46 protein-coding genes (1 of these 46 running past the window's edge) are annotated in these 57,671 nt (G+C 54.3%); 33 read left to right on the top strand and 13 right to left on the bottom strand.

Features of this window, described 5'->3' with window-relative positions:
* From OGV52_RS00985 to OGV52_RS00970, 4 genes are all read left to right on the top strand, one after another.
* A protein-coding gene (locus OGV52_RS00985) for a DUF5107 domain-containing protein (protein ID WP_287107950.1) crosses the window boundary here: on the top strand, window positions 1-2,689 show its 3' portion. 578 nt of this gene lie to the left of the window's left edge; 2,689 of the gene's 3,267 nt are visible here — the last part of the coding sequence; the start codon falls outside the window, past its left edge; it ends in the stop codon at window positions 2,687-2,689.
* Window positions 2,690-2,761: 72 nt separating this feature from the next.
* Window positions 2,762-4,201, top strand: coding sequence for a sugar porter family MFS transporter (locus tag OGV52_RS00980; RefSeq protein ID WP_287107949.1), 1,440 nt, complete (start codon window positions 2,762-2,764; stop codon window positions 4,199-4,201).
* A complete protein-coding gene (locus tag OGV52_RS00975; RefSeq protein ID WP_046275224.1) occupies window positions 4,201-5,043 on the top strand; it encodes an aldose 1-epimerase in 843 nt (280 codons plus the stop codon). Before OGV52_RS00980 ends, OGV52_RS00975 begins: the two co-directional genes overlap by 1 nt.
* An 87-nt stretch (window positions 5,044-5,130) precedes the next feature.
* Window positions 5,131-6,279, top strand: coding sequence for a 3-phenylpropionate MFS transporter (locus OGV52_RS00970; RefSeq protein WP_019077391.1), 1,149 nt, complete (start codon window positions 5,131-5,133; stop codon window positions 6,277-6,279).
* Here the strand turns inward: OGV52_RS00970 and csiE are convergent.
* The 7 genes from csiE to OGV52_RS00935 form a co-directional block, all read right to left on the bottom strand.
* Window positions 6,274-7,551: a stationary phase inducible protein CsiE gene (gene csiE, locus OGV52_RS00965; protein ID WP_047416449.1), complete on the bottom strand. Its 1,278-nt coding sequence runs from the start codon at window positions 7,549-7,551 to the stop codon at window positions 6,274-6,276. The genes OGV52_RS00970 and csiE overlap by 6 nt on opposite strands.
* Window positions 7,552-7,798: 247 nt before the next feature.
* Window positions 7,799-8,398, bottom strand: a complete 600-nt coding sequence (locus OGV52_RS00960; protein ID WP_287107948.1) for a KpsF/GutQ family sugar-phosphate isomerase — start codon at window positions 8,396-8,398, stop codon at window positions 7,799-7,801.
* A complete protein-coding gene (locus tag OGV52_RS00955; RefSeq protein ID WP_086504419.1) occupies window positions 8,395-10,032 on the bottom strand; it encodes an FGGY-family carbohydrate kinase in 1,638 nt (545 codons plus the stop codon). Before OGV52_RS00955 ends, OGV52_RS00960 begins: the two co-directional genes overlap by 4 nt.
* 17 nt (window positions 10,033-10,049) lie before the next feature.
* Window positions 10,050-11,003: an ABC transporter permease gene (locus tag OGV52_RS00950; protein WP_003037658.1), complete on the bottom strand. Its 954-nt coding sequence runs from the start codon at window positions 11,001-11,003 to the stop codon at window positions 10,050-10,052.
* 1 nt (window position 11,004) lies between these two features.
* Window positions 11,005-11,994: an ABC transporter permease gene (locus OGV52_RS00945; protein WP_287107947.1), complete on the bottom strand. Its 990-nt coding sequence runs from the start codon at window positions 11,992-11,994 to the stop codon at window positions 11,005-11,007.
* A complete protein-coding gene (locus OGV52_RS00940) occupies window positions 11,987-13,495 on the bottom strand; it encodes a sugar ABC transporter ATP-binding protein (protein WP_287107946.1) in 1,509 nt (502 codons plus the stop codon). The genes OGV52_RS00945 and OGV52_RS00940 overlap by 8 nt, the downstream gene beginning before the upstream one ends.
* 103 nt (window positions 13,496-13,598) lie before the next feature.
* A complete protein-coding gene (locus tag OGV52_RS00935; RefSeq protein ID WP_003037665.1) occupies window positions 13,599-14,582 on the bottom strand; it encodes an autoinducer 2 ABC transporter substrate-binding protein in 984 nt (327 codons plus the stop codon).
* 420 nt (window positions 14,583-15,002) lie between these two features.
* Between OGV52_RS00935 and OGV52_RS00930 the strand changes: the two genes are divergently transcribed.
* Window positions 15,003-15,641, top strand: a complete 639-nt coding sequence (locus tag OGV52_RS00930) for a DUF1007 family protein (protein WP_019077386.1) — start codon at window positions 15,003-15,005, stop codon at window positions 15,639-15,641.
* The gene (locus OGV52_RS00925; protein WP_049041547.1) at window positions 15,632-16,612 is read left to right on the top strand and encodes a nickel/cobalt transporter; all 981 of its coding nucleotides are present in this window, start codon (window positions 15,632-15,634) and stop codon (window positions 16,610-16,612) included. Before OGV52_RS00930 ends, OGV52_RS00925 begins: the two co-directional genes overlap by 10 nt.
* Before the next feature lie 84 nt (window positions 16,613-16,696).
* On the opposite strand, the gene suhB is transcribed toward OGV52_RS00925, so the two are convergent.
* Window positions 16,697-17,500 (bottom strand): inositol-1-monophosphatase, encoded by an 804-nt coding sequence (gene suhB / locus OGV52_RS00920; RefSeq protein WP_046275219.1) that lies wholly within the window; start codon window positions 17,498-17,500, stop codon window positions 16,697-16,699.
* Between the two features lie 118 nt (window positions 17,501-17,618).
* Here suhB and trmJ point away from each other — a divergent pair, with 118 nt between their 5' ends.
* The 11 genes from trmJ to sseB all read left to right on the top strand — a co-directional run bounded on the left by trmJ (window position 17,619) and on the right by sseB (window position 26,427).
* A complete protein-coding gene (trmJ, locus tag OGV52_RS00915) occupies window positions 17,619-18,350 on the top strand; it encodes a tRNA (cytosine(32)/uridine(32)-2'-O)-methyltransferase TrmJ (RefSeq protein WP_016157139.1) in 732 nt (243 codons plus the stop codon).
* Window positions 18,351-18,567: 217 nt separating this feature from the next.
* Window positions 18,568-19,059 carry a Fe-S cluster assembly transcriptional regulator IscR gene (gene iscR, locus OGV52_RS00910; RefSeq protein WP_005120405.1) on the top strand — a complete coding sequence of 164 codons (492 nt, stop codon included), beginning with the start codon at window positions 18,568-18,570 and terminating at the stop codon, window positions 19,057-19,059.
* Between the two features lie 167 nt (window positions 19,060-19,226).
* Window positions 19,227-20,441, top strand: a complete 1,215-nt coding sequence (gene iscS / locus OGV52_RS00905) for a cysteine desulfurase (RefSeq protein ID WP_016154009.1) — start codon at window positions 19,227-19,229, stop codon at window positions 20,439-20,441.
* A gap of 25 nt (window positions 20,442-20,466) precedes the next feature.
* The gene (gene iscU, locus OGV52_RS00900; protein ID WP_002913991.1) at window positions 20,467-20,853 is read left to right on the top strand and encodes a Fe-S cluster assembly scaffold IscU; all 387 of its coding nucleotides are present in this window, start codon (window positions 20,467-20,469) and stop codon (window positions 20,851-20,853) included.
* Window positions 20,854-20,873: 20 nt separating this feature from the next.
* Window positions 20,874-21,197 (top strand): iron-sulfur cluster assembly protein IscA, encoded by a 324-nt coding sequence (gene iscA, locus OGV52_RS00895; RefSeq protein WP_003835203.1) that lies wholly within the window; start codon window positions 20,874-20,876, stop codon window positions 21,195-21,197.
* A 108-nt stretch (window positions 21,198-21,305) separates the two neighbouring features.
* Entirely contained in the window at window positions 21,306-21,821 is a 516-nt protein-coding gene (gene hscB, locus OGV52_RS00890) for a co-chaperone HscB (protein ID WP_016154008.1), read from the top strand.
* 15 nt (window positions 21,822-21,836) lie between these two features.
* Window positions 21,837-23,687 (top strand): Fe-S protein assembly chaperone HscA, encoded by a 1,851-nt coding sequence (hscA, locus tag OGV52_RS00885; RefSeq protein ID WP_016157138.1) that lies wholly within the window; start codon window positions 21,837-21,839, stop codon window positions 23,685-23,687.
* A 1-nt stretch (window position 23,688) separates the two neighbouring features.
* Window positions 23,689-24,024, top strand: a complete 336-nt coding sequence (gene fdx, locus OGV52_RS00880; protein WP_003037690.1) for an ISC system 2Fe-2S type ferredoxin — start codon at window positions 23,689-23,691, stop codon at window positions 24,022-24,024.
* Between the two features lie 11 nt (window positions 24,025-24,035).
* Window positions 24,036-24,236 (top strand): Fe-S cluster assembly protein IscX, encoded by a 201-nt coding sequence (iscX, locus tag OGV52_RS00875; protein ID WP_003037694.1) that lies wholly within the window; start codon window positions 24,036-24,038, stop codon window positions 24,234-24,236.
* Window positions 24,237-24,296: 60 nt separating this feature from the next.
* Entirely contained in the window at window positions 24,297-25,580 is a 1,284-nt protein-coding gene (pepB, locus tag OGV52_RS00870) for an aminopeptidase PepB (protein WP_016157137.1), read from the top strand.
* A 70-nt stretch (window positions 25,581-25,650) separates the two neighbouring features.
* Window positions 25,651-26,427, top strand: a complete 777-nt coding sequence (gene sseB, locus OGV52_RS00865) for an enhanced serine sensitivity protein SseB (RefSeq protein ID WP_016157136.1) — start codon at window positions 25,651-25,653, stop codon at window positions 26,425-26,427.
* An 18-nt stretch (window positions 26,428-26,445) separates the two neighbouring features.
* On the opposite strand, the gene OGV52_RS00860 is transcribed toward sseB, so the two are convergent.
* The 4 genes from OGV52_RS00860 to sseA all read right to left on the bottom strand — a co-directional run bounded on the left by OGV52_RS00860 (window position 26,446) and on the right by sseA (window position 31,282).
* The gene (locus OGV52_RS00860; RefSeq protein ID WP_016157135.1) at window positions 26,446-27,216 is read right to left on the bottom strand and encodes a MurR/RpiR family transcriptional regulator; all 771 of its coding nucleotides are present in this window, start codon (window positions 27,214-27,216) and stop codon (window positions 26,446-26,448) included.
* Between the two features lie 127 nt (window positions 27,217-27,343).
* Window positions 27,344-28,705, bottom strand: a complete 1,362-nt coding sequence (locus OGV52_RS00855; protein ID WP_200051627.1) for a 6-phospho-alpha-glucosidase — start codon at window positions 28,703-28,705, stop codon at window positions 27,344-27,346.
* 11 nt (window positions 28,706-28,716) lie between these two features.
* Window positions 28,717-30,258, bottom strand: coding sequence for a PTS transporter subunit EIIC (locus OGV52_RS00850; protein ID WP_016157133.1), 1,542 nt, complete (start codon window positions 30,256-30,258; stop codon window positions 28,717-28,719).
* A 163-nt stretch (window positions 30,259-30,421) separates the two neighbouring features.
* Entirely contained in the window at window positions 30,422-31,282 is an 861-nt protein-coding gene (gene sseA, locus OGV52_RS00845; protein ID WP_047501573.1) for a 3-mercaptopyruvate sulfurtransferase, read from the bottom strand.
* Between the two features lie 206 nt (window positions 31,283-31,488).
* On the opposite strand from sseA, the gene OGV52_RS00840 reads away from it, so the two are divergent.
* From OGV52_RS00840 to OGV52_RS00780, 13 genes are all read left to right on the top strand, one after another.
* A complete protein-coding gene (locus tag OGV52_RS00840; protein ID WP_287107944.1) occupies window positions 31,489-36,423 on the top strand; it encodes an alpha-2-macroglobulin family protein in 4,935 nt (1,644 codons plus the stop codon).
* Entirely contained in the window at window positions 36,424-38,736 is a 2,313-nt protein-coding gene (pbpC, locus tag OGV52_RS00835) for a peptidoglycan glycosyltransferase PbpC (RefSeq protein WP_287107943.1), read from the top strand.
* Between the two features lie 136 nt (window positions 38,737-38,872).
* On the top strand, window positions 38,873-39,304 hold the full coding sequence (gene ndk / locus OGV52_RS00830) for a nucleoside-diphosphate kinase (protein WP_003037710.1): 432 nt from the start codon (window positions 38,873-38,875) through the stop codon (window positions 39,302-39,304).
* A gap of 256 nt (window positions 39,305-39,560) precedes the next feature.
* Window positions 39,561-40,727 (top strand): dual-specificity RNA methyltransferase RlmN, encoded by a 1,167-nt coding sequence (gene rlmN, locus OGV52_RS00825; protein WP_016154002.1) that lies wholly within the window; start codon window positions 39,561-39,563, stop codon window positions 40,725-40,727.
* 284 nt (window positions 40,728-41,011) lie between these two features.
* Window positions 41,012-42,001 (top strand): cytoskeleton protein RodZ, encoded by a 990-nt coding sequence (gene rodZ, locus OGV52_RS00820; RefSeq protein ID WP_016154001.1) that lies wholly within the window; start codon window positions 41,012-41,014, stop codon window positions 41,999-42,001.
* Window positions 42,002-42,027: 26 nt separating this feature from the next.
* Window positions 42,028-43,146 (top strand): flavodoxin-dependent (E)-4-hydroxy-3-methylbut-2-enyl-diphosphate synthase, encoded by a 1,119-nt coding sequence (gene ispG / locus OGV52_RS00815; RefSeq protein WP_016154000.1) that lies wholly within the window; start codon window positions 42,028-42,030, stop codon window positions 43,144-43,146.
* 110 nt (window positions 43,147-43,256) lie between these two features.
* Window positions 43,257-44,531 (top strand): histidine--tRNA ligase, encoded by a 1,275-nt coding sequence (gene hisS, locus OGV52_RS00810; RefSeq protein WP_016153999.1) that lies wholly within the window; start codon window positions 43,257-43,259, stop codon window positions 44,529-44,531.
* 13 nt (window positions 44,532-44,544) lie between these two features.
* Window positions 44,545-45,165: a YfgM family protein gene (locus tag OGV52_RS00805; protein ID WP_016157128.1), complete on the top strand. Its 621-nt coding sequence runs from the start codon at window positions 44,545-44,547 to the stop codon at window positions 45,163-45,165.
* Window positions 45,166-45,175: 10 nt separating this feature from the next.
* Window positions 45,176-46,354: an outer membrane protein assembly factor BamB gene (gene bamB, locus OGV52_RS00800; protein WP_016153997.1), complete on the top strand. Its 1,179-nt coding sequence runs from the start codon at window positions 45,176-45,178 to the stop codon at window positions 46,352-46,354.
* Between the two features lie 118 nt (window positions 46,355-46,472).
* Entirely contained in the window at window positions 46,473-47,945 is a 1,473-nt protein-coding gene (gene der / locus OGV52_RS00795; RefSeq protein ID WP_016153996.1) for a ribosome biogenesis GTPase Der, read from the top strand.
* A gap of 301 nt (window positions 47,946-48,246) precedes the next feature.
* Window positions 48,247-49,788: a peptide MFS transporter gene (locus tag OGV52_RS00790; protein ID WP_016157127.1), complete on the top strand. Its 1,542-nt coding sequence runs from the start codon at window positions 48,247-48,249 to the stop codon at window positions 49,786-49,788.
* 63 nt (window positions 49,789-49,851) lie between these two features.
* Window positions 49,852-50,934 carry a Gfo/Idh/MocA family oxidoreductase gene (locus OGV52_RS00785; RefSeq protein WP_287107941.1) on the top strand — a complete coding sequence of 361 codons (1,083 nt, stop codon included), beginning with the start codon at window positions 49,852-49,854 and terminating at the stop codon, window positions 50,932-50,934.
* A 51-nt stretch (window positions 50,935-50,985) separates the two neighbouring features.
* Window positions 50,986-51,201: a zinc ribbon domain-containing protein gene (locus OGV52_RS00780; RefSeq protein WP_016157125.1), complete on the top strand. Its 216-nt coding sequence runs from the start codon at window positions 50,986-50,988 to the stop codon at window positions 51,199-51,201.
* Here the strand turns inward: OGV52_RS00780 and xseA are convergent.
* On the bottom strand, window positions 51,198-52,571 hold the full coding sequence (gene xseA / locus OGV52_RS00775; protein WP_080860045.1) for an exodeoxyribonuclease VII large subunit: 1,374 nt from the start codon (window positions 52,569-52,571) through the stop codon (window positions 51,198-51,200). The genes OGV52_RS00780 and xseA overlap by 4 nt on opposite strands.
* 160 nt (window positions 52,572-52,731) lie before the next feature.
* Here xseA and guaB point away from each other — a divergent pair, with 160 nt between their 5' ends.
* The 3 genes from guaB (at window position 52,732) to OGV52_RS00760 (ending at window position 57,337) form a co-directional block, all read left to right on the top strand.
* Entirely contained in the window at window positions 52,732-54,198 is a 1,467-nt protein-coding gene (gene guaB / locus OGV52_RS00770; RefSeq protein WP_019077375.1) for an IMP dehydrogenase, read from the top strand.
* A 63-nt stretch (window positions 54,199-54,261) separates the two neighbouring features.
* Window positions 54,262-55,839, top strand: coding sequence for a glutamine-hydrolyzing GMP synthase (gene guaA / locus OGV52_RS00765; protein ID WP_047502457.1), 1,578 nt, complete (start codon window positions 54,262-54,264; stop codon window positions 55,837-55,839).
* A 307-nt stretch (window positions 55,840-56,146) separates the two neighbouring features.
* On the top strand, window positions 56,147-57,337 hold the full coding sequence (locus OGV52_RS00760) for a tyrosine-type recombinase/integrase (protein ID WP_032652999.1): 1,191 nt from the start codon (window positions 56,147-56,149) through the stop codon (window positions 57,335-57,337).
* Window positions 57,338-57,671: the final 334 nt, after the last annotated feature.

Below are 57,671 nucleotides of genomic sequence, written 5' to 3'. Positions count from 1 at the left end.
TCCGGCGGTGAAGGGCGGCGACGATCACCAAAGCGTGTTTCCACCGGATGTGACGGCGGTATTCGACCACGGTAAGCGCGATGTCTCTGCGTTTCCCATCGCCACCGGCACATACTACAAAGTGGACTATTCGGCTGGCGTGGATATCTCGCGCTACAAAAACGTACCAGTGCCGACCTCCTATATGGCTGAAAAATCTGATTATGATTTTGTTGGTGCCTGGCATCACGGCGAGCGCGGTGGGTTGCTGCATGTGGCCGATCACCACGTTTCGCCAGGGAAAAAACAGTGGACTTGGGGTTATGGCGACTTTGGCGTTGCCTGGGATCGTAATCTCACTGATGACAACGGTCCGTATATCGAACTTATGACCGGGGTCTTTACCGATAACCAGCCGGATTTCACCTGGCTTGCGCCGTACGAAGAGAAAGTCTTCGTGCAAAACTTCCTGCCTTACAGCGAACTGGGTATGGTGCAAAACGCCAGCACGCAGTTGGCGCTTCGTCTGGTGCGTGAGAGTCGCCAGCTTTCTGTGGGCATTTATGCGATTGCGCCGTTACGCGATGTTCAGGTTACGCTTGCCGCACACGGGCAGCCATTCTATGAAAATACACTCACTCTGGAGCCGGGACAGAGCTGGCTGGCTGATGTGTCAGACAATGGCCATACCCGGGTGACAATGACCGTCACTAACGCCGATGGTGCTACGCTTTTGCAGTACGAAGAGCACATCGCGCAAGAGTTACCGCTGCCTTCGGCGGCCGTCGCGCCAGCACAGCCAGAAGCACTCTCTAATACCGATGAACTCTATTTTATTGGTCAGCATCTGGAGCAGTACAACCATGCCAGCCGCTATGCTGAAGATTATTATCGCCGCGCGCTGGATGTTGATCCGCTGGATTACCGCAATAATGTGGCCCTGGGGACGCTGGCGCTAAACCGCGCGGACTGGGCGCTGGCGGCGCATTGTGCGGGTAAGGCGCTGGAACGGGCGCATAAGCTCAATAAAAATCCGCGTGATGGCGAGGCGAGCATGCTGCTGGCCGCCGCACAGGAACGTCAGGGCGACAATGACAGCGCTTGGGATAATTATTATAAGGCCAGTTGGAGCGGCAACTGTCGGGATGCGGCTTTCTGGTCGTTAGCGCGTCTGGCGATGAAGCGTCAGGACTACGTTGGCGCGTTGGAAAAGGTCGAGCAGAGCCTGCGCTTTAACGGCAGTAATAACCTGGCGATGGGACTGAAAGCGCTGGCGCTGGCAAAACTTGATCGCATTCCGCAAGCCCTGGACTACATTCGCCAACAGCTGGTTGATTATCCTCTGAGCTACACCCTGCACTATGCGCGCTGGGCCATCTGTCAGGACGAGGCGACGGCACAAGCGCTGATCTCGATTACCGGGCGGCGCGGTACCAACGCGTGTGAACTGGCAGGCTGGCTGATCTCATTGGGGCAAAAGGATGCTGCCCGTGGCGTGCTGGAACTGCTCGACAGCCAGGAAACGCTGCCTATGCTGTGGCGCGCCTCGCTAAGTGACAACCCACAACCCTTCATCGAACGTGCCCGCGAATGCCTGCAAAACCGCGTTCGTTTCCCCAATACGCTGGATGAAGTGCAGATGCTGCAAACCCTCGAACAGAGCGCTTTTGCCCGCTATTTACTTGGCTGTTTCTGGTACAGCAAACGGCGTTATGCCGAAGCGGTATCCTGCTGGCAGTTTACCCTTGCGCAGGAAGCGGATTTCGCTCCTGTACACCGCTTACTGGGGATCTATGCCTGGAACAAACTGCATGATGCGCAGCAGGCGATGCAGTATCTGTCGCAGGCCGTGGCACTGGAGCCGCAAAATGCCCGTTTCCTGTTTGAACTCGACTATCTCAAGAAGCTGATGGCGCAACCGGCTGAGCTGCGCCTGCAGCGACTGGAAGCCAGCAAAGAGATTGTCTTCCATCGTGACGATCTGACGGTGGAACTGCTCAGTCTGTGGAATGGATTAGGGCGTTACGACGATGCCGCAGCAGTATTACGTGAGCGCGTGTTCCATCCGTGGGAAGGTGGTGAAGGCAAAGCCACTGGGCAATATCTGCTGAATCAGATGCATCGTGCGCTGGCTGCCATTCAGTCCGGCGACCCGCAAACCGCCATCGCGCAGTTGCAACAGGCGTTGAACTACCCGCAAAACCTCGGGGAGGGGCGTTTACCCGGACAAACGGATAACGATATCTGGTATTTACTGGGACATTGCGCGCAGCAGCAGGGGTGTTTTGATGAATCCCAGCGTTACTTCTCCCGTGCGACGCGCGGCGGTAGCACACTGGATGCCGGCCGTTACTACAACGACCAGCCTGTGGATTATCTCTTCTGGCAGGGTATGGCGCAGAGAAAACTTGGCGATGATGCTCAGGCGAACGCTCTGTTTAATAGCTTCCTGCAATGGGTTGAATCGCATCGCGACAATGTCCCGGATGTCGATTTCTTTGCCGTATCGCTACCCGATCTGGTGGTGCTGGATACCTCAGCACAAGCAAAACACCAGCAACACTGCCTGTTTATCAGTGTGCTCGGGCATCTGGGGTTGGGAAATAGTGCTGCTTGCCAGCGCGATCTTGACGTACTCCTGCAACTCAATCCGGCGCATGACAAGGCATTACTGCTGCGTCACGCCATTAACGTAAGGCTTTTCCAGTAACACCCGAAATGGGTGGGGGCAACCTCACCCGAAACCTACTGTCCCCTGCGTTTCCCTGAAAGAGGAATCATAATGAATAACGCGCAGACACATTTAAAGATTGGTTACGTCTGGACTATCTGCCTGGTTGCGGCCTGCGGTGGTTTACTGTTTGGCTATGACTGGGTGGTGATCGGTGGGGCAAAACCCTTCTATGAAGCCTATTTCTCGATTACCGATCCGGCGCAATCCGGCTGGGCGATGAGTTCGGCTTTGGTCGGTTGTATCTTTGGCGCGCTGATTTCCGGATGGTGCGCCGATAAGTTTGGCCGAAAGATGCCGCTGATTCTCTCGGCGATCCTCTTTAGCGCTTCTGCCTGGGGAACTGCCGTCGCCAGTAATTTCGACATGTTTATTGTTTATCGCATCGTTGGAGGCGTGGGGATTGGTCTGGCGTCTGCGCTAAGCCCGTTGTATATCGCCGAGGTTAGCCCGGCTGAAAAGCGTGGGCGCTTTGTTGCCGTTAACCAGCTCACTATCGTGATTGGCGTACTGGCGGCGCAGCTTATTAACCTGATGATTGCCGAACCTGTAGCCTCAGGCGCTACGCAGCAGGCGATTGTGGAAAGCTGGAACGGTCAGACGGGCTGGCGTTGGATGTTTGGCGCTGAATTAGTGCCCGCGATAATTTTCCTGGTGCTGATGTTCTTTGTACCTGAATCGCCGCGCTGGCTGGTGAAAGCAGGCAAAGCCGATCGTGCGCGTACCATGCTGCAGCGCATTGGTTCGGCGGAATATGCTGGTCAAACGCTGAAAGAGATTGAACATACGTTGCAAAAAGATAATCACAAGGTCGCGTGGTCAACGCTGTTACAACCGCAGATCAAACCGATCGTGATTATTGGAATGGTGCTGGCAGTGTTCCAGCAGTGGTGTGGGATCAACGTTATTTTCAACTATGCGCAGGAGATCTTCGCCTCTGCCGGATTCGACATCAACGGTACGTTAAAATCGATCGTGGCGACAGGGATCATCAATCTGGTCTTTACCCTTGCCGCTCTGCCGTTAGTAGACAAAATTGGTCGCCGTAAACTGATGTTGTTCGGGGCGTCAGGATTAACGGTTATCTATATGCTGATTGCCGGGGCGTACGGGTTGGGCATTATGGGCTGGCCGGTTCTGGTTCTGGTGCTGGCGGCGATCGCTATTTATGCCCTGACGCTGGCCCCGGTGACCTGGGTGCTGCTGTCTGAAATTTTCCCTAACCGCGTCCGCGGGCTGGCGATGTCGCTCGGTACGCTAGCGCTGTGGATTGCCTGCTTCCTGCTGACCTATTCTTTCCCGCTGCTCAATGCGAGTCTGGGCGCGTCGGGAAGCTTCCTGTTGTACGGTGTGATTTGCGCGATGGGATTCATGTATGTTCTGCGTAATGTTCCGGAAACCAAAGGCGTGACGCTGGAAGCGCTGGAAGAGCAACTGGCGGCGCAGCATACGAAAGTTGGCGCATCAGCCCAACAACGAAGCGCTCGCTAATGGATGGTCTGCTGATGCTACAAAACGCACATCTGCGGATGTGCGTAGATCCGCAGGGCGGTTCGCTATTAAGTCTGGTTTCGTTACAACATCAACAGGCAATTTTACGCGAAGGTCATGGTCAGCAGCCCGGTGATTGCGGCCTGTTCCCGATGCTGCCGGTCGCGAATCGGGTGGCGGGAAATCGTTTTATGCTGCGCGGTGAAGAGGTGGTGTTACCTCAACATGGCGCAGATGACACCTTTTTCCTGCACGGTGACGGCTGGCTGCAACGCTGGCAGGTTATCACCGTGACCCAAAGCGGTTGTTTGCTGCAGTTGCGCAGTTGGCATCCCTGTGGCTATGACTATACGGCGCAACTTTGCTATCAACTGGAAACCTCAAGCCTGCACGTCTCGTTGACGCTCACCCATTGCGGTGAACAGCCGATGATTTATGGCTGTGGGTTCCATCCGTTTTTCGCTTTTGATAAGCACAGCACGGCGCAATTCACCACCGGCGGCTACTGGCCGGAGGGGGAACAGCATCTGCCGCTGGAATGGCAACGTGAAATCCCTCCAGCGGCGGATTTCATGTATGCGCAATACGGCGAGGATAGCTGGCTGAACGTTGGATATTCTGGCTGGAGCGGGCGGGCCGTTATTCAGCGAGATGTGATGAAAGTCACGATTTTAGCGCAAACTCCATGGTTGATGCTGTTCAGAATGTCGGGTGAGGAGTTCTTGTGCCTGGAGCCGCAAACGCATCCGGTGAATGCCCACCACATGCAGGGGCAGCCGGGATTGCAGGTTTTAGCGCAGGGAGAACGCTGCCATTTTGCGATGCAGATTTGCGTCGAATAGGGCAAAATCATGTTATCTGCCTGTTAATGCTCTCTTGCGCCAGCCTGCGTTTGTCGCCAGACTATCGCCTCCAAACGGGAGGGATTCATGGCTTTGCATTCCACGCGCTGGCTGGCGCTCGGTTATTTCACCTACTTCTTTAGCTACGGTATTTTTCTGCCTTTCTGGAGCGTCTGGCTCGAAGGGCTGGGGCTGACGCCGGAAACCATCGGTTTACTGCTGGGCGCGGGGCTGATTGCCCGTTTTCTCGGCAGTTTGCTGATTGCGCCGCGCGTAAGCGATCCCTCTCGTCTGATCTCCGCTTTACGTATTCTGGCCCTGTTGACGCTGGTGTTTGCGCTGGCCTTCTGGGCAGGCACCAACGTGGCGTGGCTGATGGTGGTGATGGTCGGCTTTAACCTGTTTTTCTCGCCGCTGGTGCCGTTGACCGACGCGCTGGCCAACACCTGGCAAAAACAGATAACCATGGACTACGGTCGGGTAAGGCTGTGGGGATCCGTTGCCTTTGTGATTGGCTCCGCGCTGACCGGTAAGCTGGTGAGCCTGTTTGACTATCGGGTGATCCTGGTCCTGCTGTCGCTTGGCGTCGCGTCGATGCTATTGGGGATGATGATCCGCCCGAGCGTGCAGCCAGCAGGGGAAAACCGTCAGCAGGAGAGCGCGGGATGGCCCGCCTGGCGTGCGTTGATAACCCAAAGCTGGCGTTTTCTGGCCTGTGTGAGTCTGTTGCAAGGTGCGCATGCCGCTTATTACGGGTTCAGCGCCATCTACTGGCAGTCTGCCGGATATTCCGCTTCGGCGGTGGGCTATTTGTGGTCATTAGGCGTGGTGGCGGAAGTGATTATTTTTGCGCTCAGTCACAAGCTATTCCGCCGCTTTAGCGCGCGCGATTTGCTGCTGCTTTCCGCTGTTTGCGGCGTGGCACGTTGGGGTTTGATGGGCTGGAGCACTGAGCTACCGTGGCTGATTGTGGTGCAAATCCTCCATTGCGGAACCTTTACCGTCTGCCACCTGGCGGCAATGCGCTATATCGCGACGCGCCAGGGCAGCGAAGTGATACGTTTGCAGGCGGTGTATTCTGCGGTGGCGATGGGCGGCAGCATCGCCATCATGACCGTATTCGCAGGCTACCTGTACCAGAATCTGGGCAACGGCGTATTCTGGGTGATGGCGCTGGTGGCGCTACCGGCAATCTTTCTGCGCCCGAAGGTGGTGGCGCAGCCTGCAACGTTATGATTCGAGGATTTTGCGGATCTGCTGCTGCTGATGCGGCGTAAGTGCCAAATCCGCATGAATCAACGGCGGAGAAAACAGCGGCAGCGGCGTGGTATACGGCGTAATAATCAGCGTGACTCCGCGCGGTGTACCCTGTTTTTGAAAGTCCTGCATCGGCATATGTTTTACGTTGAGCGGCAGCAGCGTCAGTTCGCGCAGCTGTTGCTCAATATGCGCTTCAAGTTGTTCATTGTTGCCGGTCAGCAGGATAATCTGCTTCTCGTGCAAATCCTTCTCCTGCATCAGCCAGGCACCGAAAATAACGGCGACCAGCCCGATCTCTTCTTCTGAAAACTGCACATCGTACTCCGCTTCGAAGCCATGTATCGCCTCGCGGGTAGTACGAACCAGACGGGGATAAAGTCGGCTGAACTCCTCCGGCAGCGTGTTATCTATGCCAATGGCAAACACGCTGCGGTTAAGCGCCTGGGCAAGGTGAATATACAGCTGATCGTTCAGTCCTTGCTCATCGCTGAAGCGCACATTGCCATACTCGCGAAAACGCAGCACCAGCCGTGCAATAGCAAGGCGCAGGCGACGATCCTGCTGGTGGTTATCGCGCACTGGGTCGGGGATACGGAGCATTGAGAACAGCAACGCCATAAACAGCGATTCGCCCGGCGGCGCACTCTGCATGACGTGGCGCTGCCAGTGGCGGCCAATTTCCTCAGCGAGCGGATACTCTGCGCAGGATTGCGCCCAGCGTTGCTGGAGCGGATTAAATTCCGGGGTGACTCCCGCGTGATGCTGTAGCAGACAATACTGTAAATACAGGCGCAGGAACTGGATGTCACGGTACTCAAACGGCTTCTGCAAGCGCCGGGAGCACAGATTAATGAGCGCATGCAGATTGGTGTCGTCATACAGCGTACGCGCGATACCTTGTTGTTTCAGCGCCATTTTTAATGCGGGTGTGAAATGCTGGGCGATAAAAGTCGGGCAGATCCGCAGACCGCGGCGCAGCCACTGCAACAGACACAGGCGCTGATTTAGCGGGGTCCCTTCGATCGTATAGCCGCCATTCAGCGCGGTGGTAATCGCGAGCCGGTGATAGCGCTGGATTTCGAGTCCTGCGCCAATAATATCTTCCTCAACAGTGGCATCATCAACGCCATTGAGGCTACTGAAGGTTTGAGCTGTAGCGATTTGCCCTGGCAGGAAAAGCGTCAGCAGCACCTGGCAACGGCGCTGGGGAGCGGAAAGTACAGATGGTGGAGCAAGCGTTGACATCATCTGTAGGATCTCCCGTAAGTATGTTTGATAAGAATAGCTAAAGTTTGCTCATAGATTTGGAGAATGGAATGCTTTCCACCAGGAATGCTGGAGAGCGTCACAGAATTTTTAACGTGCGGAACAGATAGCGGGAGTGGAACGCAGCGCGTTAACTGGCTTTTTCACTGTTTTATCTTCTATTGAGACATAAAAAAACCCGCCTGAGGGTGACGGGTTGAGAAGACGAGTGGAAATGCGCGGTCTGGTGTTACTGCTCGCGGCTCAGCGTTAATCCCACATCACCGCCAGGATGTACAGACAATAGCGTCTCTTTTGAGTAACCGCTTTCGCTCATCAGACAGGCGCAGGCGGCGTCAAAGATAGCCAGGACCAGTAAAATTGAGGTGGTAGCCAACATGTTCAACGGGTCGGCCTCACGCTGGACGCCGGTGGAAATCACCAGCCTTGACGCTTTAGCAATGGCTGAGTCGGCGTTTTCAGTCACGCTCAGGATGGGCACATTTCTCGCAGCCAGTCCGGGCAGCAGTCGGGTGAGTTCATCCGAATTTCCCCCGCGTGATAGCATAATGACCAGGTCGTCGGCGCGTAAAAAACCGAGATCGCCATGCGCCGCATCCGTCGCGTTGAGGTAAATCGCCGGACGTTCCACGCAGGCGAGCATGTGCGCGACTTTACGCGCAGCAATACCGGATGTACCGACGCCAGTGACGACGATTTTCCCCTTGCAACCGCGCAGCTCCGCCATTAGCGACTGCCAGACCGGTTCAGTCAGATGCTGTCCCAGACCTGCGAGGGCATCGCTATAGAGCTGAAATACGCCGGTGGCCTGAGACCAGGAGTCACTCATGCGTCCTCCTGCATCAGTTGGCGGTATTTCATATGATCCTGATACATCTCGTGGAATACCCGATATTTGTGATCGTAGTACTGCTTAATGCGATTGGTCTGGGGGGTGACCGTTTTACCAATCCGGCTCATCGCCGACATCGCTTCCGGGAACGTGTCGAACACGCCTGCGGCGATAGTCCCCATCATCGCGCCGCCCAGCAGCATGGCTTCGCTCTCTTCAGGCAGCAGCATGGCGCAACCGGTGGCGTTGGCATGCTCCTGAACGAAGATCGGGTTTTTCGTCCCGCCGCCGCTGGCCATAATCGTATCGATGGTGTAGCCGCTTTGGTTCATCGTTTCAATGATATGGCGCGTTCCCAGCGCAATGGCCTGGATGGTTGCGAGGTACTGGAGCGCCATATCTTCCGGCGTGCGGGACAACTTCAGTCCGGTGATTGCTCCCGTGAGCGTGGGGTTAGCGCGCGGCGAGCGGTTGCCGTGGAAATAGGGCAGGATGTGCATGTCACGGGTCAAAAAGGCGATATCTTCCGGCTCACCAGCCATTTTGCGCAGCAGCGCATTCAGCACTTCATAAATGGTTTGCCCCTGAGACTTAGCCTGCGTCAGCAGGGTTTCGTAACACGGGTGCGACTGAATAACGTGGTCGATTAACGCCCCGGTTGCTGACTGCCCGCCTTCATTGAGCCAGTATTCCGGCAGTACGGCTGAGTAGTAAGGGCCCCAGACGCCGCCGATAAAACGCGGCTCTTTGGAAATCGCCATGTGTCCGGTGGAGGTGCCACCAATTAACGCGACACGACGGTCAAAATCCGCCACCTCGCCGGAAACACCGCTTGCGCCGAGCGTACCGAGTGTGCCGGCGTGGGCATCGATTATCGAGACGCTGACCGCGGTCCCCGGAATCAGTCCCATTTCGCTGGCGGCGCGCGCGGACAGCCCGTGACCGAGCGGTTCGCCCATGGTTTTCACGTAGCGACCAATTTTGGCAGCATCATGTTCCAGCAGGTCTTCCAGCCCAATCTGGCGGAAGTAGCTGGCATCCCATTTGTCTTCATGGCCCATATAGGTCCATTTACACACTGTCGAACACAATGAGCGTGTGTCATCGCCTGTTGCGCGCCAGGTCAGAAAATCGGGCAGATCAAAGTAGTAACCCGCATTGGCCCAGGTATTGGGCATATGCTGCTTCAGCCACAGCAGCTTTGGCGTTTGCATTTCCGGGGAGATAATGCCGCCAACGTAGTCCAGCACCCGATGATGCAGGGCGTTAATGCGTTCAGCCTGGGTAATGGCGCGGTGATCCATCCACACAATGATGTTCTGTTCGCTGCGCCCGGACGGGCTGATGGTCAGCGGTTTACCTTCTTTATCCAGCACCACCAGTGAGCAGGTAGCGTCAAAGCCCAGACCTTTCACCTGGATTGGGTTGATATCTGACTGGTTAATCGCATCGCGAACCGCGTTACACACCGCCTGCCAGATGTTATCGGAAGACTGCTCAACAAAATCGGCCTGCGGGCGGTAAATCTCGATAGCCCGACTGGCCTGGCCGACCATTCTGCCGTTGAGATCAAACACGCCGGCACGGGCGCTTCCGGTTCCGACATCCACACCAATAAAGTAACTTGCCATAATTTTTTCTCCTGAAATCAGGCTTTACGATTCTGTAATGCGATAAAGAGGATCAGCACCGCGCCCCACAGCGCCATCGTCAGATAGCTGCTCACCCCCAGCAAGTTAAGGCCGCTTTCCAGCATTTGCAGCACAATCAGCGCCAGTACCAGGCCGATAATGCGCCCGAAACCGCCATCCGGGTTGATGCCGCCGAGGACGGAGGCAAGGATGGTGACCAGCAGGTATGACTCACCGTATCCGGCTTTTGCCGAGTTGAATTTCGCCATCATCAGAATGGCGGCGACCCAGCCGAGCAGGGCAGAAATCACGTACACGGAAATTTGTACCCGGACGGTATTTACGCCGCTGTAGCGGGTAGCCTGTTCATTGGAACCCACGAGATACAGACTGCGCCCAAGCGTGGTGTGCTCCAGCAGTACCCACAGCAGGATTGCCACCAGGAAAAAGAGCAGCAGCGCTACCGGAATACCGGCAATCGTGGCGTTACCAAGATATTGAATGGCGGTCGGGAAACCGGAAATCACTGTCCCATTGGAAAGCAGAATATTCAGCCCGGAGATAAGCGTCATCGTGCCGAGCGTGGCGAGAATCGGCGAAACCCCGACCCAGGCGATCAGCGCGCCGTTGAGCGTACCGATTGCGACCGCCACGGCAGCGCCTGCCAGCAGCGCCAGCACCAGAAACAGCGGGTTATCTGGATGGGTGACGATAATCGCCGCCATTACCAGCGAGCAGGCATTCGCTCCTGCAATTATCGACAGGTTTATGCCGCCGGTCAGCATGGTCATGCCCATCCCGAGGGCCAGCATGCCAAGGATCGGCAGCTGCGAGCCAATCGACTGGAAGTTAGCGACGCTGAAAAAACGACTGCCGAGCAGGGCCGAGAAGACCAGGGCGACGACCACAATAATGACGCATTGCAGACGAATGATGGCATCACCGGGTAAAAATCTGGCGATTGTTTTCATCTCAAAGCTCCCTTGCCAGTTTGCGTTTTTCGTTCCAGGCCGTGGCGCTAATGCTGACCAGGATAATGGCGCCGCTGAACACGGTGTGCCAGTAAGAGGAGACGCTGAGCAGCGTCAGGCCATTTTGTAAGAAGGCCAGCAGGACCACGCCGAGCAGGGTTCCGATTAATGTGCCGCGTCCGCCGCTCATGCTGGTTCCGCCGAGCACGACCGCCGCCAGTACCGTCAACTCAAAGCCGAGCAGCGAATTGGGCGCAACTGACTGGGTGATTTGCGCCTGAACCACGGCGGCAACGCCTGCCAGAATACCCATGTAGCCATACACGTAGAAATGCAGCTTCAGCAGATTCAGCCCCAGGCGCGAAGCCGCATCACGATTACCGCCCATGGCGTAAACCTGACGGCCAAGACGGGTATAGTTCATCAGCACGGCGGTAAAGATGATCACAGCCGCCAGGCACAGCAGAGGCAGTGTCAAGCCGTAGTCGTAGCCATCCGCCGCGGTGAACGAGAACCAATTGATGCCGTTCATAAACCAGTCTGGAAAGCCGTACAGCCAGGTGCCTTTGGTGGCGTACACCAGCAGACCGTAGTAAACGTTCAAAGTGGCGATGGTAATGATGATGGCCGGAACGCGCAGCCAGTAGACCAGGAAGCCATTAATAAGTCCCAGCAGCAGACCCACCGCAATCGCGATGATTAACGCCAGCGCGAAGTTGCCGCCGTGGCCGATAACCCAACTGGCCATCGCATACTGGGCTATCGCGGTCATCGCCGGAAATGAGATGTCGATCCCGCCGGAAATCAGTACCACAAACAGCCCGCAGGCAAGGATGCCGAGAATCGCATAGCTGGTAGCCACATCCGTCAGGTTCCCCAAAGACAAGAACTCATCGGTGCTGATGCTCAGCCCAACGGCAAGGGCCACAACCAGCAGGCCCAGCCAAAACTCATGTTGCCCGATTAAACGGGAGAGATGCATCTTATTCATTGATTACCTCGACCACTTCAGCAATCTCCTTTTCACGGCACTGATGAGGATTAAATTCCGCCACCAGCCTGCCGCGACGCATCACCAGCACGCGGTGGCTGTTGTAATACGCTTCCGGGATTTCATCGCAAATCATCAGCACCGCCATACCCTGTTCCGCCAGATCGCGGGCTATCTGGTAAATACCCTCTTTGTTGGCGATATCTACGCCCACGGTAGGGGAGTCGAGGATCAGGATGCGGGGATTAGTCGCCACCCATTTGGCAATGGCGATACGCTGGGCATTACCGCCGGAAAGGGTTTTAACCGGCAGGTGTGGATCGGACACTTTGATATTCAGCTCGCGGATCAAGTCGGCGACCAGCTTTTGCGCTTTACGGTGATCGAGCAGGCCGCTGCCGGTATGCAGTTGATCAAACACCGTGACGATGGTGTTGTCGTAGATCGACTGCTCCATGATCAGCCCCTGCGTCAGGCGATCTTCTGAGACGTAGCCGATCCCATGTTTGATGGCATCATGGTTATTGCGAAGAGTGACCGGCTGGCCGTTAATGCGAATCTCACCGCTTTCTGGGTGCGTCATGCCAAACAGGCTCAGACAAAGTTCGGTGCGTCCGGCGCCCAGCAGGCCCACAATGGAGACAATCTCGCCGCCGTGCAGCGACAGATTAATGTTTTGGTATTTGCCTCTGCGGCTGAGGTTGCGCAGCTCCAGCAGGGGCTCTTGCTCAATAGCGGGTCTTTCCGGCAGCGGGCTATAGTGGAAGCGTTGTCCGGTCATCAGGAAAGCCAGCTCGTGGCTGTCGAGTTCGCTGGCAGGATAAGTGCCCACCAGTTTGCCGTCGCGCATCACGCTGATGCGGTCAGCCACTTCCATCACTTCATCCAGACGGTGGCTAACAAACACTACACAAATTCCGGCAGCTTTTAGTTCGTTAACGACCCGTAGCAGGCCATTAACCTCCTGACGGGTTAGTGAGGCGGTGGGCTCGTCCATAATCACCAGACGCGCGTCGGCGGCAATCGCCCGGCAAATGGCGACCAGTTGTCGGTCGGCAATCGAGAGTTTTTCAACCTTTTTATCGGGATCGATGTTCACACCGATGCGCTTCATGGCTGCCAGCGCCTGCTGCTTCATGGCGCCACGACGTACCCAGATATCGCCACCGGGCAGATAGCGGTTGACCGCGATATTCTCCGCGACGCTAAAGTTAGGGAACAACGACAGGTCCTGATAAATAACCTGAATGCCATAATGGGAAGAGAGCTGCGGCGTCAGGTGATGGAACAATTTGCCATCGAGTAAAATCTGCGCGCCTTTTTCCGGATGATAAACTCCGGAGATCACTTTAATAATGGTACTTTTACCACAGCCGTTTTGACCCGCCAGACAGTGAACTTCGCCTTTTCTCAGCGTCAGATTCACGTTATCCAGCGCCAGCACGCCCGGGAATTGTTTGCTGATATTCTCAAGAGTGATAAATGCGGTGGTGTCTGCCATGGACAATACCCCTGCGAGCGCCCGGATGGACGCTGAGTGTTAGTTTGGTTGATAGCGCCGGCCAGACGGCCGGCGTTAAGGTTCCCTGGTGTTAGCTAAAGCCTTAGAAACCAAGTGATTGTGCGTTGTCTTTGGTGACTTCGAGGATCTTGTTAAAGCGGATCACTTTCTTCTCCGTGTCGATATCGGCTTTCCCTAAACCATCGATACTCAGGTCGGCGTTAACTTCTTTGCCCTGCAACAGTTGATCGGCAACCGTTACCAGCGCGTAGCCCGCGTCTTTTGGATCCCACAGCAGCGCTTTTTTGATATCACCACGCATCAGGTAAGGTGCAGCCTGTGCTGGCATTGCGATCCCGACGACGGCGATTTTATCTTTGGCGCGTTTTTTCTGCACAGCCTGACCCGCCCCGATTGGACCCAGCGAGCCGAAACCGATAATGCCCTTCATCTGTGGATAGGTTTTCATCAGGTCCAGCGTCGTGGCGTAGGATTTATCGATGCTTTCCGCGACCGGCAGACGTGAAGTGACCTCAAACATTTCCGGATATTTTTCTTTCTGGTACTTAATTGCATAATCCGCCCACGCGTTATGCAGCGGCACCGTCAGTGAACCGACATAGATGGCGTAACCCCCTTTGCCGCCCATGTTTTTTGCTAACTCATCGACGTTGGCCTGCGCGTATTTTTCACTATCGATGGTTTCGATATCCCATTGGCCAATTTGCTCATCCGGGGATTCGTGCGTCAGAACGACAATGCCTTTATCGCGCGCTTTTTTCAGTACTGGCTCAAGGACCTTGGCGTCATTCGGTACCACGATGATGGCGTTGACGTTTTTGGCGATCAGATCCTCAATCACTTTGACCTGCTGTGCCGGATCCGGCGTGGAAGGCCCGGTCTGGTAAGCATTCACATCCAGTTTTTTTGCTGCTTCATTAACACCGGTTTCCATCCGGTTGAACCACGGAATCCCGGTGACTTTGGCAACCACAGCAATTTCATATTTTTCCGCCGCAAAGGACGTGCCGGACAACATGCATGCAGAAACCAGGGTTGCACTGAGTAATGCGAGTTTGAATTTCATAGTTGTACCTTTCGTAGGGGGCAGGACATGTCACGGCGTGAAGTTAACAACGAATGGAAGAGGGAATGAATCACAAGTTTGATGAATGTGATCTATGCCCATTATTGTAATTTTATGGAAAATAAATGGTTAAATATTGGTTAAATTTACACGGAGATACACTCAAGAATTTAAATTCAGTGTTAACAAAACATTAAAATGAAACCATAAATTAACAAATTGTTATCATTTTACTTAAGTTGTGGCGACGAAAAGGTATTTGAGAGGATGTTGCTGAAGAAGAAATTGTTGAAATTGAGAACTGAATCGATACCGGAAAAGGGGGCTCAACATTTTTTCGTTCAATGGTATCCTCAGCACACTTTCGCCAAACACAGCATCATTATTTGTGGCGGTGTAGATTTTTCTCGTGGAGAACTCATGCAAGGCGTTAAACGTATCATTATGACGTTGTTTCTCGCGATCCTGTCCTTTGGCGCAGGTGCGCATCCCCACAGCTTTATCCATTTGAAAACCGAGATAGTGAGCGAGAATGACCAGTTCGTCGCGCTAAAAATGCGCTGGACGATGGATGAAATCACCTCGGCAGATCTGCTTTACGATGCGGGAAATGCCAAGCCTGGTGATGAGATCTGGAAAAAACTGGCGGCAGAAGTGATGGCCAACGTCCTCGGGCAGCACTATTTCACCGAAGTGTGGCACGACGGGAAAAAGGTAAAGTTTAAAAACAGGCCGACGGAATATGGCATGGAGCGTGAAGAACATCAGGCAGTGCTGACGTTCGTGTTGCCGCTGGCAGAAGCTCAGCCGCTGAGCGGTCAAAAATATACCATTTCAACCTTCGACCCCACCTACTACGTTGATATGAGCTATGACAAAGACAGCGATGCCTGGCTGGCGCAGGCCATAAGTCAGCAATGCCGTATTTCAGTACATACGCCGACGCCGAATGAACAAATGCTGAGCTTTGCGCAGTCGCTGGATAAAGAAGACGCACCGCCGGAGGATATGGAGTTGGGTAAACAGTTTGCACAGACGGTGACGCTGCAATGTCCGTAGTTTATCAACAACGCGCCGCCAGACGCCGCTGGCTCACGCTATGGCCGCTGGCGGTGTTTTTACTGCTGGCTGCAGTCGGCATACTGTGGCTATGGCAGGCCTGGCCGCAGGTGATGATGAAGAGTGTCGTCTGGCAGCGCGACGTTAACCAGCAGATGAGCGGTTTGCTGAAAGCCGTTGCCGCCAATCCGGCCCAGGCCGGGGGATCGCTGCTGCTGTTTAGTTTTCTTTATGGTGTGCTGCATGCGTTGGGACCAGGACATGGAAAAGTCGTCATTACCACCTGGCTGGCAACGCATCCCTCGAAGCTGAGGTCGAGTATTGGCCTGACGCTGGCCTCATCTTTATTACAGGGACTGGTCGCCATCGGGCTGGTGGTTGTGGTGCTCACCATTTTGCAGTTGCCTGCACGACAGCTACATATGAGTAGTTTCTGGCTGGAGAAAGGGAGTTACGCGCTGGTTGGCGTGTTGGGCGTTTTATTGTGCGTCCGTGCGCTGAAGAAATTGCGCCAGTTGCTGCGTCGCCCGAAATTTATCGCCTTCACGCCGCACCATGTGCATCACGAGGGATGTGGCTGTGGGCATCAGCATTTGCCTGATCCTGAACAGCTGCAAAGCGGTGATGACTGGCGCGCCCGGCTGATGATCGTTTTGTCTATGGGAATGCGGCCATGCTCCGGGGCAATTATGGTTTTACTGTTTAGCAAAGTGGTTGGCGTTTTTAGCTGGGGCATGGCGTCGGCGCTGGCGATGGCGGCAGGAACCTCTTTGACCATTACGTCACTGGCTTTGCTGGTACACAGTTTCCGCTCGCTGGCGGTGAGACTTAGCGGACATAAAGCGCCGGTGCTGTGGCGACAGATTGGCTGGACGACGCTGGCATTAGCCGGTGGTGCGGTGCTGATTGCTGCTGCGGTAGTGATGTGGGTGAGCGCGGTGCCGGTGGGGCGAGGGATTAGACCGTTTTAATCAAAGCCGGATGGCGGCTTCGCCTTATCCGGCCTGTATCAACACGTAAGCCCGGTAAGCATGACACCACCGGGCTGTACTGAATTAACGCTTCAGCGCGTCGCTCAGTTCGTCACGCATGTTAGCCAGCATGGCTTTCACTACGCGCGGATTACCTGCAACGATGTTGCCAGTCGCCATGTAGTTATGACCGCCGGTGAAGTCGCAAACCAGTGCGCCTGCTTCACGAGCAATCAGCTCACCTGCGGCGAAATCCCATGGTTTCAGACCGATTTCGAAGTAACCGTCAACACGTGCAGCGGCAACGTAAGCCAGATCCAGCGCAGCAGAACCTGTGCGGCGGAAGTCAGCGCACTCGGTAAACATCTTGCCAAGAATTTTCATGTAAGACGCGGCGTGCTGTTTCGCTTTGAACGGGAAACCGGTGGCGATGATTGTGCCGTCCAGATCGCGTGCAGTGCTGCCACGCAGACGGTAGCCGTTCAGCTGTGCGCCCTGGCCGCGGGTTGCGGTAAACAGTTCGTTACGCATTGGATCGTAAACAACGGCGACTTCAGTACGGCCTTTAATGCGTACTGCGATGGAAACCGCGAAGTGCGGCAGACGTTTTACGAAGTTGGTGGTGCCATCCAGTGGATCGATAACCCATTGAACATCCTGATCTTCACCAACATGCTCACCGCTTTCTTCGGTGATGATGGTGTGCTGTGGGTAAGATTTGCGAATTGTTTCGATAATAATCGCTTCGGCGGCTTTATCGACGTTAGTCACGAAATCATTGCTGCCTTTCTGGCTGGTTTCTACAGAGTCTGGCGTTTCGTAGTGTTTGGCAATTACATTACCCGCCTTGCGCGCTGCGCGCACGGCGATGGTCAGCATCGGATGCATCGGTCTCTCTCACTGGATGTTAAAGAACGGGAAAACGGCGCAGAGTATAGCAGCGAGTTCGGAATATGTCTTCGTTTTATGATAATATGCCCGAATAATCTTTAGCCGAAGAAATACAATGCTGCAAAATATTCGAATCGTGCTGGTGGAAACCTCTCACACTGGCAACATGGGCTCTGTGGCCCGCGCAATGAAAACCATGGGTTTAACTAATCTGTGGCTGGTAAATCCACTGGTTAAACCGGACTCCCAGGCCATCGCCCTGGCGGCAGGTGCCAGCGATGTGATCGGCAGCGCGCAGATCGTCGATACTCTCGATGAAGCGCTGGCGGGTTGCAGCCTGGTGGTGGGTACCAGTGCGCGCTCCCGTACGCTGCCGTGGCCGATGCTGGATCCGCGTGAATGCGGTTTAAAAAGCGTCTCTGAAGCAACGAACTCGCCGGTGGCGCTGGTGTTTGGACGTGAACGCGTTGGCCTGACCAACGAAGAGCTGCAGAAGTGCCATTATCACGTCGCCATTGCCGCAAACCCGGAATACAGCTCGCTCAACCTGGCGATGGCGGTGCAGGTCATCTCTTATGAAGTTCGCATGGCCTGGCTGGCAACGCAGGAAAGCGACAAGACCGCAGAATACGAAGAAGCTGAGTATCCGCTGGTCGATGATTTAGAGCGTTTTTACGGTCATCTGGAACAAACGCTGCTGTCGACTGGGTTTATCCGCGAAGGACATCCGGGGCAGGTGATGAACAAGCTGCGCCGTCTGTTCACTCGTGCGCGTCCTGAGAGCCAGGAGCTGAACATTTTGCGCGGAATTTTAGCTTCTATAGAGCAGCAGAATAAAGGCAAGTAAGCGTCTTGGTACCGGATGGCTGCACGATTTCCAGGCCGGATTAGCGAAGCGCCATCCGGTAAATGAAAATGGCACTGAAGGTTAAATACCTGACTAAATTAGTCAAGTAAATAGTTGACTGATTTAGTCGGGAATGTCAGACTTGCCCCTGCTATGCAATACCCCCATTTTACAATAAAAAACCCCGGGCAGGGGCGAGTTTGAGGCTAAGTAAGACATGAGACTGACATCAAAAGGGCGTTATGCCGTGACCGCAATGTTGGACGTTGCGCTCAACTCCGAAACGGGCCCGGTACCGTTGGCTGATATTTCTGAACGTCAGGGAATTTCCCTGTCATATCTGGAGCAGCTGTTTTCCCGTTTGCGTAAAAACGGTCTGGTTTCCAGCGTACGTGGACCAGGCGGCGGGTATCTGCTGGGTAAAGATGCCGGCAGCATCGCAGTAGGTGAAGTGATTAGCGCTGTTGACGAGTCTGTAGACGCGACCCGTTGCCAGGGCAAAGGCGGTTGTCAGGGCGGCGATAAATGCCTGACCCACGCGCTGTGGCGCGATCTGAGCGATCGTCTGACCGGTTTCCTCAACAACATTACGTTGGGCGAACTGGTGAATAATCAGGAAGTCCTGGATGTGTCTGGTCGCCAGCACACACATGACGCTCCACGCAGTACCCGCACGCAAGACGCTATCGACGTCAAACTGCGTGCCTAATAAAAATTACGCAATATCTTCTGGTTGCATCAAGGCAGCCAGAAAGATGAAGCGTAAAAAGTATTTCAGAATCAGGCCGGGGTGCCAGACGCCCCGTTAACTCGGTCGTACATCCAGCCGGTTGCCTGGTTCCTTGCATTGAAGCGATGTACGGAGTTTATAGAGCAATGAAATTACCGATCTATCTCGACTACTCCGCAACCACGCCGGTGGACCCGCGTGTTGCCGAGAAAATGATGCAGTGTCTGACCCTGGACGGAAACTTTGGTAACCCAGCTTCCCGTTCACACCGTTTCGGCTGGCAAGCTGAAGAGGCGGTAGATATCGCCCGCAATCAGATCGCTGATCTGGTCGGTGCCGATCCGCGTGAAATCGTCTTTACTTCCGGTGCGACGGAATCCGATAACCTGGCGATTAAAGGTGCAGCCAACTTTTACCAGAAAAAAGGCAAGCACATCATCACCAGCAAAACCGAACACAAAGCCGTGCTGGACACCTGCCGTCAGCTGGAGCGCGAAGGGTTTGAAGTGACCTACCTCGCCCCGCAGCGTAATGGCATTATCGACCTGAAAGAACTTGAAGCGGCAATGCGTGACGACACCATTCTGGTCTCCATCATGCACGTTAACAACGAAATCGGCGTGGTACAGGATATCGCAACCATCGGCGAAATGTGCCGTGCTCGCGGCATTATCTATCACGTTGATGCAACCCAGAGCGTGGGCAAACTGCCTATCGATCTGAGCCAACTGAAAGTTGACCTGATGTCCTTCTCCGGCCACAAAATTTATGGCCCGAAAGGTATCGGCGCGCTGTACGTTCGTCGTAAACCGCGTATTCGTATTGAAGCGCAGATGCACGGCGGCGGTCACGAGCGCGGTATGCGTTCCGGTACGCTGCCTGTGCACCAAATCGTTGGGATGGGTGAAGCTTACCGTATCGCCAAAGAAGAGATGGAAACCGAGATGGCGCGCCTGCGCACTCTGCGTAACCGTCTGTGGAACGGCGTGAAAGATATGGAAGAGGTGTACCTCAATGGTGACCTCGAGCAGGGCGCACCGAACATTCTCAACGTTAGCTTCAACTTTGTTGAAGGCGAGTCGCTGATTATGGCGCTGAAAGACCTGGCTGTGTCCTCCGGTTCTGCATGTACCTCTGCAAGCCTGGAGCCATCCTACGTACTGCGCGCGCTGGGGATGACCGACGAGCTGGCACACAGCTCAATTCGTTTCTCTTTAGGTCGTTTCACTACCGAAGAAGAGATTGACTACGCCATCAATCTGGTTCGCAACTCCATTGGCCGCCTGCGCGACCTTTCTCCGCTGTGGGAAATGTTCAAACAGGGCGTGGATTTGAACAGTATTGAATGGTCACATCACTAATCGGTACCGATAAGGAGAATTCATCATGGCTTACAGCGAAAAAGTAATCGATCATTACGAGAATCCACGTAACGTGGGCTCTTTTGACAACAGCGACGAGAACGTGGGCAGCGGCATGGTGGGTGCACCGGCCTGTGGCGACGTGATGAAGTTGCAGATCAAAGTCAACAATGAGGGTATCATTGAAGACGCGCGTTTCAAGACTTACGGCTGCGGTTCCGCTATTGCCTCCAGCTCTCTGGTTACCGAATGGGTAAAAGGGAAATCTCTGGACGAAGCACAGGCGATCAAAAATACCGATATCGCCGACGAGCTTGAACTGCCACCGGTGAAAATTCACTGCTCTATTCTGGCTGAAGACGCGATTAAAGCCGCGATTGCGGATTACAAAAGCAAACGTGAAGCAAAATAATTAAGAGTTGAGGTTTTATTATGTCGATTACCTTAAGCGACAGTGCAGCAGCGCGTGTAAATACCTTCCTGGCAAACCGCGGTAAAGGGTTTGGTCTGCGTCTGGGCGTGAGAACCTCCGGCTGCTCAGGTATGGCTTATGTACTGGAATTTGTTGACGAGCCGGCGGCTGAAGATACCGTGTTTGAAGACAAAGGTGTAAAAGTCGTGATCGACGGTAAGAGCCTGCAATTCCTCGACGGTACGCAGTTAGACTTCGTCAAAGAAGGTCTGAACGAAGGGTTTAAGTTCACTAACCCGAACGTGAAAGACGAATGTGGATGCGGCGAAAGCTTCCACGTGTAACGCGCTTACTGATAACCCCACCGTGGTCGCCTGCGCGTGGGGTTTGTTTTACCTGACTCTCTGGTTTTGCCTCATCGAACAACAGAGAATCGATGCCCTGAGAATGTTATGGACTACTTCACCCTCTTTGGCTTACCGGCCCGTTATCAGCTCGATACTCAGGCGCTGAGCCTACGTTTTCAGGATCTGCAACGTCAGTATCATCCTGATAAATTCGCCAGCGGTTCTCAGGCGGAACAACTTGCTGCGGTTTCGCAGTCCGCCACTATCAACCAGGCCTGGCAAACGCTGCGTCATCCTTTGATGCGCGCCGAATACTTGTTGTCTTTACACGGCTTTGATATCCGCAGCGAGCAGCACACGGTGCGCGATACCGCGTTTCTGATGGAACAACTGGAGCTGCGCGAAGAGCTGGACGAGATTGAACAGGCAAAAGACAATCAACGGCTGGATGCGTTTATGCAACGCGTCAGCGAAATGTACAACGTTCGCCATCAACTGATGGTGGAACAGCTGGATAGCGAGACGTGGGACGCAGCGGCAGATACCGTGCGTAAGCTGCGTTTTCTCGATAAACTGCGAAGCAGTGCAGAACAACTCGAAGAAAAACTGCTCGATTTTTAATTTCCGGAAGCGAAAATGGCCTTATTACAAATTAGTGAGCCTGGTCTGAGCGCCGCGCCGCACCAGCGTCGTCTGGCGGTCGGTATCGATTTAGGCACCACCAACTCCCTGGTTGCGACCGTACGCAGCGGCCAGGCCGAAACGCTGGCAGATCATGAAGGTCGCCACCTGTTGCCGTCAGTGGTTCACTATCAGCAGCAGGGCTACTCGGTCGGTTACGATGCCCGCGCCAATGCTGCGCTGGATACGGCAAACACCGTCAGCTCGGTAAAACGCATGATGGGCCGCTCTCTGGCGGATATCCAGGCGCGCTACCCACATCTGCCTTATTCATTCCAGGCGAGCGAAAACGGCCTGCCGATGATTGAAACCGCTGCCGGTTTGCTTAATCCGGTGCGCGTATCCGCTGACATTCTGAAAGCGCTGGCCGCGCGGGCAACCGAATCGTTGTCCGGCGAACTGGATGGCGTAGTGATCACCGTTCCGGCTTACTTTGACGATGCACAGCGTCAGGGGACGAAAGACGCCGCGCGTCTGGCGGGCCTGCACGTATTGCGTCTGCTGAACGAACCGACCGCTGCGGCGATCGCTTATGGCCTGGATTCCGGTCAGGAAGGCGTGATCGCGGTCTATGACCTTGGCGGCGGTACTTTTGATATTTCTATTCTGCGCCTGAGTCGCGGCGTGTTCGAAGTGCTGGCGACCGGCGGTGATTCCGCGCTGGGCGGCGACGATTTTGACCATCTGCTGGCCGACTATATTCGCGAGCAGGCGGGCGTTGCCGATCGCAGCGATAACCGCGTACAGCGCGAACTGCTGGATGCCGCGATTGCAGCGAAAATCGCACTCAGCGACGCCGATTCTGTGACGGTTAACGTGGCGGGATGGCAGGGTGAAATCACCCGTGAAACCTTTAATGAACTCATTTCCGCACTGGTTAAACGTACGCTGCTGGCCTGCCGCCGTGCGCTGAAAGATGCGGGCGTTGAGCCGCAGGATGTGCTGGAAGTGGTAATGGTCGGTGGTTCAACGCGCGTGCCGCTGGTACGTGAACGCGTCGGTGAATTCTTTGGCCGTACGCCGCTGACCTCTATCGACCCGGACAAAGTGGTCGCTATCGGTGCGGCAATCCAGGCGGATATTCTGGTCGGGAATAAACCGGACAGCGAAATGCTGCTGCTGGACGTTATCCCGCTGTCTCTGGGACTGGAAACCATGGGCGGTCTGGTGGAGAAAGTGATCCCGCGTAACACTACTATCCCGGTGGCGCGTGCGCAGGACTTCACCACGTTTAAAGATGGCCAAACCGCGATGTCCATTCACGTGATGCAAGGCGAGCGTGAGCTGGTGCAGGACTGTCGTTCACTGGCGCGTTTTGCGCTGCGCGGTATCCCGGCGTTGCCGGCAGGCGGCGCGCATATCCGCGTGACCTTCCAGGTCGATGCTGATGGGCTGCTGAGCGTCACCGCTATGGAGAAATCCACCGGCGTTGAGTCCTCGATTCAGGTCAAACCGTCCTACGGTCTGACCGACAGTGAAATCGCCTCCATGATTCAGGATTCGATGAGTTTTGCCGAGCAGGACGTTAAAGCTCGTATGCTGGCAGAACAGAAAGTCGAAGCGGCACGCGTACTGGAGAGTTTATCCGGTGCGCTGAACGCTGATGCCGCGCTGTTAAGCGCCGCAGAACGTCAGGCTATCGACACCGCTGCTGCGCATTTGAGCGAGGTAGCACAGGGTGACGATGTTGACGCGATAGAACAAGCCATTAAAAACGTAGACAAACAAACCCAGGAATTCGCCGCTCGCCGTATGGACAAATCCGTCCGTAGCGCGCTGAAAGGCCATTCCGTGGACGAGGTTTAATATGCCAAAGATTGTTATTTTGCCTCATCAGGATCTCTGTCCCGATGGCGCAGTTCTGGAAGCTGAGACCGGCGAAACCATTCTCGACGTTGCCCTGCGTAACGGTATCGAGATTGAACACGCCTGTGAAAAATCCTGTGCCTGCACGACCTGCCACTGCATTGTACGTGAAGGTTTTGATTCTTTGCCGGAAAGCACAGAAGAAGAAGACGACATGCTGGATAAAGCCTGGGGACTGGAGCCGGAGAGCCGTTTAAGCTGTCAGGCACGGGTAACCGAGGACGATTTAGTGGTCGAAATCCCACGTTACACAATCAATCATGCACGTGAGCATTAACAGAGGGTAGTATGGGACTGAAGTGGACCGATAGCCGCGAAATCGGCGAGGCGCTGTACGACGCGTTCCCCGATCTCGATCCCAAGACCGTTCGTTTCACCGATCTGCACCAATGGATCTGTGACCTGGAAGAGTTCGATGATGATCCACAGGCATCGAACGAAAAAATCCTTGAGGCCATTTTACTGGTCTGGCTGGACGAAGCCGAATAAGTCAACGGGCTGCCCACGGGTGGCCCGTTTTCCTGTATGCGCGAAATAAGGATAAATAAAATGACAGAAGCCATGAAAATTACGCTTTCCACGCAACCCGCTGACGCTCGCTGGGGTGAAAAGGCGACATACAGCATTAATAATGACGGTATTACCCTGCACCTGAACGGAAAAGATGATCTCAGCCTTATCCAGCGCGCCGCGCGTAAAATTGACGGCCTGGGTATTAAACATGTCCAACTGGATGGTGAAGGCTGGGATACCGAACGTAGCTGGGCGTTCTGGCAGGGTTACAAAGGACCAAAAGGCACCCGCAAAGTTGAGTGGGCCGCTCTGGACGAGGCGCAGCGCAAAGAGCTGGATAACCGTCTGAAGATTATTGACTGGGTGCGCGATACCATTAACGCACCTGCAGAAGAGCTGGGCCCGGAACAGCTGGCGCAACGCGCGGTAGACCTGCTGTGCGGCGTGGCCTGCGACAACGTCTCGTACCGTATCACCAAAGGTGAAGATCTGCGCGAGCAGAACTACATGGGGCTGCATACCGTAGGTCGAGGCTCTGAACGTCCGCCGGTGTTGCTGGCGCTCGATTACAACCCGACTGGCGACAAAGAAGCTCCAGTTTATGCCTGCCTGGTTGGCAAGGGAATTACCTTTGACTCCGGCGGATACAGCATCAAGCAAAGCGCATTTATGGACTCAATGAAGTCCGATATGGGCGGTGCGGCAACGGTCACTGGCGCGCTGGCGTTTGCCATCACCCGTGGCCTGAACAAGCGTGTGAAGCTGTATCTGTGCTGCGCGGATAACCTGATCAGCGGCAACGCCTTTAAGCTTGGCGATATCATTCACTATCGCAACGGTAAAAAAGTTGAAGTGATGAATACCGATGCTGAAGGGCGTCTGGTGTTGGCCGATGGCCTGATCGATGCCAGCGCGCAAAAACCTGAATTGATCATTGATGCTGCCACGCTGACCGGCGCGGCGAAAACCGCACTGGGCAACGATTACCACGCGCTGTTTAGCTTTGATGACCAACTGGCCGCGCGTTTGTTGGCAAGTGCGGCGCAAGAAAACGAGCCGTTCTGGCGTTTGCCGTTGGCAGAGTTCCACCGTAGTCAACTGCCGTCAAATTTTGCTGAGCTGAATAATACCGGCAGTGCGGCCTACCCAGCGGGTGCAAGCACCGCGGCGGGCTTCCTGTCCCATTTCGTGGAAAATTACCAGCAAGGCTGGCTGCACATCGATTGCTCTGCAACCTATCGCAAAGCGCCGGTTGAGCAGTGGTCTGCGGGCGCAACCGGTCTGGGTGTGCGCACCATCGCGAATCTGCTGACCGCATAATTCATGACTGTATTGCCGGATGGCGCTACGCTTATCCGGCATACATGTATTCATCCAATTTGTGATACTTATGTCCGAAACAAAAAATGAATTAGAAACGTTGCTGGAGCAAGCAGCGACAGAGCCTGCGCATCGTCCGGCATTTTTCCGTACATTACTGGAATCCACCGTCTGGGTGCCGGGTACTGCCGCAGAAGGCGAGGCGGTGGTTGAAGACAGCGCCCTCGACCTTCAGCACTGGGAAAAAGAAGACGGCACGACCGTGATCCCGTTCTTCACCTCCCTGGAAGCCCTGCAACAGGCGGTTGAAGATGAGCAAGCATTTGTCGTTATGCCGGTGCGTACGCTATTTGAAATGACGCTTGGCGAAACGCTCTTTCTCAACGCTAAACTGCCGACCGGCAAAGAGTTTATGCCGCGTGAAATCAGCCTGCTGATGGGGGAAGAGGGTAATCCGCTAAGCACCCAGGAAGTACTGGAAGGTGGTGAATCGCTGATCCTTTCTGAAGTCGCTGAACCTCCGGCGCAGATGATTGACTCACTGACCACGCTGTTTAAAACCATTAAGCCGGTAAAACGCGCATTTCTCTGCTCAATCAAAGAAAGTGCGGAAGCCCAGCCGAATCTGCTGATTGGTATTGAAGCTGAAGGTGATATTGAAGAGATCATCCATGCTGCGGGTAGCGTCGCGACCGATACGTTGCCGGGTGATGAACCCATTGATATCTGCCAGGTGAAGAAAGGTGAGAAGGGCGTGAGTCACTTTATCACTGAGCACATCGCACCGTTCTACGAACGCCGCTGGGGCGGTTTCCTGCGCGACTTCAAACAGAACCGGATTATCTGAGGCATTCGGGGTGAGCGCTCACCCCGTTGCTTCCAGCAGCAACAAATCCATGAGTAGCACCAGATTCGATTCAAAAGAGGTCACTCCGGCGGCCTCCGCGGCAAAGTGTACCGCTTCGTCATATAGCGCAAAGTGCAAATCCGCCATGCCCGCCAGCGAATTGGCCGACGCACGGGTAAAGGCCACAATCGTCATGCCAACGTTTTGCGCAATCCTGACTTTATCAATAACCTGTTCCGTTTCGCCGCTGCGTGACACCGCGACGAATACCTGATAGCGGGCGGCATTACTGAGAAAGATGTTCCGGCTGTCGCCTGGCCCGGAAATAAAAGCGGTCTTACCGAGAACCTGCAATTTTTTGGTCAGATACTCCGCAAATAGATAGGAAAATCCGGCGCCATACAGAAAGAAACTCTCTTTTTGCCGTAATAAATCAACAAAATGGCGACGTTTTTCCTGGGTATTCCATTGAAAAGTAAGCTGATAGTTGGCGATGAAACGGCTAAGCATCGCCGGTAACTCGCCGCTCTCCGCGGCCTGCGCTGCGATGTGCGGCGTATCGGAGAGCAGCTGTTTGCAGTGCCATATAAACTCGCTGAAACCGCTGAAGCCCAGTTTCTGACACAAGCGCATAATGGTGGCGGTGGAAACAAAAGTCGCCTGGGCCAGCTCACGTACCGTGATGTTACCTACCAGCAGCGGATGCTGTGTCAGGTGCGCCAGCACACGGTACTCTGCGCGGGTAAGCGGTTCTCCGCGTGTCAGCAGAGAGGCAAGCCGGTTGTCCATGATCAGGCCGGTTTCACTTGCCGGGCAGGAAGGGAGAAATATGGGATAGTCATTGGGCCTCCGTTTTCATCAATTCGCGGAATTGTCGGTGTTTTCATCCACACCGACAAGTCTTCCGCACCAGACTTTAGCGCAATTCCCCCTCCTGCCAGGCTTTTTTCAGCGCTGGCCAGTAGTCCCGGTTAGCCTCGATCATCTCATCAAGGAGGGTTTTGGCATGTACCATGGTTGGCACCGTCCGGTTCAGCGTGAAAGCCTGTAGTGCCTTCTCGTAGCTGCCTTCAATGGCGGCCTCAACCAGCAGTTGCTCTGAGGCCAGCTGTTGCATCAGCAGCGTCTGGTGAAACAACGGTACTGCCCCCATGCGAACCGGTTCAGCTCCCTGTGAAGTGATGTACGCAGGTACTTCGACCATCGCGTCATAGGGCAGATTGGCAATCGCGCCTCTGTTTTCAACAATCACCAGGTGACGCTGGCGTAAATCAAAAGCCAGGCTACAGGCGACATCAACGATAAACGCGCCGTGAACTCCGACGTGAAACGCATCGGGCAAAATCCCCGTGCTCTGGTATTTCTGAGCCGCGGCGAATAATTTCTTCTCACGCCCCTCCATCACTTCGTTGGCCCGGGTGTGGTCTGGATCCTGATGGGCCACGATCTGTTCCGACATCAGGTAATACTGTAAATACGGATTCGGCAGATATTCCGGGAAGTTGTCCATGATCGGCTTGATGTTACGCCATGTTTTGACCCATGAAGGATCGGCATGCTGCGGATCCGTTTGTGCGGCATCTTCTGTCAGCAGGCCGAATTTAGCGATATGCCGCCGTAACGCCGGGAGCTGGTCTTCGCCATCAACCCGCACGCGGGTAAACCAGCCAAAGTGGTTAAGGCCGAAGTAGTCCACCTCCAGCTTATGACGGTCAACGCCCAGAATCGCACCCATGTTACGCATTGCAGCGACCGGCATATCACAAATATTGAGAACCCGTGCGTTCGGGCGTAAGCGACGTACCCCCTCTGCCACAATCGCCGCCGGATTGGCGTAATTGACAATCCACGCCGCTTTATCGGCAAAACGTTCGACCAGATCGATTAGCTCCACCATCGGCAGAATGGTGCGTAGCCCGTAGGCTAAACCACCGGGGCCGCAGGTCTCCTGGCCGACGACGCCGTGTTTTAACGGGATTTTTTCGTCCAGCTCGCGCATTTTGTACTGGCCTACGCGCATCTGCGAGAAAATAAAATGCGCCCCGCGAAAGGCCGTTTGCGCATCGCGGGTTACGGTAAATTTAATTGACTGGCTGTGATCGCGGATCACTTTTTCAACCACCGGTGCAATGGTGCTTTGACGTGCTTCGTCAATGTCATACAGACGAATTTCAGCCAGCGGAAAATCGGCAAGACGCACCATCAGACTTTTGACAATCCCGGGCGTATAAGTGCTTCCACCGCCAGCAATGGATAAAATAAAAGGGGGGGTAAACATGATTGGCTCCTTCAGAGAAACGCCTCTACGGCTTCTCGCATTTTCTTAACGTGCAGTCCGTAGACCACCTGAACGTTATTACCTTGTTTAATGACGCCTTTCGCGCCGGTCGCTTTGAGCTGCGGCTCGTTGATGATGGCGATATCTTTCACGGTGACGCGCAGACGGGTGTAACAGTTATCAACCACTTCAATATTGGCGCGACCGCCCAGCCCGGCAATAATGGCTTCGCCAGAATCATCGCGGCCTTTTGCCTGATAATCTTTTTTGCTGTACAAACGTGTCTCCCGCGCGTCCTCCTCACGACCTGGCGTTTTCATATCGAAATAGCGGATAAGAAAGCGAAAGATGACGAAGTAGAGAACGAACATCATCATCCCGACCGCGATGTACATCGGCCAGTTAGCCTTTTCGACGCCCAGCGGCAGGTTGTAGAGAATGAAGTCAATGACGCCGTTGGCGCCTATGGCGTGAACATCCAGCAGAGAAAACAGCATCATGCCGATGCCGGTCAGCACCGCGTGTACCACAAACAGCAGCGGAGCGACAAACAGGAAGGAAAACTCAATGGGCTCGGTGACGCCGACCAGTAATGAGGTCAGTGCGGCGGGGAGCAGAATGGCCTTCGCGGCAGCCCTGCGCTGTGGCGTGGCCGTCATATACATAGCCAGCGCGGCGGCAGGCAGGCCAAACATTTTACTGATGCCGCGAGCGTCCCACACCACCGTATTGCTGAGCTGTGCCACTGTCGGACAGGCCATCTCGGCGAAATAGATGTTGCGCGCCCCCTGATACACATTACCGCAAACCTCGGCAGTGCCGCCCAGTTCGGTATACAGAAACGGCGTGTAAACCAGGTGGTGTAGTCCGGTCGGCACCAGAATGCGTTCAAGAAAACCGTAAATAGCGACGCCGTAAGGTCCAGCGTCTTTAATGGTCAACGCCATGGTACTGATGCCATGCTGAGCGAAAGGCCACAGTTCGCTCATCGCTACGCCGAGAAGCATTGAGGTGGGCAGAATAATGATGGCGACGAAACAGTGGCCTGAGTAAATCGCCATCGCACCGCTGAACTGCACGCCGGAATAGCGGTTATAGAGATAACCTGCCACGACGCCCAGCAAAATCCCGGCAAAAACGCCCATCTCCAGCACCTGCACGCCAAGCACCATACTCTGACCCGCACCGCGCATCTGATCCGTCGCAACCAGATCGCCGCGTAGCTGAAGCGTGACGTTCATCGCGTTGATAAAAACAATAAAAGCGACAAGACCTGTCAAGGCCGCATAACCTTTATCACGGGTGGCAAGGCCAATGGGAATGCCGACGGCGAAAACCAGCGCCAGATTTGCCAGTACAGATACGGCGGATTTCGCAATTAACTGACCACTGTTTTGTAAAATGGGATGAGCGAGAAAAGGTAAATATTGCGCAAGATTGCCATTGCTAAGGACGTTACCGAAGGCAATGAATAAGCCCACGATCGGGAGAATGAGCACCGGACCATAGAGCGATTTGCCAAAATTTTGTAGGGCATTGACAGCTCTTTTCATCATGTTCTCTCTTATATGAACCGCACATCAGAGTGCGAAAACAGGACAAAGTTAGCAGCGTCAAAGGGGAGAATTCTAGCTATCTGTTTGTTTTAAAAACAAATGACGCATAACGTTACATGTAACGTTATGCGTTGTGAGCGGGGTAACAGCAGGGGGAGGGTTAAGCAGAGGGATTATGGGCGGCCGGTTCTACCGGTAAATCGTTACGCGCGCCCCATTCGCTCCATGCACCGTCATACAATGCGACGTTAGAAACGCCCAGTGTGGCAAGCGCCAGCACAACCACCGCCGCCGTGACGCCTGAGCCGCAGCTGGCGATAATGGGGCGGTCAAAGCTTACGCCGTGGCTGAAGAAAATAGCATCCAGTTCGTCGGTAGTTTTCAGTTCACCGTCACGAACCAGCTCTGTCCACGGTACGTTAAGCGCACCAGGCACATGGCCACGCTTGAGGCCCGGACGCGGCTCGTCAACTTCGGCATTAAAACGCGCAGCCGGTCGGGCATCGACGATCTGCGCTGTTTTTTCATGACTGGCCAGCAGTACGTCGGTAACGCGCACAACCGCTTCAGGCGTAAATGCCACGTTAAATTCACCTTCCGGTAAATCCTCATTTCCTTCTTTGAGCATTAGCTCATCGCGCTGCCAGCCAGCCAGACCGCCCGCCAGAATGGAGACATTCTCGACACCAAATGTCCGCAGCATCCACCATGCGCGCGGCGCGGAAAACAGGTTGCCATCATCGTAGACAACCAGGTGTTTATCCTGATGAACGCCCAATTCGCGCATCGCTACGGCAAAGGCTTCCGGTCGCGGCATCATATGCGGTAGCGGTGACGTATGGTCGGAAAGCGCTTCAATATCAAAAAAGACTGCGCCAGGAATATGGCCCGCGCGATACTCCTCGCCAACATCGCGATCTTCCTGTCCTGGAGGTGCCATCCGGGCATCAAGAATTTGTATTTCCGGGTCGTCAATGTGTTCGGCAAGCCAGTCGGCAGCGACAAAAAAGGCGGTGGTCATAGGCATCTCCATTTTTACCAGGTTTTGGCAAATTGTCGGATGTTTAGTGCAATGCGACAAGTAAAAGAGGCTGATTTGTCAGGCGAATCCACATTAATCACGAAAAATAGGACAACGTAGAACAGTTACTGGCTTCCACAGCCGAAAATCTGACGCATAATAGTTGTTCTACGTAGCTAACGGGCCACTACGGCCAGGGATGAAAAATGAAACATTTACGCGTAGCGGCCTGTATGCTGATGCTGGCACTGGTTGGGTGCGATAATAATAACGAAAAATCACCGACGGCTGCGAAGCCTGATGCGCCTGCACCGCAGACTGCGCCAGCAAAAGATAAGGCCCAATTACAAAAGCTGATTCAGCAAAGCCAGGGTAAGTCGCTGACGCTGCTTGATGCCTCCGAGGTCCAACTCGACGGCGCGGCAACGCTTGTTTTGACCTTTTCCATTCCCCTCGATCCGGAACAAGATTTTTCTCGCGTAGTGCACGTTGTTGATAAAAAAAGCGGCAAAGTGGATGGTGCCTGGGAGCTGGCGCCAAATCTAAAAGAGCTACGCTTACGCCATCTCGAACCTAACCGGGAACTGGTGGTTACCATTGAGCGTGATTTGCTGGCGCTGAATAAAGCGACGTTCGCTATCGATTATGAAAAAAACATTACCACCCGCGACGTCCAGCCAAGCGTAGGGTTCGCTAGTCGCGGCTCGCTGCTGCCGGGAAAAGTGATTGAAGGGTTACCGGTGATGGCCCTTAACGTTAATAGTGTGGATGTGAACTTCTTTCGCGTGAAGCCTGAATCGCTCGGTGCGTTTGTCAGCCAGTGGGAATACCGTAATTCGTTGTCAAACTGGGAGTCAGACAATCTGTTGAAAATGGCGGAACTGGTTTATACCGGACGCTTTGACCTCAATCCTGCGCGTAATACCCGAGAGAAGCTGCTACTGCCACTGAGCGATATCAAGCCGTTGCAGCAAGCAGGCGTTTACATTGCGGTGATGAATCAGGCCGGACACTATAACTACAGCAATGCTGCTACGCTGTTTACGCTCAGTGACATTGGTGTCTCTGCGCACCGTTACCACAATCAACTGGATGTCTTTACGCAGAGTCTGGAAAACGGCGCTGCGCAGCAGGGTATTGAGGTCACGTTACTCAACGAAAAAGGGCAGACGCTGGCGCAGGCTACCAGTGACGCGCAGGGTCACGTCAAGCTGGAAACCGATAAAGACGCGGCCTTATTGCTGGCCCGTAAAGACGGGCAAACCACGCTGCTGGACCTGAAGCTCCCGGCGTTGGATCTGGCTGAATTTGATATTGCCGGCGCGCCGGGATACAGCAAGCAGTTCTTTATGTTTGGCCCCCGTGACCTCTATCGCCCTGGCGAAACGGTGATCCTCAACGGATTACTGCGAGATAGCGACGGCAAAACGCTGCCTGACCAGCCGGTGAAGCTGGAGGTCGTTAAGCCCGACGGACAGGTGTTACGCTCGGTAGTGAGCCAGCCGGAAAACGGTCTGTATCGCTTTAGCTGGCCGCTGGACAGCAGCGCGCCAACTGGCATGTGGCATATTCGTGCCAATACTGGCGATAACCAGTCGCGGATGTGGGATTTCCACGTCGAAGATTTCATGCCTGAGCGGATGGCGCTCAATCTCACCGCCAATAAAATGCCGGTGGCTCCAACTGATGAAGTGAAGTTCTCGGTGGTGGGCTACTACCTGTATGGCGCGCCCGCCAACGGCAATGCTCTGCAAGGGCAGCTTTTCCTGCGCCCGCTGCGGGAAGCGGTGCAGGCATTACCGGGGTTCCAGTTTGGTAATATTGCCGAAGAAAATCTTTCTCGCAGCCTCGATGAGGTTCAGTTGACGCTGGATGACCACGGTCGCGGCGAAGTGACTACCAGCAGCCAATGGCAGGAGACGCATTCTCCGTTACAGGTGATTCTGCAAGCCAGTCTGCTGGAGTCGGGTGGCCGTCCGGTGACGCGTCGGGTTGAACAAGCCATCTGGCCTGCGGATACTCTGCCAGGTATTCGTCCGCAGTTTGCGGCGAAAGCCGTTTATGACTACCGCACCGATACCACCGTCAATCAGCCTGGCGTTGATGAAAACAGCAATGCCGCTTTTGATATTGTGTATGCCGATGCGCAAGGCGAGAAAAAAGCGGTGTCCGGTTTACAGGTGCGTTTGATCCGTGAACGCCGTGATTATTACTGGAACTGGTCTGAAGACGAGGGCTGGCAATCGCAGTTCGATCAAAAAGATCTGGTTGAGGGGGAGCAGACCCTGGATCTTAAGGCCGATGAGACCGGTAAAGTCAGCTTCCCTGTCGAGTGGGGTGCCTATCGCCTGGAAGTGAAAGCTCCGAATGATGCGGTGAGCAGCGTGCGCTTCTGGGCTGGTTATAGCTGGCAGGATAACAGCGACGGCAGCGGGACAGTACGTCCCGATCGCGTGACCCTGAAACTGGATAAACCCGGCTATCGTCCCGGCGATACCATGAAGCTACACATTGCCGCACCCGCTGCAGGCAAAGGTTACGCGATGGTGGAGTCCAGCGAAGGCCCGCTGTGGTGGCAAGAGATAGACGTACCGACGGATGGTCTTGATATCTCCATCCCGGTCGATAAAACCTGGAATCGCCATGATTTGTATCTCAGCGCGCTGGTGGTTCGTCCTGGCGACAAGTCTCGTTCGGCAACGCCAAAGCGGGCAGTCGGCTTACTGCATTTGCCGTTAGGCGATGAAAACCGTCGTCTGGCGCTGGCGCTGGAAAGCCCGGCGAAAATGCGTCCAAATCAGCCGTTGACCGTCAAGATTAAAGCCAGCGTTAAAAATGGCGACGTGCCAAAACAGGTTAACGTGCTGGTCTCAGCCGTTGACAGCGGGGTGTTGAACATTACCGATTACGCCACGCCGGATCCGTGGCAGGCGTTTTTCGGGCAAAAACGCTATGGCGCGGATATTTATGATATTTACGGCCAGGTGATCGAAGGGCAAGGACGTCTGGCGGCGCTGCGCTTTGGTGGTGATGGCGATGAGTTAAAACGCGGCGGCAAGCCACCGGTTAATCACGTCAATATCGTGGCGCAACAGGCGCTGCCGGTGACGCTTAACGAGCAGGGCGAAGGTACGGTGACGTTACCAATTGGTGATTTCAACGGCGAGCTGCGGGTAATGGCGCAAGCCTGGACGGCGGATGACTTTGGCAGTAGCGAAAGCAAAGTGATTGTCGCCGCGCCGGTAATTACTGAACTGAACATGCCGCGCTTTCTGGCGGGGGGCGATACCTCGCGCCTGACGCTGGACGTGACCAACCTGACTGACAAACCGCAAACGCTGATTATTAATCTCGCGGCCAGCGGTTTACTGGAGCTGATGGGGCAAGATCCCGCCCCGGTGAATCTGGCGCCAGGCGTACGGACTACGCTGTTTATTCCGGTGCGTGCGCGGGAGGGCTTTGGCGATGGCGAAATTCAGGCGCAAATTAGCGGTCTGAATCTACCGGGTGAAACGCTGCCTGTTCAGCATAAACAGTGGAAAATTGGCGTGCGACCGGCGTTCCCGGCGCAAACTGTTAATTACGGCGTCGCACTTCAGCCGGGCGCAACCTGGCAGCTTCCGGGCGAAGAACTGACGAATTTCTCTCCTGTGACGATGCAAGGACAACTGCTGTTCAGCGGTAAACCACCGCTGAATCTGGCGCGCTATATCCGTGAACTGAAAGCTTACCCTTACGGTTGCCTCGAGCAAACGGCGAGCGGGTTGTTCCCATCCTTATACACTAATGCCGCGCAGTTGAAGGCGTTAGGTATCGCGGGCGACAGTGATGAAAAACGCCGTGCGGCAGTAGAGATTGGCATCTCTCGTTTACTGCAAATGCAGCGTGATAACGGCGGTTTTGCGCTGTGGGATAAGAACGGGTCGGAAGAGTACTGGCTGACCGCGTATGTGATGGATTTCCTCGTTCGTGCGAATGAACAAGGCTATAGCGTTCCAGCAGAGGTGATTAACCGGGGTAACGAGCGGCTGCTGCGCTATTTGCAGGATCCGGGCATGATGTCGATTCGCTATACCGACGGCGCATCAGCAAGCCGGTTTGCCGTACAGGCCTACGCCGCGCTGGTGCTGGCTCGTCAGCAGAAAGCCCCGCTCGGCGCGCTGCGTGAGATCTGGGAGCGTCGTGCACAGGCGGCTTCCGGTTTACCGCTGATGCAACTGGGGATAGCGCTGAAAAACATGGGCGACGCCAACCGCAGTGAACAAGCGTTGACGCTGGCGCTGAATACGCCACGTCGCGATGCGCAGCAGTGGATGGCGGATTACGGCAGTCAGCTACGTGACAACGCGCTGATGCTGGCATTGTTGGAAGAGAACAAGCTTAAACCTGACGTGCAGAATACGCTGCTGAACACCTTGTCAGAACAGGCCTTTGGGCAGCGCTGGCTCTCTACTCAGGAAAACAATGCGCTGTTCCTTGCCGCGCGTACGTTGCAGGACTTGCCTGGCTCGAGGCAGGCGCAAACGTCACTCTCTGAACAGGCGTTAGCCGGGGAGAAATCACAAACGCGTAATCTGGATGCTGACGCACTGTCTACGCTGAACGTCACCAATACCGGTAATCTGCCGCTGTGGCTGCGTCTGGATGTGAGTGGTTACCCGCAAACCTCGCCGACGCCTGCCAGCAACGTCCTGCACATTGAGCGTCAGATCCTGGGGCTCGACGGGAACAGCAAAGCGCTGGATTCTCTGCGCAGCGGCGAGCTGGTACTGGTCTGGCTGGAGGTAAAAGCCAGCCAGAATGTACCGGATGCGCTGGTGGTTGACTTACTGCCAGCCGGCCTGGAGCTGGAAAACCAGAATCTGGCCAACGGCAGCGCCAGCCTGCAGGACAGCGGCAGCGAGGTAGCGAATTTGCTCAATCAGATGCAGCAGGCGGATATCCAGCATGTTGAGTTCCGTGACGATCGCTTTGTCGCCGCGGTAGCGGTCAACGAAGGACAGCCGGTGACGCTGGTCTATCTGGCGCGGGCGGTAACGCCGGGGACCTATCAGGTTCCTGTGCCGCAGGTGGAGTCAATGTATGTTCCGCAGTGGCGCGCGACCGGTGCGACAGAGGGGCTTTTGATTGTCAGACCGTAAATGATGCGCGGGTTGGGGAAACGCGGCTGCTGGCTCTGGCTGGCAGCCGTTGCGCTATTGCTGGTAGCGGGGGTTTGGGCGGCAGATAAAATCTGGCCGCTGCCGCTTCACGAAGTCGATCCGGCACGTGTCGTGGTGGCTTACGATGGTACGCCGCTATGGCGCTTCGCCGACGCGGACGGCATCTGGCGTTATCCGGTGACTATTGATGAGGTGTCCCCCCGTTACCTTGAGGCGTTAATCAACTACGAAGACCGCTGGTTCTGGAAACATCCCGGCGTCAATCCGTTTTCAGTGCTGCGCGCGGCATGGCAGGACCTCTCCTCAGGTCGCGTCGTTTCAGGCGGCAGTACGCTCACCATGCAGGTCGCACGATTGCTCGATCCCCACCCGCGAACTTTCGGCGGCAAGTTCCGCCAGCTCTGGCGCGCATTGCAGCTGGAATGGCATCTTTCTAAGCGCGACATCCTGACGCTATATCTTAACCGTGCGCCGTTTGGCGGCACGCTGCAGGGCGTGGGGGCGGCGAGCTGGGCCTACCTTGGTAAATCACCCGCACAGTTGAGTTATTCCGATGCCGCGCTGCTGGCCGTGTTGCCGCAGGCACCGAGCCGTCTGCGCCCGGACCGCTGGCCGGACCGCGCTGAAGCGGCGCGCAATAAAGTGCTTGAGCGCATGGCGACGCAGGGCGTTTGGCCTGCCAGACAGGTGCAGGAGTCACGCGAAGAACCGGTCTGGCTGGCGCCCAGACAAATGCCGCAGTTAGCGCCGTTATTCTCGCGCATGATGCTGGGAAAAAGCCGGAGCGATAAAATCGTGACCACCCTTGACGCCGGATTGCAGCGCCAACTGGAAGAGCTGGCGCAAAACTGGAAGGGCCGCTTACCTGCGCGCAGTTCGCTGGCGATGATTGTGGTCGATCACACTGATATGAGCGTGCGTGGCTGGGTGGGGTCGGTAGATATGAATGACGACTCCCGCTTTGGCCATGTGGATATGGTGAATGCGATCCGCTCGCCGGGCTCGGTGCTGAAGCCGTTTATCTATGGTCTGGCGCTGGATGACGGATTAATTCATCCTGCTTCATTGTTGCAGGATGTGCCGCGTCGAACCGGAGATTATCGACCAGGGAATTTTGACAGTGGTTTTCATGGTCCGGTGAGTATGAGCGAAGCGCTGGTGCGCTCGCTAAATTTACCCGCCGTGCAGGTACTTGAAACCTATGGCCCGAAGCGTTTTGCCGCATCGTTACGTAACGTTGGCTTACCGCTGTATCTGCCCGCAGGTGCCGCACCGAATCTGTCGCTGATTTTGGGTGGGGCAGGGGCCAGACTGGAAGACATGGCGGCGGCGTACAGTGCCTTTGCCCGTCAGGGAAAAGCGGGAAAACTGCGCCTGCAGCCAGACGATCCACTGCTGGAGCGTCCGTTGATGTCGGTAGGCGCGGCGTGGATTATTCGCCGCATTATGGCTGACGAAGCGCAACCGCTGCCGGATAACGCGCTGAGCAGAGTGGTTCCGCTGGCGTGGAAAACGGGTACCAGTTATGGCTATCGCGATGCGTGGGCGATTGGCGTTAACGCCCGTTATGTGATGGGTATCTGGACCGGTAGACCCGACGGTACGCCGGTGGTGGGCCAGTTTGGTTTTGCCAGCGCCGTGCCGCTGCTCAATCAGGTCAATAATCTTTTGCTCTCTCGCGGGACAAATCAGCCGGAGGATCCGCGCCCTGAATCCGTTAGCCGCGGCGTAGTGTGCTGGCCGGGCGGGCAGTCACTTGCGCCCGGAGACAGCAACTGTCGACGCCGTCTGGCAACCTGGCTGCTGGACGGCAGCCAGCCGCCCACGTTGTTATTGCCCGAACAGGAGGGCGTGAGTGGCATTCGTTTCCCCGTCTGGCTGGATGATGAAGGCAAACGTGTGGCGGCGGATTGCCCGCAGGCGCGCGAACAAACGTTAATCGTCTGGCCTTTACCGCTGGAGCCATGGCTGCCGGAGTCAGAGCGCCGTGGGGCGAGATTACCGCCGGTTTCTGCCACGTGTCCGCCGCTGGGGCAGGATGCTTCGCTGCCGTTGCAGTTGACAGGGGTTCGTGATGGCGCGATCGTGAAGCGTTTACCCGGCTCTGTGCTGGCCTCATTGCCGGTACAAACCAGCGGTGGGACTGGCGATCGCTGGTGGTTTCTTAACGGTGAACGGCTGGATGAACGCGGACGCCGTCTTACGCTACGGCTGGCGACCAAAGGGGATTATCAACTGCTGGTGATGGATGACGCCGGACAGGTGGCGACGGTGAGATTTTCGTTGCAGTAGACCACCAGGCGACTTTTGTTGCTAAAATTCATCTTATTTTAAAGAAATGTTATCTTCGTCAATAGTCAATTGCCGGGATGCTCTTTATAATCCGCGCCAGGTAAACAACAACAAAACATCTTTTTCAGAGGTAATCATGGCTATTGAACGTACTTTTTCCATCATCAAACCAAACGCGGTGGCAAAAAACGTTATTGGGAGCATCTTTGCGCGCTTTGAAGCAGCAGGGTTCAAAATTGTCGGTACTAAAATGCTGCACCTGACCGTTGAGCAGGCGCGTGGCTTCTATGCTGAGCATGATGGTAAGCCGTTCTTTGACGGTCTGGTTGAATTCATGACCTCCGGTCCGATCGTTGTTTCTGTTCTGGAAAGCGAAAATGCTGTGCAGCGTCACCGTGATCTGCTGGGTGCAACCAACCCGGCGAATGCGCTGGCGGGTACTCTGCGTGCAGACTACGCTGATAGCTTCACTGAGAACGGTACTCACGGTTCCGACTCCGTTGAATCTGCCGCGCGTGAAATCGCCTATTTCTTCGGTGAAGGCGAGGTTTGCCCGCGCACGCGCTAATCTCCTGCGTCTTTCACATCGCATAGTTTTCTATGCTTTCGGGGAGGCTCGAACGTGCCGCTTTCCTGCGATGCGAAATCCTTTGGAGAGGAATTAGCGATTTACATATTATTTTCGCTAATGCTTCGTGCAAACGTGGCATCCCTGCGCCAGACTTTGTACAATGCAACGCCCCGGAAGAGCAGAACGCTTGCCGGGGCGTTTCTTTTTAACCCTCCACGGGCCACAACGTGTAACAACGAGGCCGGAAAAAATTATGTCTGAATTAGTTAACACCTCTGAAGTCGTCATTCCTGCGGTTCCAAATAAAAATGGAAAAATCAACCTGCTGGATCTGAACCGTCAGCAAATGCGCGAATTCTTCAAAGATATGGGTGAAAAACCGTTTCGTGCCGATCAGGTCATGAAGTGGATGTACCACTATTGCAGCGACAACTTTGATGACATGACTGACATCAATAAGGTGCTGCGTAACAAGCTGAAAGAAGTGGCTGAAATTCGCGCCCCGGAAGTGGTGGAAGAGCAGCGTTCTTCTGACGGTACGATCAAATGGGCCATCGCGGTTGGCGATCAGCGCGTAGAAACCGTGTATATCCCGGAAGACGATCGCGCGACCCTGTGTGTTTCTTCACAGGTCGGTTGTGCATTAGAGTGTAAATTCTGCTCTACGGCGCAACAGGGCTTTAACCGTAACCTGCGGGTGTCGGAAATCATTGGTCAGGTCTGGCGTGCGGCGAAAATCGTCGGTGCGGTGAAAGCAACGGGCGTGCGTCCTATCACTAACGTGGTGATGATGGGGATGGGCGAGCCGCTGCTCAACCTGACCAACGTGGTGCCAGCGATGGAAATCATGCTGGATGACTTCGGTTTTGGGCTGTCAAAGCGTCGCGTCACGCTCTCCACCTCAGGCGTTGTCCCTGCGCTGGATAAGCTGGGCGATATGATTGATGTCGCGCTGGCGATTTCTCTGCATGCGCCGAACGATGAAATTCGTGACGAAATTGTACCTATCAACAAAAAGTACAATATCGAAACATTCCTTGGCGCGGTTCGTCGTTATCTGGAGAAGTCCAACGCTAACCAGGGTCGTGTGACCATTGAGTATGTGATGTTAGATCACATCAATGATGGTACTGAACACGCGCATCAGTTGGCAGAGCTGCTGAAAGATACGCCGTGTAAGATTAACCTGATCCCGTGGAACCCGTTCCCTGGCGCGCCGTATGGCCGTAGCTCTAACAGCCGTATCGATCGTTTCTCCAAAGTGTTGATGAGCTATGGTTTCACTACCATCGTGCGTAAAACACGTGGCGATGACATCGATGCAGCCTGCGGTCAGCTGGCGGGTGACGTTATCGACCGTACCAAGCGTACTCTGCGTAAGCGTATGCAGGGCGACGCTATCGATATCAAGACCGTTTGATGTTGAGTGCACTACGGTATAATTCATGTACCGTAGTGCAACGTAAGCCAAATGAGGTTCTTTGTTGTTTTCGTGAGGTCAATAATAACGGTGCGTTTTTGTCGACTTTAAGGCAGTATGTAGCGGCGCAACAAGCCTTTAGCCCTCAGGTTTACGTTGTTTTGTCTTTGATAGTCTGACCGTTTTATACTGTCTGACGAAGGTTAACTGACCAGATGTTTCGCGGTGTGGGTGAGCATTGTGGCTCGCCGGCATCAGAACCCAAATTTACGCAGCTGTAGCGAATGAATACTGAAGCCACGCACGACAAAAATGAAGCACTATCCACCGGCGTTCGTCTGCGCAATGCCCGTGAACAACTCGGATTCAGCCAGCAGGCAGTCGCGGAGCGACTTTGCCTGAAGGTCTCCACGGTACGTGATATTGAAGAAGATAAGGCACCAGCCGATCTCGCTTCAACATTCCTGCGCGGGTATATCCGTTCTTATGCGCGTCTGGTGCATATTCCTGAAGAAGAACTGTTGCCAGGGCTGGAAAAACAGGCTCCGATTCGCCCAGCCAAAGTCGCACCGATGCAGAGCTTCTCGCTCGGTAAGCGTCGTAAGAAACGTGACGGCTGGTTAATGACCTTTACCTGGCTGGTGCTGTTTGTCGTTGTCGGACTGACGGGAGCCTGGTGGTGGCAGAACCATAAGGCGCAGCAGGAAGAGATCACCACCATGGCCGATCAATCCTCCGCTGAGCTGAATGCCGGTAAAGATGGTGCGCAGAACGTACCGTTAGATACCAGCGCCGCAGCGGGCCAGGATACTACCCCGGCTCCAGACGATGGCGCGGTGGCGGACGCAGCGCCTACGCCAGATGTTGCTGCAACCCCGGCACCTGCCGCTGATGCGCAGCAGAATGCCGTTGTGGCACCTTCTCAGGCTAACGTCGATACCGCAACTGCAGCGCCAGCTACCGCGGCGCCGCTGCCAACTGACCAGGCGGGTGTCACTACCCCTGCCGCCGATCCTAACGCACTGGTAATGAACTTTACCGCCGATTGCTGGCTGGAAGTGACCGATGCGACCGGAAAAAAACTGTTCAGTGGTATGCAGCGTAAGGACGGCAATCTGAATCTGACGGGTCAGGCGCCGTACAAACTGAAAATTGGCGCTCCGGCGGCAGTGCAGATTCAGTTCCAGGGTAAACCTGTCGATCTGAGTCGTTTTATCAGAACTAACCAGGTTGCGCGTCTGACCGTTAATGCCGAACAATCACCGGCTCAGTAACAGACGGCAATGCGGGAGATTTTTTAATGCATAACCAGGCTCCAATTCAACGTAGAAAATCGACACGCATTTACGTTGGGAATGTGCCGATCGGCGATGGCGCGCCCATCGCCGTACAGTCTATGACCAATACGCGTACCACAGATGTGGAAGCGACGGTTAATCAGATCAAAGCGCTGGAACGCGTCGGCGCAGATATTGTTCGTGTCTCTGTACCGACAATGGATGCCGCAGAAGCGTTCAAGCTTATCAAACAGCAGGTTAATGTCCCGCTGGTTGCCGATATTCACTTCGACTATCGTATCGCGCTGAAGGTGGCGGAATACGGCGTCGATTGCCTGCGTATCAACCCAGGCAATATCGGTAATGAAGAGCGTATCCGCATGGTAGTGGACTGCGCTCGTGATAAAAATATTCCTATCCGTATCGGCGTCAACGCCGGATCGCTGGAAAAAGATCTGCAGGAAAAATACGGTGAACCGACGCCGCAGGCGCTGCTGGAATCCGCTATGCGCCATGTGGATCACCTCGATCGTCTGAACTTCGATCAATTCAAAGTCAGCGTTAAAGCGTCTGACGTTTTCCTCGCCGTAGAATCCTATCGCCTGCTGGCGAAACAGATCGATCAACCGCTGCATTTGGGGATCACCGAAGCCGGTGGCGCACGCAGCGGGGCGGTAAAATCAGCGATCGGTTTAGGATTGCTGTTGTCCGAAGGGATCGGCGATACGCTGCGTGTCTCTCTGGCGGCGGATCCGGTGGAAGAGATCAAAGTTGGCTTCGATATCCTGAAATCGCTGCGCATTCGTGCGCGCGGGATCAACTTTATCGCCTGCCCAACCTGCTCGCGTCAGGAGTTCGACGTTATCGGTACGGTGAACGCGCTGGAACAACGTCTGGAAGATATCATTACGCCAATGGATGTTTCGATCATCGGCTGCGTGGTGAACGGTCCTGGCGAAGCGCTGGTTTCTACGCTGGGCGTCACGGGTGGTAACAAGAAAAGCGGTCTGTATGAAGACGGCGTGCGTAAGGATCGACTCGATAACGACGATATGATTACGCAGCTTGAAGCCCGCATTCGCGCCAAAGCGAGTATCCTGGACGAAGCGCGTCGTATTGACGTGCAGCAGCTTGAAAAATAACAACGTGATGGGAAGCGGCGTGCTTCCCGTGTATGATTGAACCCGCATGGCGCCCGCATTGTTCGGGTTAGCGCTGAGGGTTCATTTTTATATTCATAAAGAGAATAAACGTGGCAAAAAACATTCAAGCCATTCGCGGCATGAACGATTATCTGCCTGGCGAAACCGCCATCTGGCAGCGCATTGAAGGCACTCTCAAAAACGTGCTCGGTAGCTACGGTTACAGTGAAATCCGCTTGCCGATTGTAGAGCAGACCCCGTTATTCAAACGCGCGATCGGTGAAGTCACCGACGTGGTTGAAAAAGAGATGTATACCTTTGAGGACCGTAATGGCGACAGCCTGACGTTGCGTCCTGAAGGGACTGCGGGCTGCGTACGCGCCGGCATCGAACATGGTCTCCTGTACAATCAGGAACAGCGTCTGTGGTATATCGGGCCGATGTTCCGCCACGAACGTCCGCAAAAAGGGCGCTATCGTCAATTCCATCAGCTGGGTGTCGAAGTGTTTGGCCTGCAAGGCCCGGACATCGATGCTGAACTGATTATGCTGACCGCTCGCTGGTGGCGCGCGCTGGGTATTTCTCAGCATGTCAGCCTTGAGCTGAACTCAATTGGTTCGCTTGAAGCCCGCGCTAACTACCGTGATGCGCTGGTTGCCTACCTGGAACAGCACAAAGAGAAACTAGACGAAGACTGCAAGCGCCGTATGTACACTAACCCGCTGCGCGTTCTCGACTCCAAAAACCCGGAAGTACAGGCGCTGCTCAACGACGCACCTGCACTGGGCGACTATCTTGATGACGACTCTCGCGAGCACTTTGCGGGCCTGTGCAAACTGCTGGAGTCCGCAGGTATTGCCTATACCGTCAATCAGCGTCTGGTTCGTGGTCTTGATTATTACAACCGCACCGTATTTGAGTGGGTTACCAGCAGCCTGGGCTCTCAGGGTACCGTGTGTGCCGGTGGGCGTTACGACGGTCTGGTAGAGCAACTTGGCGGTCGCGCAACGCCGGCCGTAGGCTTTGCCATGGGTCTGGAACGACTTGTTTTGTTAGTTCAGGCAGTTAATCCGGAATTTAACGCAGATCCTGTTGTCGATATATACTTGGTCGCTTCGGGGGCGGATACGCAGTCGGTGGCAATGCGGCTTGCAGAACGTCTGCGCGATGAAGTTCCTGGTGTGAAACTGATGACAAACCACGGTGGCGGCAACTTTAAGAAACAGTTCGCCCGCGCCGACAAGTGGGGCGCCCGCGTTGCACTGGTACTGGGCGAGTCCGAAGTGGCTGACGGTACTGTTGTAGTGAAGGATTTGCGCTCTGGTGAGCAAACGGCAGTAGCGCAGGATAGCGTTGCCGCGCATTTGCGCACTCTACTGGGCTAAGGAGAAGGACAGCGTGGAAATTTACGAGAACGAAAACGACCAGATTGATGCAGTAAAACGCTTCTTTGCTGAAAACGGCAAAGCGCTGGCTGTTGGGGTCATTTTAGGGGTTGGCGCGCTGGTTGGCTGGCGTTACTGGACCAGCCATCAGACGGAGTCCGCACGCTCTGCTTCTCTGGCATATCAAAATACGGTGACTGCGGTTAGCGCGGGTAAACCGGATAGCCTTCCTGCTGCAGAGAAATTTGCCGCAGAAAACAAAAATACCTACGGCGCGTTAGCTTCACTGGAACTGGCGCAGCAGTTTGTTGACCAAAATGAACTTGAGAAAGCCGCAAGCCAGCTGCAACAAGGCTTAGCAGCGACCAGCGATGAGAATCTCAAAGCGGTGATTAACCTGCGTCTGGCGCGTGTTCAGGTTCAGCTTAAACAGGCTGATACCGCGCTGAAAACACTCGACACCATTAAAGGTGAAGGGTGGACGGCCATTGTTGCCGACCTGCGCGGTGAAGCATTGCTGAGCAAAGGCGATAAACAAGGTGCGCGTAGCGCATGGGAAGCGGGCGTGAAAAGCGATGCCTCTCCTGCTCTGAGCGAAATGATGCAGATGAAAATCAATAATTTGTCCATCTGAGAGGGACCCGATGCAATTGCGTAAATTACTTCTGCCAGGGCTGCTTTCCGTTACCCTATTGAGCGGCTGTTCACTGTTTAGTGGCGAAGAAGATGTCGTTAAGATGTCCCCATTACCGGTGGTTGAAAACCAGTTTACTCCGTCTACGGACTGGAGCACCTCTGTAGGTAACGGTATTGGTGATTTCTATTCCAATCTTCATCCTGCGCTGGCGGATAACGTTGTCTATGCAGCCGATCGCGCCGGCGTCGTTAAGGCGTTAAATGCGGACGACGGCAAAGAAGTCTGGTCTGTTAATCTGGGTGAGAAAGACGGCTGGTTCTCCCGCGCATCTGCACAGCTTTCTGGCGGTGTAACTGTGTCCGGTGGCCATGTTTACATTGGCAGCGAAAAAGCGCAGGTTTATGCGCTGAACACCAGCGATGGTACCACCGCATGGCAGACGAAAGTTGCCGGTGAAGCGCTGTCTCGTCCTGTTGTGAGCGATGGCGTGGTATTAATCCACACCAGTAACGGTCAGTTGCAGGCCCTGAACGAAGCTGACGGCGCTATCAAATGGACCGTTAACCTCGACATGCCTTCTCTGTCTCTGCGCGGCGAATCTGCCCCAGCGACCGCCTTTGGCGCAGCTATCGTTGGCGGTGATAACGGCCGCGTAAGCGCCGTGCTGATGCAGCAGGGCCAGATGATTTGGCAGCAGCGTATTTCTCAGGCGACAGGTCCAACGGAAATCGATCGTCTGAGCGACGTTGATACCACGCCGGTTATCGTCAATGGCGTTGTCTACGCACTGGCTTATAATGGTAACCTGACGGCGCTGGATCTGCGCAGCGGCCAGATCATGTGGAAACGTGAACTGGGCTCAGTGAATGATTTCATCGTCGACGGTAACCGTATCTACCTGGTTGACCAGAACGACCGTGTACTGGCGCTGACCACCGACGGCGGTGTGACGCTGTGGACGCAAAGCGATCTGCTGCACCGTCTGCTGACGTCCCCGGTATTGTATAACGGCAATCTGGTCGTGGGTGATAGCGAAGGCTACCTGCACTGGATTAACGTTGACGATGGCCGCTTTGTCGCCCAGCAGAAAGTTGACAGCTCTGGTTTCCTGACCGAGCCGGTATCTGCTGATGGTAAACTGCTGATCCAGGCGAAAGACGGTACGCTGTACTCTATTACGCGTTAATCGTCCCGGCCGCTCGCTTTGAAAAACGGCTCCTGGTGCAGGGGCCGTTTTACTGTTTTTAACAACGGCGCAAAAAATGTGCCCGTTGTCTGATGATTTATTAAATGAGGCTTTAAACATGGTACCTGTGGTCGCGCTTGTCGGGCGCCCTAACGTTGGCAAATCCACGTTATTTAACCGTCTAACTCGCACCCGAGATGCGCTGGTTGCGGATTTCCCGGGTCTGACTCGTGACCGTAAGTACGGTCGTGCGGAAATTGAAGGCCGCGAGTTTATCTGTATTGATACCGGCGGTATTGATGGCACCGAAGACGGTGTAGAAACCCGCATGGCGGAACAGTCGCTGTTGGCGATCGAAGAAGCGGACGTTGTGCTGTTCATGGTAGATGCGCGTGCTGGCCTGATGCCTGCGGATGAAGCCATTGCGAAACATCTGCGTTCGCGCCAGAAACCGACGTTCCTGGTAGCCAACAAAACTGACGGACTCGATCCTGATCAGGCGGTCGTCGATTTCTACTCGCTGGGTCTGGGTGAAATTTATCCGATCGCGGCATCCCATGGTCGTGGCGTTCTCAGCCTGCTGGAGCATGTTCTGCTGCCGTGGATGGATGACGTTGCTCCTCAGGAAGAAGTGGATGAAGATGCAGAATATTGGGCGCAACTGGAAGCCGAAGAGAACGGCGAAGAAGAGCCTGAAGATGACTTCAACCCGCAGGACCTGCCGATCAAACTGGCGATTGTTGGTCGCCCGAACGTAGGTAAGTCCACGCTTACTAACCGTATTCTCGGCGAAGACCGAGTAGTGGTTTACGACATGCCGGGGACCACGCGTGACAGTATTTATATCCCGATGCAACGCGATGAGCGCGAATATGTGCTCATCGATACCGCGGGCGTGCGTAAGCGCGGCAAAATTACCGAAGCAGTAGAAAAATTCTCAGTTATCAAAACGCTGCAGGCGATTGAAGATGCCAACGTGGTGATGCTGGTGATTGATGCGCGCGAAGGTATTTCCGATCAGGACCTGTCGCTGCTGGGCTTTATCCTCAATAGTGGGCGTTCACTTGTTATTGTGGTCAACAAGTGGGATGGCCTGACGCAGGAAGTGAAAGAGCAGGTCAAAGAGACTTTGGACTTCCGTCTGGGCTTTATTGATTTTGCGCGTGTACACTTTATCTCTGCGCTGCACGGCAGCGGCGTGGGTAATCTGTTTGAATCGGTCCGCGAAGCGTATGACAGCTCCACCCGTCGCGTCAGCACCGCGATGCTGACGCGCATTATGACTATGGCGGCAGAAGATCATCAGCCGCCGCTGGTGCGTGGTCGTCGTGTGAAGCTGAAATATGCCCACGCCGGTGGTTATAACCCACCAATCGTGGTGATTCACGGCAACCAGGTTAAAGACCTGCCGGATTCCTACAAGCGCTATCTGATGAACTATTTCCGTAAGTCTTTGGATGTGATGGGGACGCCGATCCGCATTCAGTTCAAAGAAGGGGAAAACCCGTTTGCGAACAAACGCAATACGCTGACGCCGACGCAGATGCGTAAACGTAAGCGTTTGATAAAACACATCAAAAAAAGCAAGTAACCGTTGCTGATGCTGATAAAAACCCGTGCTTGTCGCGGGTTTTTTTTTCGACGTTCCATCGCCAGCCTCAGCCCGTGCAATGTCAATCACTATTCATTTTTTACCAAGTTTAAATCTAAGAAAGTAGACATTTGTCGAGTTTTCGTCTTAAAGTCCGGGGGCTGGTACTAGACAAAACTAGCCTTAGGTTATCAAATGGTTAAATAAATTTTCGCTGCATGTAAAAAATCGGTCAGATACGTAACTGGCTGGCGTACATCGCGGTGTTTACACACACGACGACATAACTTTCGGGAGAATTATGCAATCCTCTGTTAATCAAAAAGAAAGCCGAACTTTCTTCGGCCATCCTTATCCGCTCGGCTCGCTGTTCTTCACAGAGATGTGGGAGCGCTTCTCGTTTTATGGCATTCGCCCGTTACTGATCCTGTTTATGGCTGCTACCGTTTATGACGGCGGCATGGGGCTGGCACGTGAAAATGCTTCGGCGATTGTGGGTATCTTTGCCGGTACGATGTACCTCGCTGCGCTGCCGGGTGGCTGGCTGGCGGATAACTGGCTCGGCCAACAGAAAGCGGTGTGGTACGGTTCCATCCTGATTGCCCTCGGCCATCTGTCAATTGCGCTCTCCGCCATTATGGGGAACAACCTGTTCTTTATTGGTCTGATGTTTATCGTGCTCGGTTCCGGTCTGTTTAAGACCTGTATTTCGGTCATGGTTGGCACGCTGTACAAAAAAGGCGATGCGCGTCGCGACGGCGGTTTCTCGCTGTTCTACATGGGCATCAACATGGGGTCGTTTATCGCGCCGCTGATTTCCGGCTGGCTGATTAAAACCCACGGCTGGCACTGGGGCTTTGGCATCGGTGGTATCGGGATGTTGGTAGCGTTGATCATTTTCCGTGTATTTGCCGTTCCATCAATGAAACGCTACGACAGCGAAGTGGGGCTCGACTCCACCTGGAATAGCCCGGTAGTGAAACGTAACGGTGTGGGCGCGTGGCTGTTGGCGCTGGCCGTCGGTGCGGCGGTTATCGTTACGCTGATAGCGCAGGGCGTGATTGTAATTAATCCGGTCGCGGTTGCCAGCATGCTGGTGTACGTGATTGCAGCCTCCGTTGCGCTCTACTTTATCTACCTGTTCATCTTTGCCGGTCTGAACCGTAAAGAGCGCGCCAGACTGCTGGTCTGCTTTATCCTGCTGGTTTCCGCCGCGTTCTTCTGGTCCGCGTTTGAGCAGAAGCCAACCTCGTTCAACCTGTTCGCCAACGACTACACTAACCGTATGATCGGTGATTTTGAAATCCCGGCGGTCTGGTTCCAGTCGATAAACGCGCTGTTTATTATCCTGCTGGCACCGGTATTCAGTTGGGCATGGCCGAAGCTGGCAAGCATGAATATTCGCCCGAGTAGCATCACCAAGTTTGTTATCGGTATCCTCTTTGCGGCGGCAGGCTTCGGTCTGATGATGCTGGCGGCGCAAAACGTTCTCAGTAACGGCGGGGCAGGCGTTTCTCCATTCTGGCTGGTGGGCAGTATCCTGATGCTGACGCTTGGCGAGCTGTGCCTGAGTCCGATCGGTCTGGCGACAATGACGCTGCTGGCGCCGGAAAGAATGCGCGGGCAGATGATGGGCCTGTGGTTCTGCGCCAGTGCGCTGGGCAACCTGGCCGCAGGTTTGATTGGCGGTCATGTGAAGGCTGACCAACTGGATATGCTGCCGGATCTCTTCGCACGCTGCTCGATTGCGCTGCTGATCTGCGCTGCGGTACTGATCATCCTCATTGTTCCGATTCGTCGCATGCTGGAGAATACGCAAACTAAACCGGCAACTAGCGCCTGATAACACCTCGATTGTGCCGGGGCAGACGTTATGTCCCGGCTATTCAATTAACGAGGTAAGAGCATGCTGTTAGGATTTGTTGGGCTTGGTGCAGTCGTTGAAACGGCATACTTGCCCGCATTACGTAATATGTTCGGTGATGCACTACGCTGTGTGGGATTTGATGTTCAACCCGCAAAGCAGCCCGCAGACGTGACACGCTGTACGTCGCTCGCTGAACTTCTTGCAATGCCGCTTGATACCCTGTTTATTACCACCGCATCCCTGCATCACCTTGATGTGCTTGAACAGGCGCTGGCGGCTCCCATCGCTCGTATCGTGGTCGAAAAGCCTATTGTCGCCACGCTTTCCCAAATTGAAAAACTGAAAACGCTGCTGGCTCAACCGGATGCTGCCAACCGCGTGCTGGCACTCGACCATTGGATGGCACGCAATGGCGCAATGCAGCTGGCGTTGGGCAAACTCGGAGCGCAGTGGCAGGGCGATAATCCACAACAGGCACTTGTCTCTCATTTTTCACACATTGTTAAAATCGACGGTTTTTTGCAGGAACCGAGCGGGTTTAACGATGTTGGAGAACCCATTGCGCTTAACTTTGCCACCGGTGAGCCGGATACCCGTGAGCTTCGTCATCCGGACGGTGTGATTCTGGACATTGGCACACATGTACTGGCAATGCTGCGTGAAACAGTGCGTTACCTGGGCGGTAATGACAGTATGACCTTGCAGGTGAAAAGCGCTAAAGACCGTCTGGGACGTAATATTGTAGAGGGCGACCTGACCACAGCAGAAGGAGAGGCGCATCTGCAGGGACAGATTAGCGGCATTCCGCTGGACATCTGGCTGAATAAATACGCGGGGCCGGCTGGCGGACAAAAAGGCCTGCGCCTTTGTCTGCGCGATGGTCGTGTCATTAGCCATGATCGCCGTGGTGTCGAGGATGTGCTCGAATTGATTGACGGTGATGTTGTACAACGCTGGAGTCTGCCTGGTAGCGTATATGCCCATTGTCTGGCGGAGCATATTCTGGGCGCGCAAAGTCTGTTTGAACGCAGCCCACAGGAAGTGAGCCGCACGACGCAGCGCAGGCTGGAGGAAGTGGAGCGCCTGTTAACGTTACAGCAGCAGTTACGCGGGCGGCATTAAACGCATCGTGTTAAACTCAGCGCAGTAATGGATCCCTGTACTGGAGTCGCTATGTCTATTATTTGCCCGGATTGTCATGCAGAGCTGGAGCCGCAAAACGGTATGGCGCACTGTGATAACTGTAATAAAGATATTCAGTTAGAAGCGCACTGCCCGGAGTGCAATCAGCCGCTGCAGGTGCTTAAAGCCTGTGGCGCGGTGGATTATTTCTGCCAGAACGGTCATGGCCTTATCTCGAAGAAACGCGTGGCGTTTGTGCCGCTTTAATCCTGTTTTTTCCTGCGTGTTTTCTTTGTCTTCGTGACAGCTCTCACTTCGCTTTCCACCCATCCGTCAGACAGGCGGGTGGTGAGCACATCACCTGCTGTAACCTGTTTAGTCTGTTTCAGCACTTCACCCTCTTTTGCGGTCGTCACGCTATAACCGCGGGCCAGCGTGGCCAGTGGGCTGACTGCCTCAAGATGGGTAACTGCGTTGCCAAAACGCTCGCGCTGTTCGCTTAAACGCGCACGGATATTTTCCGCCAGTCGGTATTCCAGTTGCTGAATACGTGTTTGCGCACGGTAAATACGCGGCTGCGGGTTTTGCTGATTCAGACGCTGCAGCATGCGCTGCTGACGCTGATTTGCCTGTTTAATCTTATTCTCAAGTGCGAAGTTCATTCTCTGACGCAGTCGTTCCAGCACGGTCTGTTGACGGGCCAGACGCAGTTGCGGATGCTGCTGTTGCAAGCGGTGATGAAGCTGGGTAAACCGACGAGTACGATTGGCGAGGTAGTAGTCCATCGCCATCTCCAGACGCTGCTGACCATGCTGTATTTGACGCAGCAGTTCAAGCTGATTACGGCTGACAATTTCTGCTGCCGCCGACGGCGTAGGTGCCCGTAAATCTGCAATAAAATCGGCAATAGTGACATCGGTTTCATGGCCGACGGCGCTGACGACTGGAATGCGGCTGGCAAAGATCGCCCGTGCAACACGTTCGTCGTTAAAGCTCCACAAATCTTCCAGCGAGCCGCCGCCGCGCCCGACGATCAGCACATCGCACTCGCCCCGCGCGTTCGCCAGTTCAATGGCCCGAACGATCTGCCCTGGCGCATCATCGCCCTGGACTGCGGTCGGGTAGATAATAACGGGCAGGGAAGGGTCGCGACGCTTCAGGACGTGGAGGATATCGTGCAGCGCGGCGCCGGTTTTAGAGGTGATTACCCCGACGCAGTGGGCCGGTGAGGGCAGCGTTTTTTTGAACTGCTGATCGAATAGCCCTTCAGCTTGCAGTTTGGCCTTGAGTTGCTCATATTTTTGCTGCAGCAAACCTTCGCCCGCTGGCTGCATGCTCTCAACAATTATCTGATAGTCGCCGCGCGGCTCGTACAATGTAATGTTGGCGCGTACCAGTACCTGCTGACCGTGCTGTGGTCGGAACGTTACCCGGCGATTGCTGTTGCGAAACATCGCGCAGCGTACCTGAGCGGTGTCATCTTTGAGCGTGAAATACCAGTGACCGGAGGACGGCTGCGTGAAATTCGAAATTTCACCGCTGATCCACACTTGTCCCATTTCCTGTTCAAGCAGCAAACGAACCGTCTGATTCAGGCGGCTTACGGTAAAAATTGAGGTGGTCTGAGAGGATAACATGTGAGCGGGATCAAATTCTAAATCAGCAAGTTATTCAGTCGAAAGTAACATGCTCACAGAGGAGCGCAAGGTTTTTTTGCAAAAAAGTGTGGATGCAATCGGTTACGCTCTGTATAATGCCGCGGCAATATTTAATAACCTCCCAGGTGAGATATTGCCCATGCTACGTATCGCAAAAGAAGCCCTGACGTTTGACGACGTCCTCCTCGTTCCCGCTCATTCTACCGTTCTGCCGAATACTGCTGATCTCAGCACCCAGTTGACGAAAACCATTCGCCTGAACATTCCTATGCTCTCCGCAGCAATGGACACCGTGACGGAAGCGCGCCTGGCAATTGCCCTGGCTCAGGAAGGCGGCATCGGTTTTATCCACAAAAACATGTCTATTGAGCGCCAGGCGGAAGAAGTTCGTCGCGTGAAGAAACACGAATCTGGCGTCGTGACCGACCCACAAACCGTACTGCCAACCACCACTCTGCGCGAAGTAAAAGAACTGACCGAGCGTAACGGTTTCGCAGGCTACCCGGTTGTGACTGAAGATAACGAACTGGTCGGCATCATCACCGGTCGTGACGTACGGTTTGTGACTGATCTGAATCAGCCGGTTAGCGTCTACATGACGCCGAAAGAGCGTCTGGTGACCGTTCGTGAAGGCGAAGCACGCGATGTTGTCTTTGCCAAAATGCACGAAAAACGCGTCGAGAAAGCGCTGGTTGTTGACGACAGCTTCCATCTGCTCGGCATGATCACCGTTAAAGATTTCCAGAAAGCGGAACGTAAACCTAACGCCTGTAAAGACGAGCATGGTCGTCTGCGCGTTGGGGCTGCTGTAGGCGCAGGTGCGGGTAATGAAGAGCGTGTTGACGCGCTGGTTGCCGCTGGCGTGGATGTTCTGCTGATTGACTCCTCTCACGGTCACTCAGAAGGCGTACTGCAGCGTATCCGTGAAACTCGTGCTAAATACCCGGATCTGCAGATCATCGGGGGGAACGTTGCGACTGGTGCAGGCGCTCGCGCGCTGGCGGAAGCCGGCTGCAGCGCTGTTAAAGTCGGTATCGGCCCAGGCTCCATCTGTACTACCCGTATCGTTACCGGCGTAGGTGTACCGCAGATCACCGCCGTTTCTGACGCCGTTGAAGCGCTGGAAGGCACTGGTATTCCGGTTATTGCCGATGGCGGTATTCGTTTTTCCGGCGACATCGCAAAAGCGATCGCTGCGGGTGCTTCTGCAGTGATGGTTGGCTCTATGCTGGCGGGGACTGAAGAATCTCCGGGCGAAATCGAACTGTATCAGGGCCGTTCTTACAAATCATACCGTGGTATGGGCTCTTTGGGCGCGATGTCCAAAGGTTCTTCCGACCGTTATTTCCAAAGCGATAACGCCGCTGACAAACTGGTCCCGGAAGGTATCGAAGGTCGCGTTGCGTATAAAGGTCGCCTGAAAGAGATCATTCACCAGCAGATGGGTGGCCTGCGCTCCTGTATGGGTCTGACCGGCTGTGGTACTATCGACGCGCTGCGAACAAAAGCAGAGTTTGTACGTATCAGCGGTGCGGGTATTCAGGAAAGTCACGTTCACGATGTGACCATCACCAAAGAGTCCCCTAACTACCGCATGGGCTCCTGATAAGTTTCCGCGCCCGGCTATATGCCGGGCGAATTTGTTTCACTTGCCTCGGAATTAGCGTCAATGACAGACAATATTCATAAACATCGCATTCTCATCCTTGATTTCGGATCTCAGTACACTCAGCTGGTTGCTCGTCGCGTACGTGAACTGGGCGTCTATTGTGAACTGTGGGCGTGGGATGTTACGGAAGCACAAATTCGCGAATTCAACCCAAGCGGTATCATTCTTTCCGGTGGTCCGGAAAGCACCACTGCAGAAAACAGCCCGCGTGCGCCGGAATACGTTTTCACTGCGGGCGTGCCTGTGTTCGGCGTGTGCTACGGCATGCAGACTATGGCAATGCAGCTCGGTGGTCATGTTGAAGGTTCTAACGAACGTGAATTCGGCTATGCGCAGGTTGAAGTTCAGACCGACAGCGCGCTGATCCGCGGTATTGAAGACTCTCTGACCGCAGACGGCAAACCACTGCTGGACGTGTGGATGAGCCACGGCGACAAAGTGACCGCTATTCCGGAAGGTTTCGTGACCGTTGCCAGCACCGACAACTGCCCGTTCGCCATCATGGCGCACGAGGAAAAACGTTTCTACGGCGTGCAGTTCCATCCGGAAGTTACCCACACCCGTCAGGGGATGCGCATGCTGGAGCGTTTTGTGCGCGACATCTGCCAGTGTGAAGCGCTGTGGACCCCGGCAAAAATTATTGATGACGCCGTTGCCCGCATTCGTGAGCAGGTTGGCACTGATAAAGTGATCCTCGGCCTCTCCGGCGGCGTTGACTCCTCCGTCACCGCGATGCTGCTGCACCGTGCAATTGGCAAAAACCTGACCTGTGTGTTCGTCGACAACGGTCTGCTGCGTCTCAACGAAGCTCAGCAGGTGATGGATATGTTCGGCGACCATTTCGGCCTGAACATCATTCATGTTGAAGGTGAAAAGCGTTTCCTGGACGCGCTGAAAGGCGAGAACGATCCGGAAGCTAAACGTAAAATCATCGGCCGCGTGTTCGTGGAAGTCTTCGACGAAGAAGCGTTGAAGCTGGAAGACGTTAAGTGGCTGGCGCAGGGAACCATCTATCCGGACGTGATCGAATCCGCGGCTTCTGCCACGGGTAAAGCGCACGTCATCAAATCTCACCACAACGTGGGCGGTTTGCCGAAAGAGATGAAGATGGGTCTGGTTGAACCGCTGCGTGAGCTGTTCAAAGACGAAGTGCGTAAGATTGGTCTGGAGCTGGGTCTGCCGTACGACATGCTGTACCGTCACCCATTCCCGGGTCCGGGTCTGGGCGTACGCGTGCTGGGCGAAGTGAAGAAAGAGTACTGCGACCTGCTGCGCCGTGCGGATGCTATCTTCATTGAGGAACTGCACAACGCTGACCTGTACAACAAAGTGAGCCAGGCGTTCACCGTGTTCCTGCCGGTACGTTCCGTTGGCGTCATGGGCGATGGCCGTAAGTACGACTGGGTTGTTTCCCTGCGTGCTGTTGAAACCATCGACTTTATGACCGCGCACTGGGCGCACCTGCCGTATGACTTCTTAGGCCGCGTCTCTAACCGCATTATCAACGAAGTTAACGGTATTTCCCGCGTGGTGTATGACATCAGCGGTAAGCCGCCAGCTACGATTGAGTGGGAATGATTTCGCGTCTGGCAACAGCCTGCACGTAAAAGCAGTAAAGTACCTCTAAGCCCGCGTAACTGCGGGCTTTTTTGTTTTTATGTCTGGCACTTTCTGGCAGCTGTTAGCAACGGGAAGCACGGTTTTTTCAATGGAATTTTTGATGGTACTCTCTGATTTCGAATTCAGGTTTGAAAAAGTACCATGTGATAAATTTCGGTTGAGTTATGGTATTTGTTTTTTATAACTCAATTAAAAACAGAGAGTTAAACAACTTTTCTGAATTTTTTACAACATGGTATTTTTTGATAAAGGAAAACAATAAACCATGTTGACTGACACCAGGCTGCGTCACCTTAAGCCGAAGGAGAAACTCTATAAAGTTAATGACCGTGATGGTCTGTATGTTGCGGTCACTCCGGCTGGAACTATTTCATTTCGTTATAACTATTCAATAAACGGAAGACAGGAGACCGTTACTTTTGGCCGCTATGGTGTTGGAGGGATCACGCTTGCAGAAGCGCGTGAACGGCTCAATGAAGCCAAAAAAATGGTTGCCAGTGGAAGATCGCCTGCGAGGGAAAAAGCCAGAGATAAAGCGCGTATCAAAGATGCGGAGACTTTTGGTGCGTGGGCTGAGAAATGGTTACGCGGTTATCAAATGGCTGAATCGACGCGTGATATGCGGCGTTCGGTATATCAAAGGGAGTTGAAGTCAAAATTTGCCCAGCAGAAACTTAGTGAGATTACACATGAAGACTTACGCGCATTAACCGATAACATTGTCGAGAGAGGGGCACCGGCGACAGCTGTACACGCCAGAGAGATTGTATTGCAAGTCTATCGCTGGGCTATTGAGCGCGGTCAGAAGGTGGAGAATCCAGCTGATCTGGTACGGCCTGCAAGCATAGCGAAATTTGAGCCTCGAGACAGAGCATTGACGCCAATTGAAATTGGTCTGATGTATCGGTATATGGAACGGGTAGGAACGACGCCATCAATCAGAGCAGCGGTTAAACTATTGCTGTTAACGATGGTACGTAAAAGTGAGCTTACTAACGCAACCTGGAACGAGATCAATTTTAGTGAGGCATTATGGACGATACCAAAGGAGAGGATGAAACGACGTAATCCACATTTGGTTTTTCTTTCCAGACAGGCAATGGATATTATGATTGCTCTCAAAACCTTTGCCGGTAGCTCTGATTTTATCCTTCCTTCGCGGTACGATTCCGATGCGCCAATGAGTAGCGCTACTTTAAACCGGGTTTTGACACTGACGTATCGCCTGGCTCAGAAAGAAGGGGAGTTGTTGCCTAAGTTTGGTCCCCATGACTTACGGCGTACAGCCAGCACCTTGCTACATGAGGCCGGGTACAATACTGACTGGATTGAGAAGAGCCTTGCCCATGAACAAAAAGGGGTACGAGCTGTTTATAACAAGGCTGAATATCGTGAGCAGAGGGCTGAGATGCTACAAGATTGGGCGAATATGATTGATGAATGGACTAGTAAGTAGTTAACAATCAGTAAGTTAAGTGGATATGCTTCTTTTATCTACGCTAGGAGAGCAATTTTAGCCGCTAAAATTTACTGAATCTTTACTGGTTTTATCTGGATTGCATAAAAAGGAAAAATAAGAGTGCCTGAGTTGTCTGTAATTATACAATGGATGAATCAATACCCTAAGACCGGCTGGCTATTGCTGTGTGTCTATATTGCACTCGGTGTAGTTCGTCACAGAGTAATTAATGCTGAATCTGGAAGTGTATTTTGAATCGCCACAGGTTTAACAGACACCTCGGAGTCATTTAAAATGGCTTAAAGAGAGGTGCACATGAGCAGTAAGCGTT

The organism is Citrobacter sp. Cb041 (genome assembly GCF_030336655.1).
Classification (GTDB): Bacteria; Pseudomonadota; Gammaproteobacteria; order Enterobacterales; family Enterobacteriaceae; genus Citrobacter; species Citrobacter braakii.
The sequence above is the reverse complement of the archived record's forward strand: the minus strand, read 5'-3'. Positions and strand labels throughout refer to the sequence as shown.

Excerpts from the sequence above, each read along its gene's own strand:
- bamB (WP_016153997.1), top strand. The coding sequence starts at position 45,176 with ATGCAATTGCGTAAATTACTTCTGCCAGGGCTGCTTTCCGTTACCCTA.
- OGV52_RS00960 (WP_287107948.1), bottom strand. The coding sequence starts at position 8,398 with ATGAGTGACTCCTGGTCTCAGGCCACCGGCGTATTTCAGCTCTATAGC.
- guaA (WP_047502457.1), top strand. The coding sequence starts at position 54,262 with ATGACAGACAATATTCATAAACATCGCATTCTCATCCTTGATTTCGGA.
- OGV52_RS00790 (WP_016157127.1), top strand. The coding sequence starts at position 48,247 with ATGCAATCCTCTGTTAATCAAAAAGAAAGCCGAACTTTCTTCGGCCAT.
- iscU (WP_002913991.1), top strand. The coding sequence starts at position 20,467 with ATGGCTTACAGCGAAAAAGTAATCGATCATTACGAGAATCCACGTAAC.
- OGV52_RS00955 (WP_086504419.1), bottom strand. The coding sequence starts at position 10,032 with ATGGCAAGTTACTTTATTGGTGTGGATGTCGGAACCGGAAGCGCCCGT.
- iscA (WP_003835203.1), top strand. The coding sequence starts at position 20,874 with ATGTCGATTACCTTAAGCGACAGTGCAGCAGCGCGTGTAAATACCTTC.
- OGV52_RS00980 (WP_287107949.1), top strand. The coding sequence starts at position 2,762 with ATGAATAACGCGCAGACACATTTAAAGATTGGTTACGTCTGGACTATC.
- hscA (WP_016157138.1), top strand. The coding sequence starts at position 21,837 with ATGGCCTTATTACAAATTAGTGAGCCTGGTCTGAGCGCCGCGCCGCAC.
- OGV52_RS00860 (WP_016157135.1), bottom strand. The coding sequence starts at position 27,216 with ATGGACAACCGGCTTGCCTCTCTGCTGACACGCGGAGAACCGCTTACC.
- hscB (WP_016154008.1), top strand. The coding sequence starts at position 21,306 with ATGGACTACTTCACCCTCTTTGGCTTACCGGCCCGTTATCAGCTCGAT.
- xseA (WP_080860045.1), bottom strand. The coding sequence starts at position 52,571 with ATGTTATCCTCTCAGACCACCTCAATTTTTACCGTAAGCCGCCTGAAT.
- sseB (WP_016157136.1), top strand. The coding sequence starts at position 25,651 with ATGTCCGAAACAAAAAATGAATTAGAAACGTTGCTGGAGCAAGCAGCG.
- iscR (WP_005120405.1), top strand. The coding sequence starts at position 18,568 with ATGAGACTGACATCAAAAGGGCGTTATGCCGTGACCGCAATGTTGGAC.
- suhB (WP_046275219.1), bottom strand. The coding sequence starts at position 17,500 with ATGCATCCGATGCTGACCATCGCCGTGCGCGCAGCGCGCAAGGCGGGT.
- fdx (WP_003037690.1), top strand. The coding sequence starts at position 23,689 with ATGCCAAAGATTGTTATTTTGCCTCATCAGGATCTCTGTCCCGATGGC.
- OGV52_RS00855 (WP_200051627.1), bottom strand. The coding sequence starts at position 28,705 with ATGTTTACCCCCCCTTTTATTTTATCCATTGCTGGCGGTGGAAGCACT.
- iscX (WP_003037694.1), top strand. The coding sequence starts at position 24,036 with ATGGGACTGAAGTGGACCGATAGCCGCGAAATCGGCGAGGCGCTGTAC.
- OGV52_RS00935 (WP_003037665.1), bottom strand. The coding sequence starts at position 14,582 with ATGAAATTCAAACTCGCATTACTCAGTGCAACCCTGGTTTCTGCATGC.
- OGV52_RS00850 (WP_016157133.1), bottom strand. The coding sequence starts at position 30,258 with ATGAAAAGAGCTGTCAATGCCCTACAAAATTTTGGCAAATCGCTCTAT.
- OGV52_RS00940 (WP_287107946.1), bottom strand. The coding sequence starts at position 13,495 with ATGGCAGACACCACCGCATTTATCACTCTTGAGAATATCAGCAAACAA.
- OGV52_RS00930 (WP_019077386.1), top strand. The coding sequence starts at position 15,003 with ATGCAAGGCGTTAAACGTATCATTATGACGTTGTTTCTCGCGATCCTG.
- OGV52_RS00780 (WP_016157125.1), top strand. The coding sequence starts at position 50,986 with ATGTCTATTATTTGCCCGGATTGTCATGCAGAGCTGGAGCCGCAAAAC.
- OGV52_RS00785 (WP_287107941.1), top strand. The coding sequence starts at position 49,852 with ATGCTGTTAGGATTTGTTGGGCTTGGTGCAGTCGTTGAAACGGCATAC.
- ispG (WP_016154000.1), top strand. The coding sequence starts at position 42,028 with ATGCATAACCAGGCTCCAATTCAACGTAGAAAATCGACACGCATTTAC.
- OGV52_RS00760 (WP_032652999.1), top strand. The coding sequence starts at position 56,147 with ATGTTGACTGACACCAGGCTGCGTCACCTTAAGCCGAAGGAGAAACTC.
- guaB (WP_019077375.1), top strand. The coding sequence starts at position 52,732 with ATGCTACGTATCGCAAAAGAAGCCCTGACGTTTGACGACGTCCTCCTC.
- OGV52_RS00950 (WP_003037658.1), bottom strand. The coding sequence starts at position 11,003 with ATGAAAACAATCGCCAGATTTTTACCCGGTGATGCCATCATTCGTCTG.
- rodZ (WP_016154001.1), top strand. The coding sequence starts at position 41,012 with ATGAATACTGAAGCCACGCACGACAAAAATGAAGCACTATCCACCGGC.
- csiE (WP_047416449.1), bottom strand. The coding sequence starts at position 7,551 with ATGATGTCAACGCTTGCTCCACCATCTGTACTTTCCGCTCCCCAGCGC.
- rlmN (WP_016154002.1), top strand. The coding sequence starts at position 39,561 with ATGTCTGAATTAGTTAACACCTCTGAAGTCGTCATTCCTGCGGTTCCA.
- OGV52_RS00970 (WP_019077391.1), top strand. The coding sequence starts at position 5,131 with ATGGCTTTGCATTCCACGCGCTGGCTGGCGCTCGGTTATTTCACCTAC.
- ndk (WP_003037710.1), top strand. The coding sequence starts at position 38,873 with ATGGCTATTGAACGTACTTTTTCCATCATCAAACCAAACGCGGTGGCA.
- iscS (WP_016154009.1), top strand. The coding sequence starts at position 19,227 with ATGAAATTACCGATCTATCTCGACTACTCCGCAACCACGCCGGTGGAC.
- OGV52_RS00945 (WP_287107947.1), bottom strand. The coding sequence starts at position 11,994 with ATGAATAAGATGCATCTCTCCCGTTTAATCGGGCAACATGAGTTTTGG.
- pepB (WP_016157137.1), top strand. The coding sequence starts at position 24,297 with ATGACAGAAGCCATGAAAATTACGCTTTCCACGCAACCCGCTGACGCT.
- pbpC (WP_287107943.1), top strand. The coding sequence starts at position 36,424 with ATGATGCGCGGGTTGGGGAAACGCGGCTGCTGGCTCTGGCTGGCAGCC.
- OGV52_RS00840 (WP_287107944.1), top strand. The coding sequence starts at position 31,489 with ATGAAACATTTACGCGTAGCGGCCTGTATGCTGATGCTGGCACTGGTT.
- OGV52_RS00975 (WP_046275224.1), top strand. The coding sequence starts at position 4,201 with ATGGATGGTCTGCTGATGCTACAAAACGCACATCTGCGGATGTGCGTA.
- trmJ (WP_016157139.1), top strand. The coding sequence starts at position 17,619 with ATGCTGCAAAATATTCGAATCGTGCTGGTGGAAACCTCTCACACTGGC.
- sseA (WP_047501573.1), bottom strand. The coding sequence starts at position 31,282 with ATGACCACCGCCTTTTTTGTCGCTGCCGACTGGCTTGCCGAACACATT.
- OGV52_RS00925 (WP_049041547.1), top strand. The coding sequence starts at position 15,632 with ATGTCCGTAGTTTATCAACAACGCGCCGCCAGACGCCGCTGGCTCACG.
- der (WP_016153996.1), top strand. The coding sequence starts at position 46,473 with ATGGTACCTGTGGTCGCGCTTGTCGGGCGCCCTAACGTTGGCAAATCC.